The organism is Sphingomonas sp. CFBP 13720, assembly GCF_014842075.1.
Lineage (GTDB): Bacteria > Pseudomonadota > Alphaproteobacteria > Sphingomonadales > Sphingomonadaceae > Sphingomonas.
In genome coordinates this window covers 343,456-399,262 of record NZ_JACYVA010000001.1, presented here as the reverse complement: position 1 = coordinate 399,262, position 55,807 = coordinate 343,456, and the positions used below count along the sequence as shown (strand labels likewise).

Annotated in this window: 59 protein-coding genes and 1 tRNA gene (2 of these 60 running past the window's edge); 22 read left to right on the top strand and 38 right to left on the bottom strand. The window is 65.6% G+C overall.

Features of this window, described 5'->3' with window-relative positions; all coding sequences use genetic code 11:
• Positions 1-1,498, top strand: partial view of an AmpG family muropeptide MFS transporter gene (locus tag IFT55_RS01975; RefSeq protein ID WP_249403524.1) — the 3' portion only. 134 nt of this gene lie to the left of the window's left edge; only the last 1,498 of its 1,632 coding nucleotides appear in the window; its start codon lies off the left edge, out of view; it ends in the stop codon at positions 1,496-1,498.
• Between the two features lie 2 nt (positions 1,499-1,500).
• Here IFT55_RS01975 and IFT55_RS01970 read toward each other — a convergent pair whose 3' ends face one another.
• The 18 genes from IFT55_RS01970 to IFT55_RS01885 all read right to left on the bottom strand — a co-directional run bounded on the left by IFT55_RS01970 (position 1,501) and on the right by IFT55_RS01885 (position 16,601).
• Complete coding sequence (locus tag IFT55_RS01970; RefSeq protein ID WP_192088705.1) at positions 1,501-2,802, bottom strand: bifunctional folylpolyglutamate synthase/dihydrofolate synthase; 1,302 nt, start codon at positions 2,800-2,802, stop codon at positions 1,501-1,503.
• Positions 2,803-2,917: 115 nt separating this feature from the next.
• Positions 2,918-3,769, bottom strand: coding sequence for an acetyl-CoA carboxylase, carboxyltransferase subunit beta (gene accD / locus IFT55_RS01965; protein WP_192088704.1), 852 nt, complete (start codon positions 3,767-3,769; stop codon positions 2,918-2,920).
• A complete protein-coding gene (gene trpA, locus IFT55_RS01960; protein ID WP_192088703.1) occupies positions 3,766-4,569 on the bottom strand; it encodes a tryptophan synthase subunit alpha in 804 nt (267 codons plus the stop codon). Before trpA ends, accD begins: the two co-directional genes overlap by 4 nt.
• Entirely contained in the window at positions 4,566-5,795 is a 1,230-nt protein-coding gene (gene trpB, locus IFT55_RS01955; RefSeq protein WP_192088702.1) for a tryptophan synthase subunit beta, read from the bottom strand. Before trpB ends, trpA begins: the two co-directional genes overlap by 4 nt.
• Positions 5,796-5,835: 40 nt before the next feature.
• Positions 5,836-6,474: a phosphoribosylanthranilate isomerase gene (locus IFT55_RS01950; RefSeq protein ID WP_192088701.1), complete on the bottom strand. Its 639-nt coding sequence runs from the start codon at positions 6,472-6,474 to the stop codon at positions 5,836-5,838.
• Between the two features lie 76 nt (positions 6,475-6,550).
• The gene (gene pyrF, locus IFT55_RS01945) at positions 6,551-7,228 is read right to left on the bottom strand and encodes an orotidine-5'-phosphate decarboxylase (RefSeq protein WP_192088700.1); all 678 of its coding nucleotides are present in this window, start codon (positions 7,226-7,228) and stop codon (positions 6,551-6,553) included.
• A complete protein-coding gene (locus IFT55_RS01940; protein ID WP_192088699.1) occupies positions 7,225-7,551 on the bottom strand; it encodes a lipopolysaccharide assembly protein LapA domain-containing protein in 327 nt (108 codons plus the stop codon). The genes pyrF and IFT55_RS01940 overlap by 4 nt, the downstream gene beginning before the upstream one ends.
• A 70-nt stretch (positions 7,552-7,621) precedes the next feature.
• Positions 7,622-9,922, bottom strand: a complete 2,301-nt coding sequence (locus IFT55_RS01935) for a patatin-like protein (RefSeq protein ID WP_192088698.1) — start codon at positions 9,920-9,922, stop codon at positions 7,622-7,624.
• Entirely contained in the window at positions 9,898-10,593 is a 696-nt protein-coding gene (locus tag IFT55_RS01930) for an endonuclease/exonuclease/phosphatase family protein (protein WP_192088697.1), read from the bottom strand. The genes IFT55_RS01935 and IFT55_RS01930 overlap by 25 nt, the downstream gene beginning before the upstream one ends.
• A 143-nt stretch (positions 10,594-10,736) precedes the next feature.
• Complete coding sequence (locus IFT55_RS01925) at positions 10,737-12,095, bottom strand: sensor histidine kinase (RefSeq protein WP_342029204.1); 1,359 nt, start codon at positions 12,093-12,095, stop codon at positions 10,737-10,739.
• A complete protein-coding gene (locus IFT55_RS01920; protein WP_192089649.1) occupies positions 12,092-12,811 on the bottom strand; it encodes a response regulator in 720 nt (239 codons plus the stop codon). The genes IFT55_RS01925 and IFT55_RS01920 overlap by 4 nt, the downstream gene beginning before the upstream one ends.
• A gap of 77 nt (positions 12,812-12,888) precedes the next feature.
• Complete coding sequence (locus tag IFT55_RS01915) at positions 12,889-13,338, bottom strand: hypothetical protein (RefSeq protein ID WP_192088696.1); 450 nt, start codon at positions 13,336-13,338, stop codon at positions 12,889-12,891.
• 106 nt (positions 13,339-13,444) lie between these two features.
• Positions 13,445-14,140, bottom strand: a complete 696-nt coding sequence (locus IFT55_RS01910) for a glutathione binding-like protein (RefSeq protein WP_192088695.1) — start codon at positions 14,138-14,140, stop codon at positions 13,445-13,447.
• A gap of 290 nt (positions 14,141-14,430) precedes the next feature.
• A tRNA-Glu gene (locus IFT55_RS01905) sits at positions 14,431-14,505 on the bottom strand.
• Between the two features lie 304 nt (positions 14,506-14,809).
• Positions 14,810-15,400, bottom strand: coding sequence for a 50S ribosomal protein L9 (rplI, locus tag IFT55_RS01900; protein ID WP_192088694.1), 591 nt, complete (start codon positions 15,398-15,400; stop codon positions 14,810-14,812).
• A 12-nt stretch (positions 15,401-15,412) separates the two neighbouring features.
• The gene (gene rpsR, locus IFT55_RS01895) at positions 15,413-15,637 is read right to left on the bottom strand and encodes a 30S ribosomal protein S18 (protein WP_010543816.1); all 225 of its coding nucleotides are present in this window, start codon (positions 15,635-15,637) and stop codon (positions 15,413-15,415) included.
• A 12-nt stretch (positions 15,638-15,649) separates the two neighbouring features.
• A complete protein-coding gene (gene rpsF, locus IFT55_RS01890; RefSeq protein WP_192088693.1) occupies positions 15,650-16,072 on the bottom strand; it encodes a 30S ribosomal protein S6 in 423 nt (140 codons plus the stop codon).
• A gap of 151 nt (positions 16,073-16,223) precedes the next feature.
• Positions 16,224-16,601 carry an RcnB family protein gene (locus IFT55_RS01885; protein ID WP_192088692.1) on the bottom strand — a complete coding sequence of 126 codons (378 nt, stop codon included), beginning with the start codon at positions 16,599-16,601 and terminating at the stop codon, positions 16,224-16,226.
• Between the two features lie 166 nt (positions 16,602-16,767).
• Here IFT55_RS01885 and fabD point away from each other — a divergent pair, with 166 nt between their 5' ends.
• From fabD to mltG, 7 genes are all read left to right on the top strand, one after another.
• Complete coding sequence (fabD, locus tag IFT55_RS01880; RefSeq protein ID WP_192088691.1) at positions 16,768-17,703, top strand: ACP S-malonyltransferase; 936 nt, start codon at positions 16,768-16,770, stop codon at positions 17,701-17,703.
• Between the two features lie 37 nt (positions 17,704-17,740).
• On the top strand, positions 17,741-18,169 hold the full coding sequence (locus tag IFT55_RS01875) for a GxxExxY protein (RefSeq protein WP_192088690.1): 429 nt from the start codon (positions 17,741-17,743) through the stop codon (positions 18,167-18,169).
• Between the two features lie 4 nt (positions 18,170-18,173).
• Entirely contained in the window at positions 18,174-18,911 is a 738-nt protein-coding gene (fabG, locus tag IFT55_RS01870) for a 3-oxoacyl-[acyl-carrier-protein] reductase (protein ID WP_192088689.1), read from the top strand.
• The gene (locus IFT55_RS01865) at positions 18,911-19,423 is read left to right on the top strand and encodes a hypothetical protein (protein WP_192088688.1); all 513 of its coding nucleotides are present in this window, start codon (positions 18,911-18,913) and stop codon (positions 19,421-19,423) included. Before fabG ends, IFT55_RS01865 begins: the two co-directional genes overlap by 1 nt.
• Before the next feature lie 111 nt (positions 19,424-19,534).
• A complete protein-coding gene (locus IFT55_RS01860) occupies positions 19,535-19,771 on the top strand; it encodes an acyl carrier protein (protein ID WP_192088687.1) in 237 nt (78 codons plus the stop codon).
• Positions 19,772-19,889: 118 nt separating this feature from the next.
• Positions 19,890-21,146, top strand: coding sequence for a beta-ketoacyl-ACP synthase II (fabF, locus tag IFT55_RS01855; protein WP_192088686.1), 1,257 nt, complete (start codon positions 19,890-19,892; stop codon positions 21,144-21,146).
• Between the two features lie 4 nt (positions 21,147-21,150).
• Positions 21,151-22,119 carry an endolytic transglycosylase MltG gene (gene mltG, locus IFT55_RS01850; protein WP_192088685.1) on the top strand — a complete coding sequence of 323 codons (969 nt, stop codon included), beginning with the start codon at positions 21,151-21,153 and terminating at the stop codon, positions 22,117-22,119.
• Between the two features lie 5 nt (positions 22,120-22,124).
• Here mltG and IFT55_RS01845 read toward each other — a convergent pair whose 3' ends face one another.
• The 9 genes from IFT55_RS01845 to IFT55_RS01805 all read right to left on the bottom strand — a co-directional run bounded on the left by IFT55_RS01845 (position 22,125) and on the right by IFT55_RS01805 (position 30,645).
• Positions 22,125-22,619 carry a DUF5946 family protein gene (locus tag IFT55_RS01845; RefSeq protein WP_192088684.1) on the bottom strand — a complete coding sequence of 165 codons (495 nt, stop codon included), beginning with the start codon at positions 22,617-22,619 and terminating at the stop codon, positions 22,125-22,127.
• A 5-nt stretch (positions 22,620-22,624) separates the two neighbouring features.
• Positions 22,625-23,248: a bifunctional 4-hydroxy-2-oxoglutarate aldolase/2-dehydro-3-deoxy-phosphogluconate aldolase gene (gene eda, locus IFT55_RS01840; RefSeq protein ID WP_192088683.1), complete on the bottom strand. Its 624-nt coding sequence runs from the start codon at positions 23,246-23,248 to the stop codon at positions 22,625-22,627.
• A complete protein-coding gene (locus IFT55_RS01835) occupies positions 23,245-24,213 on the bottom strand; it encodes a glucokinase (RefSeq protein WP_192088682.1) in 969 nt (322 codons plus the stop codon). The genes eda and IFT55_RS01835 overlap by 4 nt, the downstream gene beginning before the upstream one ends.
• Positions 24,214-24,313: 100 nt before the next feature.
• A complete protein-coding gene (gene edd / locus IFT55_RS01830; protein ID WP_192088681.1) occupies positions 24,314-26,134 on the bottom strand; it encodes a phosphogluconate dehydratase in 1,821 nt (606 codons plus the stop codon).
• On the bottom strand, positions 26,134-26,838 hold the full coding sequence (gene pgl, locus IFT55_RS01825; RefSeq protein ID WP_192088680.1) for a 6-phosphogluconolactonase: 705 nt from the start codon (positions 26,836-26,838) through the stop codon (positions 26,134-26,136). The genes edd and pgl overlap by 1 nt, the downstream gene beginning before the upstream one ends.
• Before the next feature lie 124 nt (positions 26,839-26,962).
• Entirely contained in the window at positions 26,963-28,423 is a 1,461-nt protein-coding gene (zwf, locus tag IFT55_RS01820) for a glucose-6-phosphate dehydrogenase (RefSeq protein ID WP_192088679.1), read from the bottom strand.
• 143 nt (positions 28,424-28,566) lie between these two features.
• Positions 28,567-29,499 carry an N-acetyl-gamma-glutamyl-phosphate reductase gene (gene argC, locus IFT55_RS01815; protein ID WP_192088678.1) on the bottom strand — a complete coding sequence of 311 codons (933 nt, stop codon included), beginning with the start codon at positions 29,497-29,499 and terminating at the stop codon, positions 28,567-28,569.
• Positions 29,496-30,389 carry an NlpC/P60 family protein gene (locus IFT55_RS01810; protein ID WP_192088677.1) on the bottom strand — a complete coding sequence of 298 codons (894 nt, stop codon included), beginning with the start codon at positions 30,387-30,389 and terminating at the stop codon, positions 29,496-29,498. Before IFT55_RS01810 ends, argC begins: the two co-directional genes overlap by 4 nt.
• On the bottom strand, positions 30,322-30,645 hold the full coding sequence (locus tag IFT55_RS01805; protein WP_192088676.1) for a MarR family transcriptional regulator: 324 nt from the start codon (positions 30,643-30,645) through the stop codon (positions 30,322-30,324). Before IFT55_RS01805 ends, IFT55_RS01810 begins: the two co-directional genes overlap by 68 nt.
• 222 nt (positions 30,646-30,867) lie before the next feature.
• Between IFT55_RS01805 and secG the strand changes: the two genes are divergently transcribed.
• Together secG and IFT55_RS01795 are read left to right on the top strand one after the other, a co-directional pair.
• Entirely contained in the window at positions 30,868-31,227 is a 360-nt protein-coding gene (secG, locus tag IFT55_RS01800) for a preprotein translocase subunit SecG (protein ID WP_192088675.1), read from the top strand.
• An 89-nt stretch (positions 31,228-31,316) separates the two neighbouring features.
• A complete protein-coding gene (locus IFT55_RS01795) occupies positions 31,317-32,951 on the top strand; it encodes a CTP synthase (RefSeq protein ID WP_192088674.1) in 1,635 nt (544 codons plus the stop codon).
• A gap of 141 nt (positions 32,952-33,092) precedes the next feature.
• Here the strand turns inward: IFT55_RS01795 and IFT55_RS01790 are convergent, their stop codons facing one another.
• The 5 genes from IFT55_RS01790 to IFT55_RS01770 form a co-directional block, all read right to left on the bottom strand.
• A complete protein-coding gene (locus IFT55_RS01790) occupies positions 33,093-33,758 on the bottom strand; it encodes an HPP family protein (protein WP_192088673.1) in 666 nt (221 codons plus the stop codon).
• Positions 33,759-33,850: 92 nt separating this feature from the next.
• Positions 33,851-34,507, bottom strand: a complete 657-nt coding sequence (locus IFT55_RS01785) for a DUF6975 family protein (RefSeq protein ID WP_249403522.1) — start codon at positions 34,505-34,507, stop codon at positions 33,851-33,853.
• Between the two features lie 162 nt (positions 34,508-34,669).
• The gene (gene rpoD, locus IFT55_RS01780) at positions 34,670-36,712 is read right to left on the bottom strand and encodes an RNA polymerase sigma factor RpoD (RefSeq protein WP_192088672.1); all 2,043 of its coding nucleotides are present in this window, start codon (positions 36,710-36,712) and stop codon (positions 34,670-34,672) included.
• Positions 36,713-36,757: 45 nt separating this feature from the next.
• On the bottom strand, positions 36,758-38,605 hold the full coding sequence (gene dnaG / locus IFT55_RS01775) for a DNA primase (protein ID WP_192088671.1): 1,848 nt from the start codon (positions 38,603-38,605) through the stop codon (positions 36,758-36,760).
• Positions 38,606-38,680: 75 nt separating this feature from the next.
• The gene (locus tag IFT55_RS01770; RefSeq protein ID WP_192088670.1) at positions 38,681-39,133 is read right to left on the bottom strand and encodes a GatB/YqeY domain-containing protein; all 453 of its coding nucleotides are present in this window, start codon (positions 39,131-39,133) and stop codon (positions 38,681-38,683) included.
• 147 nt (positions 39,134-39,280) lie between these two features.
• Here IFT55_RS01770 and carA point away from each other — a divergent pair, with 147 nt between their 5' ends.
• From carA to IFT55_RS01740, 6 genes are all read left to right on the top strand, one after another.
• Positions 39,281-40,498 carry a glutamine-hydrolyzing carbamoyl-phosphate synthase small subunit gene (gene carA / locus IFT55_RS01765; RefSeq protein WP_192088669.1) on the top strand — a complete coding sequence of 406 codons (1,218 nt, stop codon included), beginning with the start codon at positions 39,281-39,283 and terminating at the stop codon, positions 40,496-40,498.
• Positions 40,495-40,701: a hypothetical protein gene (locus tag IFT55_RS01760; protein ID WP_192088668.1), complete on the top strand. Its 207-nt coding sequence runs from the start codon at positions 40,495-40,497 to the stop codon at positions 40,699-40,701. The genes carA and IFT55_RS01760 overlap by 4 nt, the downstream gene beginning before the upstream one ends.
• Before the next feature lie 10 nt (positions 40,702-40,711).
• Positions 40,712-44,044: a carbamoyl-phosphate synthase large subunit gene (gene carB / locus IFT55_RS01755; protein WP_192088667.1), complete on the top strand. Its 3,333-nt coding sequence runs from the start codon at positions 40,712-40,714 to the stop codon at positions 44,042-44,044.
• A gap of 87 nt (positions 44,045-44,131) precedes the next feature.
• Entirely contained in the window at positions 44,132-44,608 is a 477-nt protein-coding gene (gene greA, locus IFT55_RS01750) for a transcription elongation factor GreA (RefSeq protein ID WP_192088666.1), read from the top strand.
• A 5-nt stretch (positions 44,609-44,613) separates the two neighbouring features.
• A complete protein-coding gene (locus IFT55_RS01745; RefSeq protein ID WP_342029202.1) occupies positions 44,614-45,273 on the top strand; it encodes a rhomboid family intramembrane serine protease in 660 nt (219 codons plus the stop codon).
• A gap of 241 nt (positions 45,274-45,514) precedes the next feature.
• Positions 45,515-46,612, top strand: coding sequence for an acyltransferase family protein (locus IFT55_RS01740; RefSeq protein WP_192088665.1), 1,098 nt, complete (start codon positions 45,515-45,517; stop codon positions 46,610-46,612).
• Positions 46,613-47,362: 750 nt separating this feature from the next.
• On the opposite strand, the gene IFT55_RS01735 is transcribed toward IFT55_RS01740, so the two are convergent.
• The 5 genes from IFT55_RS01735 to IFT55_RS01715 form a co-directional block, all read right to left on the bottom strand.
• The gene (locus tag IFT55_RS01735) at positions 47,363-47,584 is read right to left on the bottom strand and encodes a DUF4170 domain-containing protein (RefSeq protein ID WP_192088664.1); all 222 of its coding nucleotides are present in this window, start codon (positions 47,582-47,584) and stop codon (positions 47,363-47,365) included.
• A gap of 77 nt (positions 47,585-47,661) precedes the next feature.
• Positions 47,662-48,075 (bottom strand): hypothetical protein, encoded by a 414-nt coding sequence (locus IFT55_RS01730; protein ID WP_192088663.1) that lies wholly within the window; start codon positions 48,073-48,075, stop codon positions 47,662-47,664.
• Positions 48,072-48,386 carry a hypothetical protein gene (locus IFT55_RS01725; protein WP_192088662.1) on the bottom strand — a complete coding sequence of 105 codons (315 nt, stop codon included), beginning with the start codon at positions 48,384-48,386 and terminating at the stop codon, positions 48,072-48,074. The genes IFT55_RS01730 and IFT55_RS01725 overlap by 4 nt, the downstream gene beginning before the upstream one ends.
• The gene (locus tag IFT55_RS01720; RefSeq protein WP_192088661.1) at positions 48,383-48,718 is read right to left on the bottom strand and encodes a phage holin family protein; all 336 of its coding nucleotides are present in this window, start codon (positions 48,716-48,718) and stop codon (positions 48,383-48,385) included. Before IFT55_RS01720 ends, IFT55_RS01725 begins: the two co-directional genes overlap by 4 nt.
• A 7-nt stretch (positions 48,719-48,725) precedes the next feature.
• On the bottom strand, positions 48,726-49,307 hold the full coding sequence (locus tag IFT55_RS01715) for a hypothetical protein (RefSeq protein ID WP_249403521.1): 582 nt from the start codon (positions 49,305-49,307) through the stop codon (positions 48,726-48,728).
• Between the two features lie 144 nt (positions 49,308-49,451).
• Here IFT55_RS01715 and eno point away from each other — a divergent pair, with 144 nt between their 5' ends.
• A complete protein-coding gene (eno, locus tag IFT55_RS01710; protein ID WP_192088660.1) occupies positions 49,452-50,726 on the top strand; it encodes a phosphopyruvate hydratase in 1,275 nt (424 codons plus the stop codon).
• Between the two features lie 434 nt (positions 50,727-51,160).
• Here eno and IFT55_RS01705 read toward each other — a convergent pair whose 3' ends face one another.
• Positions 51,161-51,532, bottom strand: coding sequence for a tRNA-binding protein (locus tag IFT55_RS01705; protein ID WP_192088659.1), 372 nt, complete (start codon positions 51,530-51,532; stop codon positions 51,161-51,163).
• Between the two features lie 65 nt (positions 51,533-51,597).
• Between IFT55_RS01705 and IFT55_RS01700 the strand changes: the two genes are divergently transcribed.
• The 5 genes from IFT55_RS01700 to IFT55_RS01680 form a co-directional block, all read left to right on the top strand.
• Positions 51,598-51,954 (top strand): FtsB family cell division protein, encoded by a 357-nt coding sequence (locus IFT55_RS01700; RefSeq protein WP_342029201.1) that lies wholly within the window; start codon positions 51,598-51,600, stop codon positions 51,952-51,954.
• A 99-nt stretch (positions 51,955-52,053) separates the two neighbouring features.
• On the top strand, positions 52,054-53,103 hold the full coding sequence (gene pdhA / locus IFT55_RS01695; protein ID WP_192088658.1) for a pyruvate dehydrogenase (acetyl-transferring) E1 component subunit alpha: 1,050 nt from the start codon (positions 52,054-52,056) through the stop codon (positions 53,101-53,103).
• Position 53,104: 1 nt separating this feature from the next.
• Positions 53,105-54,544, top strand: coding sequence for a pyruvate dehydrogenase complex E1 component subunit beta (locus IFT55_RS01690; RefSeq protein WP_192088657.1), 1,440 nt, complete (start codon positions 53,105-53,107; stop codon positions 54,542-54,544).
• 271 nt (positions 54,545-54,815) lie between these two features.
• Positions 54,816-55,448, top strand: a complete 633-nt coding sequence (locus IFT55_RS01685) for a squalene/phytoene synthase family protein (protein WP_249403520.1) — start codon at positions 54,816-54,818, stop codon at positions 55,446-55,448.
• Positions 55,449-55,541: 93 nt separating this feature from the next.
• Positions 55,542-55,807, top strand: partial view of an EF-hand domain-containing protein gene (locus IFT55_RS01680; RefSeq protein ID WP_192088655.1) — the 5' portion only. Its footprint extends 196 nt past the window's final position; only the first 266 of its 462 coding nucleotides appear in the window; the start codon lies at positions 55,542-55,544; its stop codon lies beyond the right edge, outside the window.

Sequence of the window (55,807 nt, the reverse complement as noted above, 5' to 3'; positions counted from 1 at the left end):
GCTCGGGGAGGCGAAGATCAACCTTGCCACCATCGGCCTGCTATCGTGGATCGGTCTGGTCTACGCGTTCAAGTTCCTGTGGTCGCCGCTGGTCGACCGGATGCGGTTGCCGTTGCTCGACCGGTTCGGGCGGCGGCGGTCGTGGTTGCTGCTGTGTCAGGCCGCACTGGCGGCGACGTTCCTTGCGCTGTCGGCGACCGATCCGGCGATCGGTATCGGCTGGTTCGCGCTGGTCGCGGTGATCGGCGCTTTCGCGGCGGCGACGCAGGACGTGGTGATCGACGCATGGCGGATCGACGTGGCGGACGACCGTGCGACTCTGGGCATCCTGTCGTCGATCTATCAACTCGGCTATCGCACCGCCGCGCTGGTCGGCGGCGCGCTGGCGCTGGTGCTGGCGGCGCGGATCAGCTGGCCGATGGTCTATGCGATCATGGGCGGCGTGATGGCGGCGATGCTGATCGTCACGCTGCTTGCCCCCGATACGCCGCGCCCCGCCGCGATCGATCCCGCGCATCCGGTCGCAGGACCGTCGCACCGCGACAAGCGGACCGGACTCGCAATCGTCGGACTGTGCTGGACGTGGGCGATCGTCACCATCGCCGCTTTCATGACCCGTGCGCTGACCGTCGCGCCGGGAGCCACCCCGCCCAGCGTTGGCGACTTTACCCGGCTGACGGGACCGTGGATCGTCGTGGCGACCGTCGTCGTGCCCGCGCTGGTCGCCGCATGGCTCAACGGTCGCGGAGCGGCAGGAGAGGGTGCGCGTTCTCCCGGTTGGGTGGAACACGGTCATCGTGCACTCATCCTGCCCCTTTCGGAGCTGGTAGGGCGGCTGCGCTGGGGCATCGTCGTCGTGCTGGGGCTGATCCTCAGCTACCGCCTGTGCGATTCGATCTGGGGACCATTCGCCTATCCGTTCTATCTGGAGGAACTGCGGTACACGAACGACGAAGTGGCGTTCGCGTCGAAGATTTTTGGCGTGGGCATGACGATCATCGGCGTGTCGCTGGGCGGTGTCCTGTTCGCCACTTTGGGGCGGATGCCGACGTTGCTGATTGGCGCAATGGTCGCTGCGGCCAGCAATCTGCTCTATGCCGACCTTGCTGCGGGTGCGCCGGTGATCGATGCCGTGGCGGGTGCGACCGGGCTGCTCGGGCTGGGCGTCGACGCGCGGATGGTGCGGTTGATGGTCGCGATCTCGGGCGAGAATATCGCGGGCGGCCTCGCCGGGGCGGCGTTCGTGGCGTATCTGTCGTCGATCGCGAGCAAGGAGCACAGCGCGGTGCAATATGCCCTGCTATCGTCGCTCACGCTGCTGGTCGGGTCGCTGGGCCGTGCCGGGCTGGGGGAGGCGGTCGAGCAGATGGGCTATGCGCCGGTGTTCCGCTTCACTGCCGCGCTGGGGCTGGTCGCGATCGGGTTCGTGCTGCTGGAATGGGTGCGGTGGCGGCGGGAGGTCGCCCGGTACGGACTGGCCCCCGAAGCGGCACGATAGGATTATTCCGGCATCTCGCCGTTCGCGGTCAGCACGGTTCCGGCGAGATACAGCGATCCCGCGATCAGCACCGACGCGAACCCGCGTCCGGCGAGCAGGTCGAGCGCGGCACCGGGATCGGTCGCGATCTGCGCCGTCATGCCCAGCGTCCGCGCCTGTTCTGCCAGCGTTTCGGGCGCATGATGCGCGTGGCCGGGCACCGGCACCGCCACCACATGGTCGACCGCGCCCGCGAAATGCGTCAGCACGCCCGAGGCATCCTTGTTGGCCAGCATGCCGAGCACCATCGCCGAAGGGCGTTCCTGCGCCACGTCGGGCCACCACGCGGCCACCTGTCGCGCCGCCTGTTCATTGTGCGCACCGTCCAGCCACACGCCAAACGGCGCATCGATCCGCCGGGTAAGCGCACCGTCGCCCAAACGCTGCATCCGGGCGGGCCAGCGCACCGCATCCGCCGCGCGCAGGATCGCCCAGTCGGGTATCGCCAACGCGCGCTGATGCCGCAGCATCGCCACCGCCAGCGCGTAATTGTCGGCCTGATACGCGCCGCCCAACCGGGGCGCAGGCAAGTCCAGCGGCCCCGCTCCGTCGCGATAGACGCCATCGGCCACATCCCAATCGTCACCGCGCCGATGGAGCGTAGCCCCCGCCGCTGCCACGATTTCGGCGATACGGCGGTCGATATCGGCGGGGTAGAACAGGGTGACGACCGGCACGCCAGGCTTGGCGATTCCTGCCTTCTCGGCGGCGATGCCGATCAGCGTGTCGCCCAGAAACGCCTCGTGATCGATGCCCAGCGCGGCGATCCCGCACACGGCCGGCGCGGGCAGCACGTTGGTCGCATCCAGCCGGCCGCCCAGCCCGACCTCGATCACGCAAGCGTCCGCCGGGGTCCGTGAAAAGGCGAGGAACGCCGCTGCCGTCGTGATCTCGAAAAAGCTTGCGCCGATGTCGTCGGCCACGTCGAGCACTTCGGCCAGCAACGCTGCCAGCGCGCTATCGTCGATCAACCGCCCGGCCAGCCGAATGCGTTCGTTGAACCGTACCAGATGCGGACTGGCATAGACATGGCAGCGCATTCCCGCCGCCTCGATAGCCGCCCGCAGATAGGCACAGGTCGATCCCTTGCCGTTAGTGCCCGCGACGTGGAACACCGGCGGCAGACGCAGATGCGGATCGCCCAAACGCGCCAGCAGACGCGTGATCCGGTCGAGCCCCAGAATATCGGCCCCCGGCGACACCAGCGTCAGCCGGTCGAGCTGCGCCTGCACCGCTGGGTCGGTCGAAACGGCGAAATCGGGCATGGCAAATTCTTCCCCGGCACGCGGAAGGGCGTCGCGATCGGCGCGCCGGTGGAGCGGGGTGTCCAGCCCCACCGGCTTCGCTGGTTCTCCTTCCCATGACGGGAAGGAGGCAGTTTCAGGCGGCGGCCTTCATCCCCAGAAAATCGATCAACTGCGCCAGCGTCGCGGGCAGTTCGCGCCGATGCGTGACCATGTCGATCAGCCCGTGGTCGCGATAATATTCCGACGTCTGGAAATCGTCGGGCAGCTTTTCGCGGATCGTGCTTTCGATCACCCGCCGCCCGGTAAAGGCCAGTGTCGCCTTCGGCTCGGCGATCTGGACGTCGCCCAGCATCGCATAGGCCGCCATGACCCCGCCCGACGTCGGATCGGTCAGCACCACCAGATAGGGCAGGCCGGCGTCGTGCAGCATTTCGATCGCCACGGTGGTACGCGGCATCTGCATCAGGCTGAGGATACCCTCCTGCATCCGCGCGCCGCCCGATGCGGTGAAGACGATATACGGCACGCCACGCGCGATCGCGGCCTCGACGCCGGCGATGAACGCCTCGCCCACCGCCTGACCCATCGATCCGCCCATGAACGCGAAGTTCTGTACGCCGATCACGCATGCCTTGCCGTCGATCGTACCCGCCGCATTCTGGAACGCGTCATGTTCGCCGGTGTCGGTCCGTGCGATCTTCAGCCGGTCGACATAGCGCTTGCTGTCGCGGAACTTCAGCGGATCGTCGGCGACGCGCGGCGACGGCAACAACGTGACCGAACCTTCGTCGAACAGGTACGCGAACCGCTCTTTCGGTCCGATGCGACCGTGATGATCGCATTTCGGACAGACGTGCAGGTTTTCTTCCCATTCCTTTGAGAAGATCATCTGACCGCAGCCCTTGCACTTGTGCCACAGATGGTCGGGCGTTTCCTTGCGGGCGACGAAGGGCAGGGCGTTGCGGACGCGGTTGAGCCAGCTCATGCGGGTTCCCTCGATTCCGCCCGGATCGCGGCGGACAGACTGTGGATATAGGTGCGGACCGGTTCGGCGGCGTGCGCGCCATGCTGCGCGACGATCTCGACGATCGCCGAACCCACGACGACGCCGTCCGCCACACGGGCGATGGCGGCGGCCTGTTCGGGCGTGCGGACGCCGAACCCGACCGCGATCGGCAAGTCGGTCGCAGCCTTCAGGCGGGCGACGGCGGTGTCGATCGACGCCTGTACCGCCTGCTGCTTGCCGGTGATGCCCGCGACGGAGACGTAATAGAGGAAACCGTCGGCGCCATCGAGCACGGTCGGCAACCGTACCGCGTCGGTGGTCGGCGTGGCGAGGCGGATCGGGGCGATACCCCGTCCGCGTAGCTGTTCGCCCAGCGAATCGTCTTCCTCGGGCGGAATGTCGACGCAGATCACCCCGTCGACCCCGGCGGCGGCGCAGGCGAGCGCGAACCACTCCGCGCCCCGCCGCACCATCGGGTTGGCATAGCCCATCAACACCAGCGGCACGTCCGGGTGGCGTTCGCGAAAGCCAGTCGCGATGCGCAGTACGTCGGCGGTGCGCGTGCCGGCGGCAAGGCTGCGGATATTGGCCGACTGGATCGCGGGACCATCGGCCATCGGATCGGTGAACGGCATCCCCAGTTCGATCACGTCGGCCCCGCCCGCGACGAGCGCGTCGAGGATAGAGGGCGTGGCGTCGGGCGTCGGATCACCTGCGGTCACGAAGCATACCAGCGCGGGATGACCCTTGGCGAATGCCGCCGCGAGGCGTGTCGTCATATCTCGACTCCCAGCGCGCTGGCGACTGTGAAGATATCCTTGTCGCCGCGACCGCACAGGTTGGCGAGTATGATCTGGTCGTCGCGCATCGTCTTTGCGCGACGGGCGACGGCGGCGATGGCGTGGGCCGGCTCCAGCGCAGGAATGATGCCTTCGGTCCGGCACAGCAGCTGGAACGCGTCGAGCGCATCGACATCGGTCGCGCTGTCATATTGGACCCGGCCGATATCGCGCAGCCATGCATGTTCCGGCCCGATGCCCGGATAGTCCAGCCCGGCGGAGATCGAATGACCCTCCGCGATCTGCCCGTCCTCGTCCTGCAACAGATAGGTCTTGTTGCCGTGCAGGATGCCGGGGAACCCGCCCGCCAGCGATGCCGCATGGTCCTTGTCCAGCCCGTGGCCCGCTGCCTCGACGCCCAGCATCGCTACGTCGCTATCGTCCAGAAACGGGTGGAACAGCCCGATCGCGTTCGACCCGCCGCCGATCGCCGCGACCAGCATGTCGGGAAGGCGACCGGTACGCTCCAGCATCTGCGCGCGCGCCTCGCGACCGATGATGCTTTGGAAGTCGCGGACCATTTCGGGGTAGGGATGCGGCCCGGCGGCGGTGCCGATGATGTAGAAGGTGTCGTGGACGTTCGCGACCCAGTCGCGCAGCCCTTCGTTCATCGCATCCGACAGCGTCTTCGCCCCGCTCGTCACCGCACGGACTTCAGCGCCCAGCAATTTCATGCGGAACACATTGGGCTGCTGCCGCTCGATATCGCGCGCGCCCATATAGATGACGCACGGCAGGCCGAATCGCGCGCAGACGGCAGCGGTGGCGACGCCATGCTGCCCCGCGCCGGTTTCGGCGATGATCCGCGTCTTGCCCATGCGGATCGCGAGCAGGATCTGGCCGATGCAATTGTTGATCTTGTGCGCGCCGGTATGGTTCAGCTCGTCGCGCTTGAACCACACCTGCGCGCCCATGCCGGGGGCGAGGCCGATCCGCAGCGTCTCGCTCAACCGTTCGGCGTGGTAGAGCGGGCTGGGACGTCCGACATAATGCGTCATCAGATCGTCGAACTGCGCCGCGAACGCCGGGTCGGCCTTTGCGCGCTTATATTCGCGATCGAGGTCGAGGATCAGCGGCATCAGCGTTTCGGCGACATAGCGGCCGCCGAACTGTCCGAAATGCCCGCGTTCGTCGGGCTGGGCGCGATAGGAATTGGGGGCGTTCATCCGCGTCCGTTACGCCGCTCCGCCCGGCGTGTCGAGCCGGTCAGGCGGCTGCGACGGCACGCAGGAACGCGGCGATCCGCGTCGCGTCCTTCACGCCGGGGGCGGTTTCGACCCCCGACGACACGTCGACCAGCGGCGCGCGCGTCCGGCGGATCGCTTCCCCGACATTGGCGGCATCGAGTCCGCCGGACAGTGCCCAGCGCTGCGGATGCGCGAACCCGTCGAGCAACGCCCAGTCGAACCGTACGCCCATCCCGCCGGGCAGCGTCGCGCCGTCGGGGGTCTTGGCATCGTACAGGATGCGATCCGCCGCCCCGGCATAGGCGCGCGCACCGTCGAGGTCGGCGCGCGTCTTGATCGCGACGGCGGCCCACAGGTCGAGCGCGAACCGCGCCCGGATCGCCGCGACGCGTGGTGGCGCGGTCTTGTGGAGTTGGATCGTCGTCAGCTTCGCCGCCGCCACCGCCCCGTCGAGCAGCGCGTCGTCGGGATCGACGAACACGCCGACGCGCGCGACGTGCGGCGGCACCTGTCCGGTCAGGCCGGCGGCGACGTCGAACCCGACATGGCGGGGGGAGGGGGGGAAGAAGACGAACCCGACATGGCTCGCCCCGCCGGTCAGCGCGGCGGCGAGCGTTGCGGGCGTCGACAGGCCGCAGATCTTGGCAGTGATGGGCATCGCGATGCGTTACGCGCGGTTCGGGTCGGGCGCAATCGAGCGTCCACGGCGCGGCGTGGACGGCGCTCCGCGTGCCTTACAGTGTCGCCTCGATCGCGCGTGCCGCCGCGTCGGGGTCCGCCGCCCGCGTGATCGGCCGTCCAATCACGAGGATCGACGCACCGGCATCCAGCGCGGCACGCGGCGTCACGACCCGCTTCTGGTCGCCCGCCGCCGCGTCGGCCGGCCGCACGCCGGGCACCACGAAGAACCCGCCGGGCCACACCTTCTTCGCCGCCGCGACTTCCTCGCCCGAACACACCACGCCGTCGATCCCCGCTTCGCGCGCGAGTTCGGTCAGGCGCACTACCTGATCGTGCGGGTTCGGGGCCAGTCCGATCGCGGTCAGATCATGCGCATCGAGGCTGGTCAGCATCGTCACCGCGACGACCTTCGTCCCCGTGGGAGCCGCCGCCTTCGCGTCCTCCAGCATCGCACGTCCGCCCGACGCATGGACCGTCAGCACCGCTGGATTGAGCGGCCCCAGCGCCTGGATCGCCTTGGCGACCGTATTGGGAATGTCATGGAATTTCAGGTCGAGAAAGATCGGCAGCCCCAGATCGGCGATCTCGTGCACGCCCGCACGGCCATGCGCCATGAAGAATTCGAGGCCCAGCTTCAGTCCGCCGACATGCCGCTGCACCGCGTTGGCCAGCGCTCGCGCCCGGTCGATATCGGGCGTGTCGATCGCAACATAGATCGGCGACCGGCTCACAGCGGGCCACCGTTCGCGATGGGCAGCGGTGCGACCGACGCGTCGGCGGGGGACAGCGTCGCGACCGGTTCGGCGCGGTGCAAGTCGGCGAGCATCCGCTCGCTGCTGCTCAGCCGCTGGCGCAGCCGCCACCGCGTCAACCGATGCGCGACGAAGGTCGGCACGAACCCGGCAAGGAACGTCAGCAACAGCAACAGCGGCAGGTTCACGTCGGCATAGAGCGTGCCCCACAGCTTGAGCGGCACCATCGTCATGTTGTTCAGTGCGAACGCGACGATCACGCCGACGAGCAACGCCCAGAACAGGGTTTTCAGAAACTGCATCGGCGCGGGCCTTCGTTGTGAACCATCGTTCCTTACGCCTGTCACCCGGCATTTTCCAATAGCGGGGCCGTCACCCGATCTCGGTGCGCAATTCGGCGAACAGCGGCCCGATCGCGTGCAATCGCGGCTGTTCCTCGTCGAGGATCGCAAGGAACGCCGCGAGCTTGTGCGCCGTTGCCCATCCGGGCGGCAGGTGGACGTCGGCGGGCAGCGTCGACAGCGCGATGTCGATCAACCGTTCCGCACCGTGCAGCCGGCCCCACAGATAATCGTTCTCGCGATAGGCCCGGCTGAAAAAGGCGCCGAAATTGTTGAACCGGATGCCCTTCAGCGTCGCCTCCGCCCCGCCCGAACGGATCGATGGCGCGTCGTCGGGCGCGATGCGGTCGACCCGAACCGGATCGAATTCGTCCAGCCCCTCGCCACCGAGCAGCGGCAGCGTCGCGATGTCGTAGAAGGGAAAGCCGAGATAGGCGAGCAGCAGCGACCGGCGAACGTCGCGCGGACACGCCGCGAATGCCGTCGACAACCGCTCGTCCGCCTGCGCGTCGAGTACGGGCAGGTCCATCGCGGTGCCCATCGCCGCAAGCAATTCCGCCGGATCTGTATCGCGTTCGGTGGCCAGCCCCCGCAACGCCGCGAACCGGTCGATCCGTTCGCACGCCAGATACAGGCCGAGCGCGGCATAGATCGCCTCACTCACCGGATCTAGTATCGCACCGGAATGGACCGGCTCGATCGTCGCCAGCGTTCGCGCGAGCAACCGCAGCCGCCGGATACGGAAGGCAAGGTCGTGCGTGCGCAGGAACGCGACCGTTTCAGCCGACGCGCCATCGCCGTCGAAGCGGTCGGCACCCGCCGCGACGATCGTCGCGGCGAACCCGGCGCGCAGGCGGCGGACCTGTTCGGGACTGGTATCGCCCGACAGCGCGGCGGCGCGCGCGGCGACACGGTCGAGCAGCTGATCGATCTTGAGCAGGCCATAGGCGGCATGGCCGACGCCCGCCCGCTGCGCCGCACGCACCTGCGCCCGTCGTCGCCATGCGACCAGCCGCACCGGCGTCGGCCAGTCGAGGAACAGCGTATATCCGAACAATTGCTCGACCTGCGCTTCTACCTCTGCCCGGATGTGCTCGACGATCGCCAGCATGCGTTCGACCCGTTCGGACCGGCGCTGGATCGCGTCCAGATTGTCGCGGATCGGCTGTTTGCGCGGCAGTTCGGACAGCGCGCCCAGGATCGTACGGAAGAAGCCCGGCGGCCCGTCGCTCGCCGATCCCAACCCGAATTTGTGGTTCGGCGCGGGGTCGAGATAGACGAAGCGTCGGTCGATCTGCCGCCGGGCGGGACGTTCGGGCAGCGCCTCGATCGCGGGAACGAACGGTGCATTGGCGAGGACCGATCCGTCGATCAACGCGGCGGCTTCCGCCATGCCCACCGCCGATTGTCGCGGCAGCACGCGGGCAAGGAACGCGGCGCGTCCCGGCCACGCCGCGTCCCGGTCGGCCAGCGCCGCGTCGAGTTCGCCGACGCGAAACGGCGGAAACGCGCCGGGAAAGCTCGACGTGGCCCGCGCGGCGAAGACCAGTTCGGCGGCATCGGCCAGCACGGGACCGGCATGGTCGGAAAAGCCGATGACGATGCGATGTTCGGTTTCGACCACTTCGGGTGGCGAATGAAGCCGCAGCAGTTCGGGATGCCCGGTAAAATCGGTGACGGTGACGAACAGGTCGAGCGGCTGGCCGGGCGGCAACAATCGCGGCCCGATCGGCCCGGCAGCCATCGCCCCGAACGCGTTCAGCAGCATGTCGACCATCACCCGGCCACCGAACGGCGGTTCGAACCAGCGGGCGCGGACGAACCGGTCGAGCTTCGCACGCACCTCCGCCGCGATGGCCGGATCGCCTTCGTCGCGGCCGGATGCCATCCACACCAGCGGTCGCGCCCATGGCCGCGACAACGCGCTGGACGGCGCCTGCGCCGGGTCGAGCAGCGCTTCGATATCGGCATTGTCGAGCCACAGGTCGGTCAGCGGGTCGAGCGATTGCCCGGTCGATATCGCCTGCGCAAGGAACACGCCGTTGATCCCGCCGGCACTGGCCCCTGCGACGATATCGGCCAGCACGCGCAGCCGGACGCCGCTGCGCTCCGCCAGATCGGTCAGCATCGTCTGATACACCCCCGCGCTGCCGGTCAGCGGGGTATTGGCGTCGTGCGCCGCCCGGCTGGCGCGGGCAAGATGCCACACTTCCTTGACCAGCCCGTGCATATAGACTGCAAGGCTGATCCCGCCGTAACAGATCAGCGCGAGCCGCAATTCGCGATCGACCGGACCGCGTGCTTCGCTCACGCCGGTTCCAGCGTCGCCCATATCGGCAGATGGTCGGACGCCTTGCGCGCGGCGGCGCTGCTGTGCACCCCCGCATCGACGATCCGCAGTGCATCGGACACCATGATCCGGTCGAGCCGTCCGACCGGGTGGCGCGCATGGAAGCTCGGCCCCGTCTCCGCAAACCGATGGTTGCGTCCGAAATCGCGCAGGCACCCAGAACGCGGCGTCCATTCGTTCAGGTCGCCCATCAGCACGCTGGGCAGTTGGGTCGCATGCCCTTCGACATGCGTCAGGATCGCATGCGCCTGTTTCCGCCGCCACAGCCCCGATAGATCGAGGTGCATACCGACGACGCGCAGTTCGACGCCGTCGGTCGTGATATCCGCCGTCACGGCGCCACGCGGTTCGAGCGCAGGCAGTTCGATCCGGCGATGCTCGCCGATATCGGCGGTTTTGCGCACCAGCAGCGCGTTGCCGTGCCATCCCATCGATTGCGCGCGCATGGCGATAGGTACGGCCCGCCACGGCGTGCGTTCCTCCAGCATGTGCAGCGGGATCACGCCCGCGCGCTCACCGAGACGGCGGTCGCATTCCTGCAACGCGACGATATCGGCATCGATCTCGCACAATACTTCCAGCGTCCGTTCGGGCATGCGCCGCCGGTCGGTGCCGATTGCCTTGCGCATGTTGTAGCTGGCTACTTTTATCATAGGTAAAGCGCGTAACGCGGACGCGCGCGCTTTCGTTTCGCCCGCGTTCCGCCGGCCGACGAAATTCGCCCGGCGGCGGTATCGCGGCGCGGGGACGTCGACAGCGAAAGTTGACGTCCGGTGTCCGCAGGAAGTGCCGACATCTATCGCGGCAACCGGATCGTGGCGTCCAGCCCGCCGCCGGGGCGGTTGGTCAGCGCGATCTCTCCACCCGCTTCGCGCACGATCGCGCGGGCCAGAGCCAGCCCAAGACCGATCCCCCCGGTGTCCCGGTTGCGCGACGTTTCCAGCCGGGTGAACGGGTCGAACACCGCTTCCAGCCGATCGGGGGGGATGCCGGGACCATTGTCGGCGACGACGATCGTGACCGCGTCGGCGCGCGTATCGATCCGCACCTGCGCTGCGCCGGCATATTTGATCGCGTTTTCGATCAGGTTGCGTACCGCACGCCGCATCAGATTGGGTCGAAGGTGCAACGGCACGCGGTCCGCCTCGACGAAATCGACATCGTCGCCCAGATCGCGGAAATCCTCGACCACCGCGTCGACCAGCGCGGCGACATCGACGTCGGTCGCCTTCTCGCTAGGTCGGCCCAGCCGGGCGAGCGACAGGATATCCTCCAGCGTCGCCGTCATCTCGTCGATGGTTTCGGCCATGCGGATGCGATCGGTATCGTCCTCGACCGATTCGATGCGGACGCGCAGCGCAGCCAGCGGCGTACGCAGATCATGCCCGATCGCGCCCAGCATCCGGTCCTTTTCCTCGATCATCGCGCTGACCCGTCGCCCCAGATCGGTGAAGGCGACGATCAGCAGCCGCACGTCCTGCGGTCCCGACGGTTCGATCGGCGGCAGCGGCTGGCCCGGCTGAAACGCGCGGGCAGATGCAGCCAGTTCGCGCAACGGCTTGGCGATGCGCCGGCCGATCCACAGCACCGGCAACAGCACCACGACATACAGGATCAGCGTCTGCGCCAGCAATTGCCACAACAACCCGCGCTCGGCGATCGGCCACGGATTGTTCGACACCAGCCACCCGCGACCGGGAAGCTCCACCGCGACGCCCAGCACGGCACCCATGCGGCGCAGGCGCTCCGCCCGGCGGTTGTCCAGCTTCCGTTCGCGAATTTCCTGCTCGTCGATCGGCTGTACCCGCGCCTCGATCCGTCCGACCGCGATCCCGGCATCGCTGAAGCCGCGCCGGATCGCGTGTTCGACGTCCGCTTCCGCCGCGCCCTCGGGCATGTCGACCCGCCCCGTGACCAGCCGAAGCCCGCGCAGCCGGTCCGTCCGGGGCGGATCGGTGGCGACCGGGCGCTGTGCGGTCACCCGTTCGGCCGCATCGACCAGCCGGGTGACGGCAGGCAGCGTGACTTCGGCAAAGCGGAACGCCTGACGTTCGCGCAGCAGCAGCATGAAGTTTAGCGCCTGTGCTACGAACAGCGCGACGGCGACCAGCAGCGCGATCTGGCCCAGCAGGCTCGTCGGCCAGAAACGCTTCACAGCCGCGTGACTTCGGACGCCAGCGTATATCCGCCGCCCCACACTGTCTTGATGATATCGGGGTTCCGCGCATCGACTTCGATCTTCTTGCGCAACCGGCTGACCTGATTGTCGATCGCGCGGTCGAACGCGGCGGCCTCTCGGCCCTGCGTCAGGTCGAGCAACTGGTCGCGCGTCAGCACCTGTCGCGGGCGCGTGACCAGTGCGTGCAGCAGATTATATTCACCGGTCGACAGCGGCACCGACACGCCTTCACGGTCGACCAGCGCGCGTTCCCCGGTCTTCAGCACCCACCCCGAAAACGCGAACGATCCGGCTTCGGGCGCATGCTGCCGCACCGCACCCGCCGCCGTGCGACGCAGCACCACCTTTACCCGCGCGGCGAGTTCGCGGGGGGAAAAGGGTTTGACGACATAATCGTCGGCACCCATTTCCAGCCCGACGATCCGGTCGGTTTCCTCCGCCCGCGCCGTCAGCAGGATGACCGGGGTCTCGCCCGTTTCGCGGATATGGCGGCACAGCGACAATCCGTCCTCGCCCGGCATCATGATGTCGAGGATCGCCAGATCGATCGCATAGGCGTTCAGTCGCGCCCGCGCACCCTCCGCGTCACCCGCCTGGGTCACGCGAAATCCCTGTTTCGTCAGATACTGGGCAAGTGGTTCGCGGATCGATCGTTCGTCGTCGACCAGCAGCAGGTGCGGGATATCGGCCATGTCGGACATGCTAGGCGAGCCTTCGACGAAAGGAAAACGCGAAGGGCGCCGGTCGAACCCGACGCCCCCGAACCGGATCAGTCGTCGGCCCGGTCGCCGCGACGTTCCCGCCGCTGTTCGCGCAGCGTCGCGCGTTCGGCGGCGTCGACTTTTCCGTCCTTGTTCAGATCCTGCCGGTCGAACATCGCAGCGGCCTGTGCGGCGAACTCGGCACGGGTGACGAAGCCGTCGCGGTCGGTATCGGCTCGCTCGATGCCGCGTACACCGCCCATGCCGGCGCGTCCGCCACGGCCCTCGGCACCTTCGGCCGCGGGGCCACGGCGCGGAGCAGGGATCGCGTCGCGCTCTGAGGCGGAAATTTTGCCGTCGCGGTCGGTGTCGATCTCCGCGAACCGTGCATCGGCCCGGGCCAATGCATCGGCCCGCGTTAACACCGCATCGGTCGGGGCAGGGGGCAACTGCCCGGCGATCGCGCCGCCGGAAACGGCGGTGGCGAGGAGAGAGGCGACGAGGAGCAGCGGACGCATGGCGGACCTTTCGATTGGCGGGATATCCCGGTGACGAACCGGGTATCGCCGCCATCTGTCGCGCGACTTTGTCGCCCGGCCATTCGATTGTCGCGATTTGTCGCGATCAGTCCGGTTTTGTCGGCGTCCCGAATAGGATCCTGCGTCGCTCCTCCGTCATCGGCGGGGTGCCGTCGCTGACCGCCTTGCCCTTCGCATAGGCTGTGATCGTCGCGGGACGTGCGGCGATTGCGTCGTACCAGCGACGCAGATTGGGGAAGTCGGCCAGATCCTGACCCTGCGCTTCATGCGGAACGATCCATGGATAGGCAGCCATATCCGCAATGGAATATTCGCCCGCGACGAAGCTGCGATCCGCAAGACGCCGGTCGAGCACGCCGTACAGACGGGCGGTTTCACGAATGTACCGATCCTGCGCATAGGGCAGCTTTTCAGGCGCATAGATGTTGAAATGATGGTTCTGCCCGGCCATCGGGCCAAGGCCGCCCATTTGCCACATCAGCCACTGGATCGCGTCGTACCTGCCCGGAATATTGGCGGGCAGGAACCGCCCGGTCTTTTCCGCAAGGTACAGCAGGATCGCACCCGATTCGAAGATCGCGACCGGCGCGCCGCCGCCCGGCGGTTCGTGATCGACGATCGCCGGCATCCGGTTGTTGGGGGCGATGGCAAGGAACTCGGGCGCGAACTGCTCGCCCTTGCCGATATCGACCGGATGGATCGTATAGGGCAGGTCGGCTTCCTCGAGGAACAGCGTGATCTTGTGGCCGTTCGGCGTCGGCCAGTAATGCAGGTCGATCATAGGCGCGCTCCGTCATGAGGTGATGGTCGCGAGATGGGGGCTGGCCGGCCGCGGACAAGACAGCGGTTCCGCGAACAGCTCGGCGGTACGGTATCCGCGATCATCGGGTATCGGCCCTTCTAGGGCCGCAGCCGATCGTTGGACTCACCGGCAAGCCACGACCGGTTGGTCTGATCCTGCGAAAATGTGCCGAGGTGATGGACGGCACCCGTCGCAACGTCGCTGTCGGTCTGTCAAATACTGTGGTCGGGGAAGTCGGGCGCGCGGCCAAAGGCGATGTGCAGCAACGATGGTGACCCCTACGAGAATCGAACTCGTGCTTACGCCGTGAGAGGGCGTCGTCCTAACCGCTAGACGAAGGGGCCGTCGGCGGAGGGGAGGCTTTAGGCAGATGGCACAGGGTCGTCAAGCGGTGCGCGTGAACGGGATGCGTTCATCGCCGCGCAACCTTATCGCCGTTGCGGAATTGAAGCGAATGAACCGTTTCAGGAACCGATGATGAGCAAGGCCCTTCCGCTTCTTCTGTCGATCATCCCGCTGGCTGCCGTCATCGGTGCGTGCGTCGCGTGTCCGTGACCGGATAGCGCGGGCTTCGTTTTCGGACGGACGACGAAAAAGGCCGCCGGGTTGCCCCGACGGCCTTTTCGTTGTCCGACGATGCGGGCTGGATCAGCCCTGCGCTTCCTCGGGAGCCTCGTCGCGGGCGATTTCGCCCGGCTCGGCGTTGGGATCGTAATCCTCGGTGAAGCCGGCTTCGTCACGCTCGAACATCGATGCCATGATGTCGACGCCCTGCGCCTGCATCTCGGCTTCTTCCGGCGAACGTGCGACGTTGACCTTGACGGTCACCGACACTTCCGGGTGCAGCGCGACCTTCACGTCGTGCAGGCCGACCGACTTGATCGGACGGTTCAGCGCGATCTGCGACTTGTCGACCTTGTGACCATCGGCGACCAGTGCCTCGATCAGATCGCGAACCGCGACCGAACCGTACAGCTGGCCGGTGTTCGACGACTGACGGATCAGCGTGACCGATGCGCCTTCCAGCGTCTTGGCTTCGGCTTCGGCGTCGGTACGGCGCGTGGCGTTCTCGGCCTCGATCCGTTCGCGATTGGCGTCGAAGACCTTCTTGTTGGCGGCATTGGCGCGCAGCGCCTTCTTGCGCGGCAGCAGGAAGTTACGGGCGAACCCGTCCTTCACCGTCACCACGTCGCCGATGGCGCCGAGCTTCTCGACGCGTTCCAGCAGAATAACGTCCATGTCGGGCGCTCCTTACTTAACGATGTAGGGCAGCAGGCCCAGATGACGTGCGCGCTTGATGGCCTGGGCCAGTTCGCGCTGCTTCTTCGCGCTCACCGAAGTGATGCGCGACGGGACGATCTTGCCGCGTTCGGACACGAAGCCCTGCAGCAGGCGTACATCCTTATAGTCGATCCGGGGAGCATCCTTGGCAGAGAAGGGGCAGCTCTTGCGGCGGCGGAAAAACGGACGTGCCATGGGTGCTGATCCTTACGCTTCGGCGTCGGCGGGCGCCGACTGCTCACGGTCGCGGCGCGGGCCGCGGTCATCGCGGTCACGGCCGCCACGGCGGTCGCCACGCTCCGAACGCTCGCTCTTGCGCATCATCACGGTCGGACCTTCCTCATGCCCGTCCACCTTGACGGTCATGAAGCGGATCACGTCTTCGTTGATCTGCGTCTGGCGCTCCAGCTCGGCAACGACGTCGCCGGGCGCGTCGATTTCGAGCATGACGTAATGCGCCTTGCGGTTCTTCGCGATGCGATAGGCGAGGCTGCGCAGGCCCCAGGTTTCGGTCTTCACGACCTTGCCGTTCATGTCCTGAACGATCTTGGTGGCGGTTTCCGCCAGCGCGTCCACCTGCGCCTGTGCCAGATCCTGGCGCGCAAGGAACACGTGCTCATACAGAGCCATATTCTTTTCCGTCTGTTGGCCGATCGCTGACGCCGCGCCGATCGCGGTCGCCCCTCCGGCTGTCGTCTTCAAATGCAGTCCGGGGCGGCAGGAACTGGTCCCACCACCCCGGAAGCGGTTGCCTCTACCCGAAACCGGGCGAATTGCAAGCTCAGTTGGCGAGCGCGCCGCCGATCACCGCGCCGATCAACCCGCTGGCGACCGCCACCAGCACCGCATCGTTGCCCGACTGCACCCACTGCGACCCCTTGGGCGGCGTGTAGAGGCCGCGCTGCTTGTAGGTGCGATAGTCGATCTGCCGATAATTGCTGGCTTGCGTCCGGTCGAATTTCTGGCCGCGCTGCCACTTGCGGGTCTGTACCGGCTTCTTCTTGACGACGGTCTTCTGCACCTGACGGCCGCGATCGTCCTTGTGAACGACCACCGTCGCGGTGGCGCGTTCCTTGACGACCGTGCGTCCGGCCGCCGACGCCGCCATTGGCGAGGCGAGCAATGCGGCGGTCAGTGCGGTGAGGATCAGCTTCTTCATGACGGTCACTCCGTTGTTGGCGTTGACGTCAAAATGGGGGCCGGTTGTCGCGGGGGTTTGTCGCGATCGCGGTCAGTTGGTCGCAAACTGTACCAGCACGCCCTCTTGCGTACGGCTTGGCCGAGCGACTAGGCCGCGCGGCTTGGAACAGCAGGAGACGTCGGCGATGCGCGCATTCATCTTTCCGGGACAGGGCAGCCAGTCGGTCGGCATGGGGGCAGCGCTTGCCGCCGCCAGTCCGCATGCGCGTGAGGTGTTCCAGGAGGTCGACGACGCACTGGGCGAAAGCCTGTTCCGGCTGATGGCAGACGGCCCCGAAGGCGATCTGATGCTGACTGAAAATGCGCAGCCCGCGATCATGGCCAACGCCATCGCCACTTTGCGCGTGCTGGAGCGGGAAGGCGGCATCCGGCTGGCGGAAAAGGCCGATTTCGTCGCGGGCCATTCGCTGGGCGAATATACCGCGCTGTGTGCGGCGGGCGCGCTGGACCTTGCCACTACCGCACGGCTGCTCAAGCTGCGTGGACGCGCGATGCAGGCGGCGGTGCCGGTCGGGGAGGGGGCGATGGCGGCGCTGCTGGGTGCCGACCTGTCGAAGGCGCAGGCGCTGGCCGATGCGGCGGCGCAGGGGGACGTGTGCACCGTCGCCAACGACAATGATCCGTCGCAGGTCGTGATATCCGGGACGAAGGCCGCGATCGACCGGGCGGTGCCGCTGGCCAAGGAAATGGGCATCAAGCGCGCGGTGGTGTTGCCGGTGTCCGCCCCGTTCCACTGCCCGCTGATGCAGCCTGCCGCCGATGCGATGGCGGAGGCGCTGGAAAGCGTGGCGCTGACCTCGCCGCTGGTGCCGCTCTACGCCAACGTCACCGCCGCGCCGGTCGCGGACGCCGAAACGATCCGCCGGCTGCTGGTCGAACAGGTGGCGGGGATGGTCCGCTGGCGCGAATCGGTGCTGGCAATGCACGCAGCCGGCGTCGACGACTTCGTCGAACTGGGCGGCAAGGTGCTGGGCACGATGGTCAAGCGCATCGCTCCCGATGCAACCGCGACCAGCGTGGTGACGATGGCGGATATCGAGGCGCTCGTCGGGCGGATTTGAGGTAGATTGTTTCACGCGAAGGCGCGAAGACGCGAAGATGAGCGATCGCGAGGATATATGTCGTGACGTCATCGACGTCGCGCTTCGGCTACATCGCGATCTGGGGCCGGGCCTGCTGGAAAGCGTGTATGAAATGCTTTTGGCCGGCCGGCTTGCGGCAATGGGCTACCACATTATGCGGCAGTATCCGATCGATATAGTCTTCGACGGTATGCGGTTCGATGCGGCCTTCCGGATCGATCTGATGATCGATCATACTGTATTGGTAGAGGTCAAATCGGTAGAGCGGCTGAAGCCCGTTCACGGCAAGCAATTGCTCACGTACCTGCGTTTGACGAATCAGCCCATCGGGCTGCTGCTCAATTTTGGCGGCGAAACGCTCAAGGAGGGGCTGCGCCGGATCGTCAATAACTATCGCCCCTCCGCGCCTTCGCGCCTTCGCGTGAACCAATTTCGGGAAGACTGACCTAATGTTCGACCTTACGGGAATGACCGCGCTCGTGACCGGTGCCAGCGGCGGTATCGGGTCCGCCATCGCGCAGGCGCTGGTGGCGCAAGGCGCGCGGCTGGCCGTGTCGGGGTCCAATGCCGCCAAGCTCGAAGCGTTTCGTGCCGGACTGGACGGGGACCATGTCGCGCTGCCGTGCGATCTGTCGGACGGGGCGGCTGTCGACGCGCTGGTGCCGCGGGCCGTGGAAGCGCTGGGCCGGATCGACATCCTCGTCAACAATGCCGGCGTCACACGCGACAATCTGATGATGCGGATGAAGGACGACGAATGGGATCAGGTGATCCGCGTCAATCTCGAAGCGGCCTTCCGTCTGTGCCGCGCCGCTGCGCGCCCGATGATGAAGGCGCGGTTCGGGCGGATCGTGTCGATCACGTCGGTGGTCGGACAGACCGGCAATCCGGGACAGGCGAACTATGCCGCGTCGAAGGCCGGGCTGGTCGGCATGTCGAAGGCGATGGCCACCGAACTCGCCAGCCGCGGCATCACCGTCAACTGCGTCGCACCCGGCTTCATCGCGTCGGCGATGACCGATGTGCTGCCCGACGCGCAGAAATCGGCCCTGACGGGGCGGATTCCCGCCGGGGCGCTGGGCACCGGTGGTGACGTGGCGGCCGCCGTCGCCTATCTCGCCAGTCGCGAGGCCGGGTATGTCACCGGCCAGACGATCCATGTGAACGGCGGGATGGCGATGATATGATGACGATGCTGATGGCCGCCGCGATGTTCGCCGGCGGCGATGCGAACGTCGTAAAATGCGCGGTCGCAAAGACGCCGAAGCCGGAAATGGCCCGGTTGCAACAGGGGCTGATCGTCGGCGTGCTCGAAGGGCGCAAGCCCTCGCCCGCGACCGAGGCGCTGGTCAAGGCGGCGCGCGCCCGCGCCGCAACCTGTGCGCCGGGTACGGGACGAAGCGATGCGCGGGCGGGCGAGCTGGTCGTGACCAGCATCGCGGTCGAGGCGCTGGCATCGGGTCTTGCCGCCAACGGCGTCGATCCGGTCGCGGTCAACCGCCGGCTGAGCCAGACCCCGCCCGCCGTGCTCGACGCGTTCCTCGCCCGCAAGCGGACCGCGCCGGTCGACGCCTTCATGAACGGCATGATGGGCCTTGCCGGCGCGAAGAAGTCCGACAACCGCGTGCAGCGGCTGATGGGCGGATATGCGTTCAACGCGGCGACGCTGGCGCGGCTGTTCGCGGCGCGGCAGGGTTGATCCGGGGATGGCAAAGCCATCTTCCGTCCGCGCCGCCGCACTTGCGCACGGCACTGGCGCGCTTTAGGGGCGTTCAGGTAATCGACACCCGAATGTGAAGAGGGAATGAATATGAGCGAGACCGCCGAGCGCGTGAAGAAGATCGTCGTCGAGCATCTGGGCGTCGAAGCTGAAAAGGTGACCGAGGACGCGAGCTTCATCGACGATCTGGGCGCCGACAGCCTCGATATCGTCGAGCTGGTCATGGCGTTCGAGGAAGAATTCGGCGTCGAAATTCCCGACGATGCCGCCGAAAAGATCACGACCGTCAAGGACGCGATCACCTATATCGACGAGCACAAGGCCTGATCCCGCCGGGACGGTCCGCCGTCCCCGTGATCGCCGAGACGACCAGCGGCCCTCCGTCCCGGCACATGCCATGGGCGGGGGGCCGTTCGCATAGTGAAGTTGAACGGAGAGTAATGCCATGCGCCGCGTAGTCGTGACCGGCCTCGGCCTCGTGACACCGCTGGGTGCCGAGGTGGAAGTCGCCTGGAAGAACCTGCTTGCCGGCAAATCCGGCGCTGGACAGATCCAGCGCTTCGACGCGTCGGACCAGAAATGCACCATCGCGTGCGAGGTGAAGCCGGCGGACCACCCCTATGGCTTCGATCCGGGCCGGCGAGTGGATCACAAGATCCAGCGTCAGGTCGATCCGTTCATCGTCTATGGCATCGACGCCGCCGGACAGGCGCTGGAAGATGCCGGCCTGACCGAAATGACCGAGGCGGAGCGGTTCCGCGCCGGATGTTCGATCGGGTCGGGCATCGGCGGCCTTCCGGGCATCGAGAGCGAATCGCTGGTGCTTGCCGAAAAGGGGCCGAAGCGGGTTTCGCCGCATTTCGTCCACGGCCGGCTCATCAACCTGATCTCGGGTCAGGTGTCGATCCAGTATGGTCTGATGGGTCCGAACCACGCGGTCGTCACGGCGTGTTCGACCGGGGCGCATTCGATCGGGGATGCGGCGCGGATGATCGCGATGGACGATGCCGACGTGATGCTGGCGGGCGGTGCGGAAAGCACGATCTGCCCGATCGGGATCGCGGGCTTCGCCGCCGCGCGGGCGCTCAACACCAGCTTCAACGACCGGCCGGAAGCGGCCAGCCGTCCCTATGACCGCGACCGCGACGGGTTCGTCATGGGCGAGGGGGCCGGCGTCGTGGTGCTGGAGGAATATGAGCGGGCCAAGGCACGCGGCGCGAAGATCTATTGCGAAGTCGTCGGGTACGGCCTGTCGGGCGACGCCTATCACGTGACCGCGCCGGAACCGAGCGGGTCGGGCGCGTATCGATCGATGGAAATGGCGATGCGCAAATCTGGCCTCGCGCTGTCGGACATCGACTATATCAACGCGCACGGCACGTCGACGATGGCGGACATGATCGAGCTGGGCGCGGTCAAGCGGCTGTTCGGCGACGCGATCGGCGGCCTGTCGATGAGTTCGACCAAGTCCGCGATCGGGCATCTGCTCGGCGGTGCCGGTGCGGTGGAAAGCATCTTCTGCATCCTCGCGATGCGCGACCAGATCGTGCCGCCCACGCTCAACCTCGACAATCCGTCAGAGGGTGCCGAGGGCGTCGACCTGGTGCCGCATGTCGCAAAGAAGCGGCAGGTGCGCGCCGTGCTGAACAACAGCTTCGGGTTCGGCGGCACCAACGCGTCGCTGGTGATGAAGGCGATCTGATCGCATGCGCCGGATCGGCTGCCTTGGCCTGATCGCCGGACTGCTCGTCATCGCGGGCCTGTTCGCGGTGATGCAAAGCTGGGGCGGAGCCGGTCCGGCGCGGACGCCGCTGACCGTCACGATCCCGCAAGGGGCCAGCCTGTCGGCGGCGGCGGTCGCGCTGGAAAAGGCGGGGGCGATCCCGTCGGCCGATCGCTTCCGGCTGTTCGCGCGGTTCCTGGGCGACGGCGATCCGATCCGTGCGGGCGAGTATCGCATTCCCGCCGGCCTCAGTCAGTCGGATATCCTGAAGCTGATGCAGGGTGGTCGCACCGTGCAGCGGTTCGTCGCGGTGCCCGAAGGCTGGCCGTCGGTGCTGGTGCAGGAAGCGGTGACGAATGCGCCGCAACTCGAAGGACCGACACCATTGCCCCCCGAAGGCAGCGTCCTGCCCGACAGCTACAGCTATCAGCGTGGCGACAGCCGGGCGGAAACCGTCGCGCGGATGCAGGCGGCGATGGACCGCTACCTTGCGACCGCATGGGCGGCGCGCAAGCCGACTACCGTCGCAAAAACCCCGCGCGAGGCGCTGATCCTCGCCTCGATCGTCGAAAAGGAAACCAGCAAGCCCGCCGAACGCCGGACGGTCGCGGCGGTATATTCCAACCGGCTGCGGATCGGCATGCCGTTACAGGCGGACCCGACGGTGATCTATCCGATCACGAAGGGCCGTCCGCTCGGCCGCCGCATTCTGCGATCCGAACTGACCGCGAAGAACGGGTACAACACCTATGCCTCGCGCGGGCTGCCGGTCGGGCCGATCGCCAATCCGGGCAAGGCGTCGATCGACGCGGTGCTCGATCCGGCGGATACGCAAGCGCTGTATTTCGTCGCGGACGGGACGGGCGGGCATGTGTTCGCCGACACGCTGGAACAGCATAATGCCAATGTGCGCAAATGGTACGCGATCCGCAAGGCGCGGGGCGAGATGTAGTATCGCTAGCGGGCGGGAAGCTGCCCGACCAGCAGGGGACGCCAAGCTGCATGGGCAGACTGCGCCCATGCTCGCACCGCACCGACATGACGGTCGGGACCGGCAGCCACGACATGTTCGAGCGTCATGGAAAAGACGGGTTTCGTTGCAGGCAGTTCGGGTAGCGGCATTTCCGCCAGACGACGCAGCACGGCGAGCGCGTCGTCGAAAGAACCACCTTGGCCGAAGATGATATCGAGTGCGGCGAAGTGCAGCCATACCGACCGTACGGCGCGCCTGTCGCCGGGATCGCCCCGATGCTGGACGGCATAGGCATCGACGGTCAAACGGTGACATTGCGTGAACAGGGTGGGGTCCTGATACTCGCGCGTCAGGACTTCACCATAGGCCGACCAGCAACCGGCCGAAGACAGCATATAGGCATGGCTGTCATTCGCGTCGGGACCCGTCTTGAACCGACCGCCGCAACCGATGCAGTCATGATCGACCCGATCGTTCACCGGGCTTACCCCCGCAGGCCGCTTGCGGCGTGCGCGCGCGTTTCGGTTTCGGCATGGGTCGCGCCGACGATCCAGCTTCCGCCGACGCACAGCACCGGGCCGAACGCCAGCCATTCGGGCGCAGACGCTTCGGTGATCCCGCCGGTCGGGCAGAATTTTGCCTGATAGAAGGGCGCGGCCAGCGCCTTCAGCGCCTTCAGTCCGCCCGACGCTTCGGCCGGAAAGAATTTGAAATGCGTCAGGCCGAGATCCAGCCCGCGCATGATGTCGCCTGCATTGGCGATGCCCGGCAGGAACGGCACGCCGCTGTCGAGGATCGGGCGCGCGATCGTCTCGGTCAGGCCGGGGGAAACGATGAATTCCGATCCCGCGTCCATCGCATCGGCGAACTGCGCCGCGCTGACGACGGTGCCCGCGCCGACGATCGCGCCCTCGACCTTCCGCATCTCGCGGATGGCATCGAGCGCGGCGGGGGTCCGCAACGTCACTTCCAGCACACGCAGCCCGCCCTTCACCAACGCTTCGGCCATCGGCCGCGCGTCGGCGGCGTCGTGGACGACCAGCACCGGGATGACCGGGCTGGTCTGCATGATGTCGGCGATGGTGGGGGTGTGGGGGGAAACGGTCATCGTGCGTGCTCCTGCGCGAATGCGGCGGCGGCCCCGAACAGGCCGGGTTGCGGATGGGTGATGAGCTTGACGGGAATGCCCGCCATCAACGTCTGGAACCGGCCCTTCGACGTGAAACGCTGGCCGAAGCCCGATTCGAGCAGCTTGTCCTTGAGCCGGAGGCCGAGACCGCCTGCGATCACGATCGCCTTGGCACCCTGCGCGAGCGCGAGGTCGCCCGCGAACGCGCCCAGCGTCAGGCAGAACCGGTCCAGTGCGGCCACCGCAATGCTGTCGGTCCCGTCGAGCGCCGCCGCCCACAACGTCTTGTCGTCGGCATGCGGCACCGACACGCCTTCGATTTCGGCGAGCGTTTCATACCATGCGACGATCGACGGACCGGCGGTGGCGCGTTCGGCCGATCCGCGCCCGTGAATTTTCCGCAGCCGCCGCAGCAGCGCGTCCTCGATCGCGTCGAGCGGCGCGAAGTCCTGATGCCCGCCTTCGGTCTCCAGCACGTGATACCGTTCGGACGTACGCAGCAACTGCGCGACGCCAAGCCCGGTGCCCGGCCCACAGATCCCGATCACGCCCTTGTCCGGCAACGGTCCGTCCGGCCCACACAGGTGTATGAAATCCTCGTCCGGCACCTGCGCCACCGCGTGGCCGACCGCGCCGAAATCGTTGATGATCGTCCACACGTCCAACCCAAGCCGCTCGTTCATCAGCGGCGGGCGGATGATCCACGGGTTGTTGGTCAGCTTGATCAGCGTGTCGTTGACCGGCGAGGCGACGGCAAGGCTGGCGGCGCGGGGCAGGGGGCGGCCCGCGTGACGCTCGAACGCGCGCCACGCCAATTGCAGGCTGCCATGTTCGGCCACCTTCTGCGTCACCGGTTCGCCCAGATGGACGACACGCCCCCCCTCGACCTCGGCGATCGCGAAGCGGGCATGCGTGCCACCGATATCTACCGCAACGACTTCCATCTTTCTCTCCCTTTCTCCGATCCCGCATGGGGCACGGAGTCGCATAGATCGGCGCCGGTTATTCCGGCCCGCCGGTGCGGGTGTGCGCCTGTTTTCAGGCTTACAAGCCGGCGGCCGCCAGCATCGCCGATCCGCCCGCTTCCGCCTCGCTCGCGCCCTGCCGCATCATCGCGAAAATCTCGCGGCCGGTGCCCTGCAATTCATGCGGCGTGGGTGCCAGTTCGCGTGCGTCCCATTCGTCGGCTGCGACCAGCGCGGTCAGCGTGTTGGCATCCGCGTCCAGCCGGACTACGTCGCCGTCGCGCAGCTTGCCGATCGGTCCGCCGCCCAGCGCTTCGGGCGACAGGTGGATCGCCGCTGGCACCTTGCCCGACGCGCCCGACATGCGGCCATCGGTGACCAGCGCCACGCGGAAGCCGCGGTTCTGGAGCACGCCGAGCGTAGGGGTCAGCTTGTGCAGTTCGGGCATGCCGTTGGCGCGCGGTCCCTGATGACGGACGACGACCACCACGTCCCGGTCGAGTTCCCCCGCCTTGAACGCATTCTGTACCGATGCCTGATCGCTGAAGACACGGCACGGCGCTTCGATGACCCAACGGTCGCGGTCGACCGCCGACACCTTGATACAGGCGCGACCGATATTGCCTTGAAGGATGCGAAACCCGCCCTCCGGCGAAAACGGATCTTCGACGGTGCGCACAATCGTCGGATCGCTGCTGACGGGGGCGTGATCCTTCCAAACCAGCTTGTCGTCCTCGATCGTCGACTGTTTGCCATATTGCGCCATGCCGCCTTCGGCGATGGTCAGCACGTCGCCGTGCATCAGACCGCCGCGCAGCAGTTCGCGGATCACGAACGACGGGCCGCCGGCATCCTCGAACCCGTTCACGTCGGCCGATCCGTTGGGATAGACCCGCGTCAGCAGCGGTACGGCCTGGCTCAACCGGTCGAAATCCTCCCAATCGATCACAATTCCCGCCGACCGTGCGATGGCGGGCAGGTGGATCAGGTGATTGGTCGACCCGCCGGTCGCGAGCAGCACGACAGCGGCGTTCACGATCGCCTTTTCATCGACCACCCGGCCGATCGGACGGTAATCGTCGCCGTCCTTGCCGATCTGCGCCAGCCGATGGACCGCGGCGCGGGTCAGTTCCTGCCGCCGCTTGGTCCCGGGATTGGCAAAGGCGGCGTCGGGGATGTGCAGCCCCATCGCCTCCATCATCATCTGGTTCGAATTGGCGGTGCCATAGAAGGTGCAGGTGCCCTTGCCGTGATAGGCCGCGATCTCCGCATCCAGCAGTTCCTCGCGCCCGACCTTGCCCTCGGCATAGGCTTCGCGCACCGCCGCCTTCTGCTTGTTCGGAATGCCGGTCCGCATCGGTCCGCCGGGGATCAGCACCATCGGCAGATGGCCGAACCGCAGCGCGCCCATCAACAGCCCCGGCACGATCTTGTCGCAGATACCCAGCAGCGCCGCGCCCTCGAACGTGCCGTGCGACAGCGCGATCGCGGTGGACAGCGCGATCGTATCGCGGCTGAACAACGACAATTCCATGCCCGGATAGCCCTGCGTCACGCCGTCGCACATCGCGGGCACGCCGCCCGCGACCTGCGCCGTGACACCGACCTCGCGCGCCCATACCTTCATCTGTTCGGGATAGCGGTAATAGGTCGCGTGGGCCGACAGCATGTCGTTGTACGCGGTCACGATGCCGATGTTCATCCGGTTGGCCGGACGCATCAGATCGCGATCCTCGTCGGTCCCGGCATAGGCATGCGCGAGATTCGCGCATCCGAGCATCGGCCGATCCACGCCGCCGTCGCGTTCGCGCTCGATCAACGCAAGATAGGCGGCACGCCGGTCGCGCGACGCTTCGATGATGCGATCGGTGACGGCGGCGATCGCGGCGTGAATGGCCATCATGCGCTCCAGTGGATATCGACGGGAAGTTCGACTTCGGCCAGCACGCGGCCGATCGGATAGGACGACGACGCCCCCTGATCGATCGCGCGTTCGAGGACCGCCTTTTTCTCCTCGCCCGTGATCGCGATCATCAGCGCGCGGGCCGACGCGATCGCGGCATGGCTCAACGTCACGCGCGCCACCGGTGCCTCGGGCGGCAGCGGATCGGGCATCACGCCCAGCGCGCGACGCTCCTTGGGCCCGGTCAGCGCCTCGGCAAGGTCGGGGCCGGGAAAGATCGACGCGGTATGCCCGTCGGCACCCATGCCCAGCAGGCACAGGTCCAGCGGCCAGTGCAGGTCCTGCAACCGGGCATCGGCGGCACGACCGGCGGCCTTGTAATCGGGGGCCTTCTCAGCGGTCAGCGGGACCACCCGGCCACCCTTGGGCAGGAATATCTTGGCAAGGCCGGTGACGTTCGACAGCGCGTCGCCCATCGGCACGATCCGGTCGTCGGTCGGCACGATCGTCACACGCTTCCAGTCCAGCTTCGCCTTGACCAGCTCGGCATAGATCGGTGCGGGCGTCCGTCCGCCCGCCAGCGCGATTACCGCCGCACCGCGTGCGTCGATCGCGCTTTCGATGATGAACTGGATATCGCCGGCAAGCGCTGCGGCGAACTCGGCGGGCTCGTCATATTCCCACCATTCGATTTCGGTCATGTTTCCGTCCGTAGTTTTCCGTTCGTTCGAGCATGTCGAGAACCGGTTCCCGACGGGTGCATCCCGGCTTCGCGCGATGCTGCTCGAACCTAACGGCGTGTTTTGTCAAAGCGACCGAGGCCGCTCACTCGTTCCACGTCACCCCGTCGCGTTCGGTCAGCGCGACGCTGGAATTCGGTCCCCAACTGCCCGACGGATAGCCGCGCGGGCTGGTCGCGTTCGCTTTCCACCCGTCGCGGATGGCGTCGATCCACTGCCATTGCGCCTCCACCTCGTCGCGGCGGACGAACAGCGTGGGGTCGCCTTCGATCAGGTCGAGCAGCAGCCGCTCATACGCGATGCGACGACGCGTGCCCGCAAAGGCGGTGGTCAGCGACAGGTCCAGCGGCACTTCGCGCAGCCGTACGCCATCGCGGTCGAGGCCGGGTTCCTTCGCCATCACCAGCAGCCGGATATATTCTTCGGGCTGCAGGCGGATGACCAGCGTGTTGGGCTGCAGACGGCCGCCGCGATTGGCGAACATCGAATGTGGCACCGGCTTGAACTGGATCGATATTTCCGAATGGCGATCGGGCATCCGCTTGCCGGTGCGCAGGTAGAAGGGCACGCCCTGCCACCGCCAGTTGTCGATATGCGCCTTGACCGCGACGAAGGTCTCGGTGTCCGAATCCTTGCCCAGCTCTTCGTCATACCCCCGTACGATTTCCCCCTTCACCGCGCCGGCATCATATTGGCCGGTGACGGTGTGGGTGCCGACGTCGTCGGACCCGATCGGGCGGAGCGAACGGAGAACCTTGACCTTTTCGTCACGGACCGACGTGCCGTCGAAATGCGCGGGCGGCTCCATCGCGATCAGCGCGACCAGTTGCAGCACATGGTTCTGGACCATGTCACGCAGCGCGCCGACTTCGTCATAATAGCCCGCGCGGCCTTCCAGCCCGACGGTTTCGGAAATGGTGATCTGGACGTGATCGATCCCGCGCGCGTTCCAGATCGGTTCGAACATCGTATTGCCGAACCGCAGCGCGAGAATGTTCTGAACGGTTTCCTTGCCCAGATAATGGTCGATCCGGTAGGTCCGTTCCTCTGGAAACGCCGACGCGACAAGATCATTGATCTCACGGCTGGACGCCAGATCCTTGCCCAGCGGCTTTTCGAGGCTGATGCGGACGTTCGGTCCGGCGAGACCGGCCGAGCGCAATCCGGTGATCGTCGGCCCGAACAGCCATGGCGCGGTCGACAGGAAGATCGCGAGACCGCCGGAAATGTCACCCAGCTTCTCGGCCAGCGCGCCGAACCCGTCGGTGTTCGACGCGTCGAGCGGTTGATAGGATAGCCGTTTCAGGAACCCCGCGATCGCGTCGGCATCCTTGCGATCGTCGGGCAGGAATTCGTCGAGCGCGTGCGCCGCGAATGCACGAAAGCCTTCGTCGTCATGCTCGTGACGTGCGGTGCCGGTGATCGTCAGCGCTTCGGGCAGCAGCCCGTCGGCATGCAATCCGTAGAGCGAGGGAAGCAGCATCCGCTGCGACAAATCCCCGGTCGCTCCGAACAACAGCAGCTTGGCCACCGCTTGCCTCGTCATGCACCCTCCGATCAAATCATCGATATGGCGCGCTGTTAGCAGCCTATTCCGCAAACGCGAACCCGGCATCGGTATTCGGTGCGCAACGATTTCAATCGTGCGGCTGACATCCACTATCGTCCCGGGCAGGGGACGATATGCGGCTAGAGCGTCAGTCCGTCGGTCTGCTCGAACCCGGCCATCAGGTTGAAATTCTGCACCGCCGCGCCCGCCGCGCCCTTGCCCAGATTGTCGAGCGTCGCGACCAGCCGCGCCTGACCGGTGGCGGCATTGCCGAACACCCGCAGCGACAGCCGGTCGGTGCCTGCATCCGCTTCGATCTCCACGGTCGACACGCCTTCGCTGTCCAGCACCCGCACGACCGGTGATTCGCGATAGGCCTCGCGCAACGCGGTCTCGATCGCGGTCAGGCTGGGACGACGCTGGAACGCGAACAGCGGCAACGGCACCTCGACCACCATGCCGCGATAGGTGCGCACTACGGCAGGCGTGAAGAGCGGCGGATGTGCAAGCCGCGCGTGCCGCTGCATCTCGCCGACATGCTTGTGCGCAAGGCCGGTGGCATAGCCCCGGAACGCCGTGTCGCTGCCGCCGCCCTCGAACTCTGCGATCATCGCCTTGCCGCCGCCCGAATAGCCCGACACGGCATGGACGCTCACCGGCCAGTCGTGCGGGATCAGTCCGGCGCGCACCAGCGGACGGACCAGCGCCAGAAACCCGGTCGGGTAGCATCCCGGATTGGACACGCGCATCGCCGATGCGATCGCGCCGGGCTGCGACGGTTCCAGCTCCGCCATGCCATAGGTCCAGCCTTCGGCCGTGCGGTGCGCGGTCGATGCGTCGATCACGCGCGTGCGGTCGTTGTCGATCAACGCCACCGCTTCGCGGGCGGCTTCGTCGGGCAGGCACAGGATGACGAAGTCGGCGTCGTTCAGCGCCTCGCGCCGCGCCGCCGCGTCCTTACGCCGCGCTTCATCAAGCGTCACGAACGTTACATCCGAACGCCCGGCCAGCCGGTCGGCGATCTCCAGTCCGGTGGTGCCGGCAGCGCCGTCGATGAACAGCTTCACGCTCATGCCGGACGCCTCCGTGCCACGACCGGGCCGAACCGGTCCAATGTCGCCAATGCCTCGCACTTCACCACGTCGTCGACATGGATCGCCGTGTCGCCATCGACCAGCATGACGACATGATCCGCGAAGAAAATCAGATCGCCCCGGCGCAACACATCGCCCTCTGCCAGCGGCGTACCGATCGTAGCAGACTGAAGATCCGCGAAACGGGCAGGGGGCGCGCCCGCAAGCGCGTGAGTCAGAAAGATCAGACCCGCCGCGTCGACCCCGTCGCCCGACCGTCCGCCGGTAACCGCCGCAACGTTCCGCAATGCGAGTGCGAACGCGACCGCATCGCCGCCTGCGTCTTCCCGCGACACGACGGTATTCGCTGCGACATAGCCGCCGTCGACCTCGACCCAGTCATCACCTGACGGGGTCGCCGCAACCCGTGCACCCATCGGCAATTGCGCCAGTACGGGACTCGTCGACGACGCATCGGCATGTACCGGCGCGTATTTCGCAATGACGATATGGCTCGACGGGAACTCGCCTGTCAGCGAATCGCAGTCGACGAATCCGACGACGCCGTCGACCGGGGAGCGACCCCATGCGTGGGTCGACGTGAATTCCAGTACGTCGAAGGGTTCACCCGGCAATAGTTGCGACAACGGCACGCCATCCGGCGTTCCGGCGACCACGACGAGGCGACCGGCGGTGCGCCGCGCCGGGACGGCATAATGTGGCGCGAACACCCTGTCCGCCATGCGGATATCGGCCAGATCGCGACGCACCGCATCGACGCGCAGGTCGAGTGCGACCGAGCGCGCGCGCAGCGCGAAGCGGCTACGCGCTGGCGTGCTGCCGGAAGTCGCCGACGCCGTCGCCGCCCATGAACTGCCCGAACTCTGCAAGAAAATTGGCCCCTTCGTTCGTCTGCGCGACAAAGATATTTCGCTTGTCGGCATCGTCGCGTTGGCGGCGGAGATAGCCGAGCGTACCCAACCTGTTCAAGGCGCGCGTTACGACCGGTTTTGATACATTCAACGCACGCGCCAGTCCGCGCACCGTATGCGGCCCAGGTTGCAGATAAACGATCATCATCAACGCCATTTGCCGGTTGGTCAGGTCGGGTTCGCCGGAGCGAACATAGTCGACCAGTCCGGCCATCCATCGCTTCAATGGCATGTTTGGGAACATCGCAGGAACTCACCGTTCGATCAGACCAAGTACGGGGTCGGAAAGTGAACGTCGCAGCAAAGCGCTTGGTTTCCGGTTCGATACGATAATGTTACGGATGGGGTCGACCCGGTCGGTTGATCGGACGGTCCGGGTCGCCTATGTGGCGCGGATCGATCCCGCATTCCACTCTACCGGAAACGTTCCACGCTTATGTTCACCTTCCTGCTCGTCGTCCATGCGATCATCGCCGCGCTGCTCGTGACGGTGATCCTGATGCAGCGGTCGGAAGGCGGCGGCCTGACCACCGGCGGAAGCCCGTCGGGACTTATGTCTGCGCGCGGCGCGGCAGATTTCCTGACGCGCGCTACGGCGGTCCTGGCCGGTCTGTTCATCGTGATGAGCATCGTACTGGCGGTCATCGCCGCGAACCGCGGTGCAGGCTCGATCGATACGTCGCTGGCCCGTCCCGCGACCACGCCCCCTGCGGCGAGCGCGCCGGCCCAGCCGGCAGCCGACCCGATCGGCAACCTGACGGGTGCCGACAACGGCTCGGTTCCGCTCGCCCGCTAATCCTTTTCCACCGGTCCGTCGCGTTTTGCGGGTGCGGGAGCAATCCTGCGCTTGGCGGCGATGGCGTTCGACGCTAGGCGATATCTCCCATGGCGCGGTATATCTTCATCACCGGCGGCGTGGTTTCGTCGCTCGGCAAGGGACTCATGGCGGCGAGCCTTGCGGCGTTGCTGCAGGCGCGGGGACACACCGTCCGCATCCGCAAGTTCGATCCGTATCTGAACGTCGATCCGGGCACTATGAGTCCGTATCAGCACGGCGAAGTCTATGTGACCGACGACGGCGCTGAAACCGACCTCGATCTAGGCCATTACGAGCGCTTTACCGGCGTTGCGGCGCACCAGTCGGACAACGTCACCTCCGGGCGAATCTACCAGACGATCATCCAGCGCGAACGACGCGGGGATTACCTCGGCGCGACGGTCCAGGTCGTTCCGCACGTCACCGACGCGATCAAGGCGTTCGCACAGGCGGATACCGACGGGCTGGATTTCGTGTTGTGCGAGATCGGCGGAACCGTCGGCGACATCGAATCACTGCCGTTCATCGAAGCGATCCGTCAGCTGAAGAACGAGCTGGGGCGGGGCCACTCAATCAGTATCCACGTCACGCTGGTGCCGTACATCGCGGCGGCAGGCGAGCTGAAGACCAAGCCGACGCAGCATTCGGTGCGTGAGCTGGCGGCGTTGGGCGTTCAGCCCGACGTACTGGTCTGCCGTTGTGAGCACCCGTTGCCGGCCAGCGAGCGCGCAAAGATCGCGTTGTTCTGCAACGTGCCCGCCGCTGCCGTCATCCCGGCGTTGGATGCGGCGAGCATCTATGCCGTGCCCCAGCAATATCATGCCGAAGGGCTGGACGCCGAAGTACTGCGCGCGTTCGGCATGGAGCCGGGTGAGGCCCCCGACCTGTCGCGCTGGTCCGACATCATGGACCGGCTGCAAAACCCGGAAGGGCAGGTCACGATTGGTGTGGTCGGCAAATATGTCGGCCTGCAGGATGCGTACAAGTCGCTGAACGAGGCGCTGATCCACGGTGGCATCGCCAATCGGGTGAAGGTCAACATCCGCTGGATCGACGCCGAATTGTTCGAAGGCGAGCAGGAAGCGGTCGCAGCCGAACTGGAGCCGTGCCACGCGATCCTCGTTCCCGGCGCGTTCGGTGAACGCGGCGCGGAAGGCAAGATCGCCAGCGTCCGCTTCGCGCGCCAGCGTAACGTGCCGTATTTCGGCATCTGTTTCGGCATGCAGATGGCGTGCGTAGAAGGCGTCCGTAACCTGGGCGGTATCGCTGATGCGTCCTCGACCGAATTTGGCCCGACCGAACAGCCGGTTGTCGGCATGATCACAGAGTGGATGACGCCGGAGGGTATCCAGAAGCGCGAATCGGACGGCGATCTAGGTGGCACGATGCGGCTCGGCGCGTATGACGCGACGCTGGCCGGCAATTCGGTGGTCGCGTCGATCTATGGCGACACCGCGATCAGCGAGCGCCATCGTCATCGCTACGAGGTGAATACCGGCTATCGTGAGTTGCTGGAGCAGGGCGGGCTGGTATTTTCCGGCATGTCGCCCGATGGCATGCTGCCGGAGATCGTCGAGCGCCCCGACCATCCGTGGTTCGTCGGGGTACAGTTTCATCCCGAACTCAAGTCCAAGCCGTTCGACCCACATCCGTTGTTCGCCAGCTTCATCGCGGCGGCGGTGCGTCAGTCGCGGCTGGTGTAAGGGGGAGCGCGGACGGTCCGTAGGTCGGACCGTTCGGGTGAGCCGGAACAGGTCCGGGATAGTTGTTCCCTGTTGCGATGACAGCTCGATGCGGCGTAACGGCGATCCGTCCTTCGGTGGCTGATCTTGGCCGATCGTCGCCTATAGCTTTGATCGAAGCTTGGCGTGACGTTCGGCGTGGTTCAGCAGCGCGTCCAGGTCCTGGCGGCTGATATCGAAGCTTCCATGCATGTCGGCCAGCGCCGCGTCGATATCGGCGGCGTGGAGTCCGGCGATCGGTCGCGGCGATGCGATGGCCGGCTCGTGCGGGTAGTTTCGCGCGGTCGCCCGGTGCAGGAACATCGCGATCGACACCAGTGCGATCGAATTGATGCCGACCGGTGCGAATGCAAAGGAATAGCCGGCGGCATGGATCCCCTGACTGCCAATCACGGCGGTCAGCGCCGCCGCGCCGCCGGGCGGATGCAGGCAACGCAGTAACGACATGGCGAGGATCGCGCCGCCCACTGCGACCCCGGCGGCGATGGTCGTATTCGGCACTGCGTTGAACGCCGCAACCCCGACCAGCGTCGAGATGACGTTTCCGCCCAACACTGGCCATGGCTGTGCCAGCGGACTGGACGGCACCGCGAATACCAGTACCGCCGATGCGCCCAGTGGCGCGACGATGATCGGTACATCCGTCGCCGCCAGCGGCAATCCGGAGCAGACGACGATGGTCAGCGATATGGCGATCGCCGCGCCAAGGCACGCGATCAACCGCTCCGCCAACGTCGCGCCGGCCAATATCGGTTTGAAAAACTGCAAGAGTACCTCGCTGCCGGTTTCCGGTGCCAGGGCGGGCCTTACAGTAAGTTTTGCGACGCGGGTAGAATCTGTTGCCTTGTCCGGATCAAACCTTACCCGCGCGCAGCGATCCTTGCACCGATCAGATCCCACAGCCCGCGATGCTGCGCCAGCAACTGTTGCGCGCCGAACGTCATTGCCCGGCCGATCGCGGGATCGACGGTGAACGCGACGATCAGGTCGTGGGTGACGATCGATGGCGGAAGGTCGAGCGGCGGCACGTCCAGCCCGATACGTTCGGCCATCGCGTCCAGCGGAACGCGTACCGCCGGCCAATCGAGCGCCAGCGCCATCGCGGCACCCAGCGCGCAGCCCGGACGGACCGATTGCGCCAGCATGTCGATCGCGTGGCGTTGTGCTACCAGTGCGGCTTCGGTCGCGGCCTGTCCGGGCGTGCTGGGCGAAGGTCCGGCTGCAGCGGCGAGGCGGACGAGATAGGCGCGTTCCGCCGCGAATCCTTCGGCAGCTTCGGCAAGCCATGCCTGTGCATCGCGCCAGTCGGTTACGCCCATTGCATGGTCGATCAACCCCGGCTGGCGTCCGTGCAACGTACAGAGGTGATGGACCGCATCGGCCAGATCACGTGGTCGGCAATCGCCGCCGACGAGTTGCCGCAGGAGGGGCTGCGACGCGCTGCCATCCTGCCGCACCATGTTGACGATAGCGGGCTGTTCGTCCCGCGCGATCGTGTCGCCTGTTACCCAACCCATCGACTGTCTACGCTCCCGTACGCTCGACCTGTTCGCCGGGCGGGGCGGACAAGTCGCTTTGGTACGGAACTATAGCGGTGGTCGCGTTAAGTACGGGTTGCGTGGACGTTAACCCGATTTACACCATGATCGGCCGGCAACAGGCCGGCCGATCATATGGCATTACTGGTCGAGGAACGAACGCATCTTGCGGCTGCGGCTGGGGTGCTTGAGCTTGCGCAGCGCCTTCGCCTCGATCTGGCGGATGCGTTCGCGGGTCACGCTGAACTGCTGCCCGACTTCTTCCAGCGTGTGGTCGGTATTCATCCCGATGCCGAAACGCATGCGCAGCACGCGTTCCTCACGCGGGGTGAGCGAGGCAAGTACCCGCGTCACGGTTTCTTTCAGGTTCGCCTGAATCGCCGCGTCGACCGGAATGATCGCGTTCTTGTCCTCGATGAAATCGCCCAGATGCGAATCCTCCTCGTCGCCGATCGGCGTTTCGAGACTGATCGGTTCCTTGGCGATCTTCATCACCTTGCGAACCTTTTCCAGCGGCATGGAAAGGCGCTCGGCCATTTCCTCCGGCGTCGGTTCGCGGCCCTGTTCGTGCAGGAACTGGCGGCTGGTGCGCACCAGCTTGTTGATCGTTTCGATCATGTGGACCGGGATGCGGATCGTCCGCGCCTGATCCGCGATCGATCGGGTAATAGCCTGTCGGATCCACCACGTGGCGTAGGTGCTGAACTTATATCCGCGACGATATTCGAACTTATCGACCGCCTTCATCAGCCCGATATTGCCTTCCTGAATCAGATCGAGGAACTGTAACCCGCGATTGGTGTATTTCTTGGCGATCGAGATGACGAGCCGCAGATTGGCCTCGACCATCTCCTTCTTGGCGATCCGCGCTTCGCGTTCGCCCTTCTGCACCATGTTGACGATCCGGCGGAACTCGCCCAGCGCCATACCGGTCTGCTGCGAGATTTCGGCGATTTCGGCACGGATGCGATCGACGGCCGGGCCTTCGTTCTCGACGAACGCCTTCCACTTCTTGTCCAGCTTCGCGACCGATGCCAGCCACTGCTCGTCCAGCTCATGATCGACATAGCTGTCGAGGAACGCCTTGCGCGGCACCTTGTGACGCTCCGCCAGTCGCAGCATCTGTCCGCCAAGCGCGGTCAGACGGCGGTTGTACGAATATAGCTGGTCGACCAGATATTCGATCTTGGCCTGATGAAACTGCACGCTTTCGACCTCGGCCGTCAGCTCTTCGCGCAGTTTCTGATACTTGCGTTCCTCGGCGGCGGTCATACCGTCGCCGCTGGCCATGGCGTCCAGCCGCTGCGACTGGATCTTCGAAAATTTCTTGAAGATCGCGGTAATGTTGGCGAACTTCTCCAGCGCCTGCGGCTTGAGCTGCTCCTCCATCTGCGCAAGGCTGAGGGTATTGTCCTCTTCCTCGTCGTCGCTGGGGCGAGGGGCACGGCGTTCGCCGCCTTCGTCGTCATCGTCTGCCGACGGTTCCTCAGGCTCTTCCTCTTCCTTGAAGGTCGGGCCGGCGTTCTTGGCCGAAATCTCGCCGTCGCCTTCGCCTTCCTCGTCGTCGGTCAGCGATTCTGGCGCAGGGTCCTTCGACAGCATCGCGTCCAGATCGAGGATTTCGCGCAGCTGCATCGTGCCTTCGTTCAGCGCGGTCGACCAGCCGATGATCGCGTTGAACGTGATCGGCGACTCGCACAGCCCGAAGATCATCGTGTCGCGACCTGCCTCGATCCGCTTGGCGATCGCGATCTCGCCCTCGCGGCTGAGCAGCTCGACCGCGCCCATTTCGCGCAGGTACATGCGAACGGGATCGTCTGTACGATCCGCGATCTCCTTCTTCTTGACCGGTTCGAACGCTGCGGACGAATCGTCCTGCTCGGCGGCGGCCTCGTCGTCGGCCTCGTCTTCCTGCTTGGCGCGGTCCTCGGACTCGCCGTCCTCGCCCGCATCCTCATTCTCGACGACGTTGACGCCCATGTCGTTCAGTGCCGACATGATGTCCTCGATCTGCTCGGACGTCATCTGGTCCTGCGGCAGCATCTCGTTGAGCTGATCGACCGTGATGTACCCGCGCTTCTTGGCGCGTGCGACCAGCTTCTTGATCGACCCCTCGTTCAGGTCGATCAGCGGAGCGTCGCCCGTTTCGATCGTGTCGTCGCCGCCACCATTCGCCTTGGCCATCAAAAACCCTCAAAACTTTCAATTGCGCCGTGCTTGCGCCGCATTTTACACGTCGTCTTCGTCCGCCAGCACCAGATTTGCAAGCCGTGCTTGCAGTTGCTGCTGTTCGCGAATCAGCACTTGCTGCCGCTCGAACGCCCGGTCGTCACCCGCAACGAAGGCCTCGGTGGCCTTGCCCAGCGCCAATTTGACCGCGGGCGCGGACACCAGAATGCCGATCGCCTCACCAAGGTGGTCTGTCGCCTGCAATGCATCGCCATATCCCGTGAACGAGAACGGCATCGCATCTGCCCGCATCAACTCCTCGGTGATCGATTCAAACCCTGACCGGGCCAATATGGTGATGAGACTGCCGCTATCAAGCGAGCGATCCTCCAGCATGACGTCGACCATCGCTTCGTACAGCGCGCCGAGCGGGCCATCGATCAGCCGCAGCGACCCGAGCAATTCCATGTGCCGGGCGATTTCTGCGGGATGTCGTATCAGCCCGGCCAGCACGGCCTTTGCAAGGAACGGGTCGATCCCCTTCGCGATCGCATGGGCGGTTTCCGATGGCGGCGCCTCGGGCGGCTTCCACCGTTCCCCGGGCTTGCGCGGCGCACCCGGCTTGAACGGGGTGCGGGGGGGGCGGGGCGGGGGCGCGAACAGCGCGTCGGCCCGCTGGCGAAACTCGAAGATATATTCGTCACGCACCATCGGGTCGCCGATCGTCCGCGCGAGTTCGGTCAGCCTTCGCTTTAACCCGGCGCGACTTTCCGGCGTCGTGACCGGTTCGGCGGCGATCTCGTGACGCCATAGCCGCTCGTCGAGCGGCTGCGCTTCGTCCAGCAGCGCCTCGAACGCCGCCGCGCCCTTTGCACGGACCAGATCGTCGGGGTCCTGCCCGTCGGGGATCGTCACGAAGCGCAGGCTCTTGCCCGGTCCCAGCAGCGGCAGTGCGCGCTGCGCCGCGCGGATCGCCGCTTTCTGTCCGGCGGCATCGCCATCGAAACACAGGATCGGCACGTCGGACAATCGCCACAGCCGTTCGAGTTGATGTTCGGTCAGCGCGGTGCCGAGCGGCGCGACGACCTCGTAAAACCCGGCCTGCGCCAGCGCGATGACGTCCATATAGCCTTCGACCGCGATGACGCGGCCGGCCTTGCGCGCGGCGGCCTGTGCCCGGTCGAGGTTGTAGAGCGTGCGTCCCTTGTCGAACAACGGCGTTTCGGGCGAGTTCAGATATTTCGGTTCGCCATCGCCCAAAATACGTCCGCCGAACGCGATCGTCCGGCCGCGCACATCTCGGATCGGGATCATTAGCCGCCCGCGAAACCTGTCATACGGTTCCTTGCCCTCGACCGAAATCAGCATGCCCGATTCGACCAGCATGGCATCGCCGTAGGATGCCAGCGCCGCCTTCAACCGTCCGCGCGCATCGGGTGCGAATCCCAATCCGAAGCTGCGCGCGGTATCCGCACGGATGCCGCGCCTGTCGAGCGCGGCGCGTGCCTGCGCCCCGTCCGCGCCAGCCAGCTGTTCGGCGAACCAGCGATCGGCATCCGCCATCGCTTCGTGCAGCCCCTTTGCCCGCTCGGCACGTTCGGTCGACCGGCGATCCTGTTGCGGCATCTCCATGCCGGCGGCGGCGACCAGTTCCTTGACCGCGTCGATGAACGGCAGCCCGCGCTGATCGGTCATCCACTTGATCGCGTCGCCATGCGCCGAGCAGCCGAAGCAGTGGTAGAAGCCCTTGTCGTCGTTGACGTAGAAGCTCGGCGATTTTTCGTTGTGGAACGGGCAGCATGCTTTGAACTCGTTCCCGGCCCGCTGAAGTTTGACCGACTTCGCGATCAGTGTGGACAGCGTGGTCCGGGCACGCAGTTCGTCAAGGAATTGCGGGGTAAGACTCATGGCCGGGGGTCTTCAAGTGCGATCCGTCCCGCGATCATGATCGGGACGAACGGTTTCGGGTACGGTCGCACGTGTTTACGCCAGCGCCGCCTTCACCGCCGCACTCGCCTTGCTCATATCCAGTTCGGAACCGTGACGCGTCTTCAGCTCCGCCATCACCCGGCCCATGTCCTTCATGCCCGACGCGCCCAGATCGGCCTTGATCGTCTCGATCGCCGCTGCGGTCGCAGCCGGGTCCATCTGTGCGGGCAGGAAGCGTTCGATCACGCCGACCTCGCGCGCTTCGGCCGCCGCCAGTTCCGGGCGGTTGCCCTTTTCATACATCTCGATCGATTCGCGGCGTTGCTTGACCATTTTCTGGAGCACTTCGACCACCAGCGCGTCGTCGCTGTCGGGCGCCTTGCCGGTTCGCGCCTCGATGTCGCGGTTCTTGATCGAGGACTGGATCAGCCGGATCGTGCCGGTGGTTTCCTTGTCTCCGCCCTTCATGGCAGTGACCAGCGCGTCCTTGATGGTGTCGCGAATCATTTGAGCATTTCCAGATCGTCGAAGAATGAAGCGGCGACCCATAGCGCCGATCGCGATGCGATCACAGGATTGACGGGGGCCGGGGTAGGGACTAGCCGCCACCGCTTAGCGACATCGTCAGAAAAACCCAAGGAGTGCTCGCCCATCATGGCCGACACGAAGCCATTTGCCACGCCTGCCAAAGTCCCCGACGGCGCGACCGGAGTGCTGGTCCTCGCCAGCGGCGACGTGCTGTGGGGTCGCGGTTTCGGTGCCGAGGGCGCCGCGGTCGGCGAGGTGTGTTTTCACACCGCGATGACCGGCTATCAGGAAATCATGACCGATCCGTCCTTTGCGGGTCAGGTCATCACCTTCACCTTCCCCCATATCGGCAACACCGGCACGAACGCGGACGACGTCGAGGCGAACGATCCCCACGCGCTGGGCATGATCGTGCGCGAGGACGTGACCGCGCCGTCCAGCTTCCGCTCGAACGAGCATCTGACCGAATGGATGAAACGGCATTCCCGCATCGGGCTGTCGGGCATCGACACCCGCGCGCTGACCCGTCGCATTCGCCAAGGCGGTGCCCCCAACGGCGTGATCGCCCATTCGGCGACCGGCACGTTCGATATCCCGGCGCTGCTCGCACAGGCGCAGGCGTGGCCGGGTCTGGAGGGCATGGACCTTGCCAAGACCGTCTCGTGCGAGACGCATTATGGCTGGGCGGGCGGTGCGTGGCATCTGGGCAAGGGCTATGACGACAGCCGGTCCCCGGCGAGTGCGAACGGGGCGGACGTTGCTACGTCCGCTGCCGCGCCGCATGTCGTCGCGATCGACTATGGCTCGAAGCGCAACATCTTCCGCAATCTGGTCGCGGCCGGCGCGCGCGTGACCGTGCTTCCCGCCACGGCGACGTTCGACGACGTGATGGCGGCGAACCCCGACGGCATCTTCCTGTCGAACGGCCCCGGCGATCCCGCCGCGACCGGTGAATATGCGGTGCCGGTTATCCGGCAGTTGCTCGACACCGGCAAGCCGTTGTTCGGCATCTGCCTTGGCCACCAGTTGCTCGGCCTCGCGGTCGGCGCGACCACGACCAAGATGTTTCAAGGCCATCGCGGCGCGAACCATCCGGTCAAGCGCCTGTCCGACGGCGCGGTCGAGATTACCAGCATGAACCACGGCTTCGCGGTCGAGCGGGACTCGCTGCCGGCCAACGTCCGCGAAACGCATGTGTCACTGTTCGACGGGTCGAATGCCGGACTGGAACTGACCGATCGCCCGGCTTTCTCGGTCCAGTATCACCCCGAAGCGTCGCCGGGGCCGCAGGACAGCTTCTACCTGTTCGAACGGTTCGTGGGGATGATCGGGAAATCGCGATGACGTGGGAGTATCTTGTTGCGGAACTGAGCAATGGGTTCGTCGAGTTGCGTCAGCAGCTTGGCGAGGGGCATCGCCAGTCGTTGCAAGGGGCGCTGAGCTATCTGGGATCCCAGCGCTGGGAACTGGCCACGACAATCAGTGGCAAGGCGGCTTACGGCTCGAACCCTGTCGTCACCCTTATCTTCAAGCGCCCGAAGGGCTGACCGGACCATTATGCCAAAACGCACCGACATCTCGTCCATCCTCGTCATCGGCGCGGGGCCGATCGTCATCGGTCAGGCCTGCGAGTTCGATTATTCGGGCGTGCAGGCGATCAAGGCGTTGAAGGAGGAGGGCTATCGCATCGTCCTCGTCAACTCCAACCCCGCCACGATCATGACCGACCCCGATCTGGCCGACGCGACCTATGTCGAGCCGATCACGCCGGAGATCGTCGCCAAGATCATCGAGAAGGAGCGCCCGGACGCGGTGCTGCCGACGATGGGTGGACAGACCGCGCTGAACACCGCGCTGGCGCTAGCGAACGACGGCACGCTGGCGAAGTTCGGCGTCACGATGATCGGTGCCGATGCGGAGGCGATCGACAAGGCCGAGGACCGGCTGAAGTTCCGCGACGCGATGGACCGGATCGGCCTCGAGTCGGCGCGCAGTCATATCGCGCACAGCGAGGCGGAAGCGCTGGAAGGGCTTGAGAAGATCGGCCTGCCGGTCATCATCCGCCCCAGCTTCACGCTGGGCGGCACCGGTGGTGGCGTGGCGTATAACCGCGACGAGTTCATGAAGATCGTCCGCGAGGGACTGGACGCGTCGCCCACCACCGAGATCCTGATCGAGGAATCGCTGCTCGGCTGGAAGGAATATGAGATGGAAGTCGTGCGCGACCGCGCCGACAACGCCATCATCGTGTGTTCGATCGAGAATATCGATCCGATGGGCGTCCATACCGGCGATTCGATTACCGTCGCGCCCGCGCTGACGCTGACCGACAAGGAATATCAGATCATGCGGAACGCGAGCATCGCGGTTCTGCGTGAAATCGGTGTGGAAACAGGCGGCTCCAACGTCCAGTTCGCGGTGAACCCCAAGGACGGTCGTCTGATCGTCATCGAGATGAACCCGCGCGTGTCGCGATCGTCGGCACTGGCGTCGAAGGCGACCGGCTTTCCGATCGCGAAGGTCGCGGCGAAGCTGGCGGTCGGCTACACGCTGGACGAGATCACCAACGACATCACCGGCGCGACGCCAGCGTCGTTCGAGCCGACGATCGATTACGTCGTGACCAAGATTCCGCGCTTCGCCTTTGAGAAGTTCAAGGGCGCGGAAGCCAAGCTGTCGACCGCGATGAAGTCGGTCGGCGAAGTGATGGCGATCGGTCGCAATATCCACGAGTCGCTGCAAAAGGCGTTGCGGGGGCTGGAAACCGGCCTGTCGGGCTTCAACAACGTCGACCGGCTGGTCGATGCACGCCGCGACGTGATCGAGGCGGCGCTGGCGGTAGCGACGCCCGACCGGCTGCTGGTCGCGGCACAGGCGCTGCGCGAGGGATTCACCGTCGCGGAAGTCCATGCGATCGCGAAATACGATCCCTGGTTCCTCGAACGGATCGCAGAGATCGTCGCCGCAGAAACCGAAGTGTGCACCAACGGCCTGCCCCAGGACGCGGCCGGCATGCGGCGGCTCAAGTCGATGGGCTTTTCGGACAAGCGGCTGGCATGGCTGGCGCTTCAATCGGCGAACCTGCGCGGCATGGAACGCGGCATCGCGCGCGGATCGGGCCTGATCCACGAAGTCGTGAAGATGATGACCGGCGGCGTGACCGAGGACGAGGTCCGCGCCCATCGCCACAAGCTGGGCGTACGCCCGGTATTCAAGCGCATCGACACCTGTGCCGCCGAGTTCGAGGCGAAGACCCCGTACATGTATTCGACCTACGAAGCGCCGACCTTCGGCGAGCCGGAGGATGAGAGCCAGCCGTCCGAGCGCCGCAAGGTGGTGATCCTCGGCGGCGGGCCGAACCGCATCGGGCAGGGTATCGAGTTCGACTATTGCTGCTGCCACGCCTGCTTCGCGCTGAGCGACGCCGGGTATGAAACGATCATGGTCAATTGTAACCCCGAGACGGTCAGCACCGATTACGACACGTCGGACCGGCTGTATTTCGAACCGCTGACCGCCGAGGACGTGCTGGAAATCCTGCATGTCGAGGCGAGCCGGGGCGAGCTGGTCGGCGTGATCGTGCAGTTTGGCGGACAGACGCCGCTGAACCTTGCGCGTGCGCTGGAGGCAGCCGGTATCCCGATCCTCGGTACGACGCCGGACTCGATCGATCTGGCGGAGGACCGCGAGCGCTTTGCCGATCTGGTGACGAAGCTGGGCCTGCTCCAGCCTGCCAACGGGCTGGCGCGCAGTCGGGATGAGGCGGCGCGGATCGCCGAGCGGATCGGCTATCCGGTGCTGATGCGGCCAAGCTATGTTCTGGGCGGACGGGCGATGGAAATCGTCGATTCGCTGGGGCAGCTCGACGACTATATCCAGACGGCGGTGCAGGTGTCGGGCGATTCGCCGGTCCTGATCGACCAGTATTTGCGTGACGCGATCGAGGTCGATGTCGATGCGATCGCCGACGGCACCGATGTGGTGGTGGCGGGGGTTTTGCAGCATATCGAGGAGGCGGGCGTCCATTCGGGCGACAGCGCCTGTTCGATGCCGCCGCATTCGCTGTCCGCCGACACCATCGCGGAGATCGAGCGGCAGACGGTGGCGCTGGCCCGCGCGCTGAACGTGAAGGGGCTGATGAACATCCAGTTCGCGGTCAAGGACGGATCGGTCTACCTTATCGAGGTCAATCCGCGCGCCAGCCGCACGGTGCCGTTCGTGGCGAAGGCGATCGGTACGCCCGTCGCCAAGATCGCGGCGCGGGTCATGGCGGGCGAGATGCTCGCCAACCTGCCGGTGATCGATCGCAACATCGATCACGTCGCCGTCAAGGAAGCGGTATTTCCGTGGGGCCGCTTCCCCGGCGTCGATCCGGTGCTGTCGCCCGAAATGAAGTCGACCGGCGAAGTCATGGGGATCGACCGCGATTTCGCCACAGCGTTCGCCAAGGCGCAGCTAGGTGCCAGTATCGTGCTGCCCAAGAGCGGCACGGTGTTCGTGTCGGTCAAGTCGGGCGACAAACCGGTAATCCTGCCGGGCGTTCAGCTGTTGGTGCGGATGGGGTTCCGCATCGTCGCGACCAGCGGCACTGCCGACTATCTGGCGGAAAACGGCGTGCCGGTCGAACGGGTGAACAAGGTAGCGCAGGGGCGACCGCATATCGTCGACCGGATTTTCGATGGCGATATCGCGATGATCTTCAACACGACCGAAGGCTGGCAGTCGCTACGCGATTCGGAATCGATCCGTGCATCGGCGCAGTCGCAGAAGGTGCCGTATTTCACGACCGCGCCGGCAAGTGTCGCGGTAGCACAGGCGATCGAGGCGCTTGCCAGTCGGTCACTTGAAGTACGGCCGCTGCAATCCTATTATTCGCAGTCGCACAACTGATCCCAATCGAACCGGAAAATGGGTGTGGGCGGACCGGAGCCGGTCCGTTCCATGACCGGGGGCAATAGAATAAAGGACGCGCGCGCAATGGCGACGGTCGAAAAGATGCCGATGTTGCAAGAGGGCTATGATCGCCTGACCGTACACCTGAAGCAACTGAAGGTGGAACGCCCGCTGGTCATCGACGCGATCGAGGAAGCGCGTGCGCATGGCGATCTGTCGGAAAACGCCGAATATCATGCGGCGAAGGAACGGCAGGGCCAGATCGAGGCGTCGATCGCCGATATCGAGGACAAGCTGACGCGCGCGCAGGTCATCGATCCGCGCGACCTGTCGGGTGACAAGATCGTGTTCGGCGCGACCGTCACGATGCTCGATGAGGACGACAAGCCGGTGACGTACCAGATCGTCGGGCAGACTGAAGCGGACGCGAAGTCGGGTCGCATTTCGTACAATTCGCCGTTGGGCCGCGCGCTGATCGGGCGCAAGGTGGATGACGAGGTCGAGGTGACGGTGCCGTCGGGTGACCGTTACTATCTGATCTCGAAGATCGAGTTCATCTAACTCCCGTGTTCGAGCGCAAGCCCTCGCCGGCGATCCTTGCGATCGGCGGACTGATGGTGCTGGTCGGTGCGGTGCTGATCCTGACCGGACGCGTCGACTATGCCGCGATCGTCGGGGGCTTCGTGCCGATGCGTATTGGGCTGGACCCCGCGTTGCTCGTTGGTGCGCCGCCCCTTGTGCCCGTTTGGCTGACGCCGCTGACTGCGGCGCTGGTGCATGACGGCTGGCTGCACCTCGGCTTTAACCTGTTGTCGCTGCTGATCGTCGGTACGCCCACGCAGCGTGCGGTCGGGCTGCGTGGTGTGATCGTTCTGCTCGTGGTTGGCGCCTATGCGGCTGTCGCTGCGCAATGGGCGATCGATCCGCGATCACCGGTACCGATGGTAGGTGCCAGCGGAGCGATTTCCGCGCTCATCGGCGCCTACGCACTATTGTTCGGAAGCGGTAAGGCTAAGGCGATCGGGCCAGTGCCGGCGCATGTCGTCCATGCCTTGTGGCTGGGCGCGAGCTGGGCCGCGCTGAACCTCGTCATCGCCTGGACGAGTGCGGGAAGCGGGATGCCGGTCGCGGGTGCCGCGCACATCGGCGGATTTCTGGTCGGCATGCTGTTGGTGCGACCCTTGCTCCGCTGGCGCTGGTCGACCCGGCTACAGAGCGGCCGCTAACCGACGGAAAGATGACGCGCCGAGATTACGCGTCTTCCCATCTTTTGGCTCGCGCACGGTCAACAATTCGGTTGTCGGGCCTTCAATCTGTTGCAATGCCTAACGTATGATATAGGCGTTAACCCTTGATAAGGTTGCCTCTGGTAGCCGTCTCGATCGGGGGGACGAGATCTTGGACACAGTTGGAACGTCGGCAGCGCCGCTGCCGGACACGGCGACCGTTGCGCGAGGCGAGGGCGGCATGCCGCATCGCCTGCAAACGCACATCGCTCCGCTGGACGGCCTGCGCGGCTGGGCGGCACTGATGGTCGTCATCGGGCATTTCGGGTTCTTCGGAACGATCGCGCCGGCGCACCGTCAGTTGGGGACGTACGGCGTCTTCCTGTTCTTTGCGTTGAGTGGCTTCCTGATGGGGCATCTATACCTGTCCAAGCCGATCAGCAAACAGGCCACCGCGACCTATCTGGTCGCCAGAATATCGCGCGTGGTGCCGCTATATTACGCGACCGTGCTCGGCGGGTATCTGATCGGGCGGTATATCGATCCGAACTTCAACTATGCCATGGATACCAGCACGCTGGTACGCCACCTCGTATTCCTCGGCAGCGTTCCGCCGTTCTGGTCGATCGCGCCGGAGATCCAGTTTTATTTCCTGTTTCCCGTCCTGTGGTGGATCGTCACGCGGCCGGCGGAAACCCGGATGCGATACGCGATCCCGGCGGCGATCTTCGCGATCGTGGTCTTCTTCTTTCGCGGAAATTTTCCCGGCATCATCGTGTTTTCAAAGATGCATATCTTCCTGGCCGGCATCACCGTCGCCGTTATCCGGCCGTATATCATCGCCCGACTCGATACGAAAACGGCGATCATCGCGCAGATATTCGCGCTGATCGTACTGGCGGTACTGCTGCTTCCTGCCTCGATCACCGGCGAGTTGATCTATCCGACTGGTGGAGCGTCGGATATCAAGATGAACCGTTATTACGGCGACCTCGGCCGGCTGTTGCCTTTCGCGTTCGTCATTCTGGCGTTCACGTTCGAAACTAAGCTGGCGAACCTGATTTTTGCAAACCGGTTGATGCGGTTGACCGGCAAGTTCAGCTTCTCGCTCTATCTGCTCCACTCGCCCGTCATGTATGTGTTCGAAAAGTACGGCGTGTTCGAGTATTTCTCCTACTGGTCCGCCATCGGCATCACGATGGTGGTGCTCTACCTGGTATCGACCGCATCCTTCTATCTGTTGGAAGAACCGTCGCGGGTCGTCGTGCGGCGGACGCTGCTGGGAATATTCGCGCGGCTGGACGGCCGTTCGAAGATTCCGGCTGTCGCAGCAGCATAATCCTTTCAGCTACGGAGCACCCCCCCGGATTGGCGGGGGGCGTCGGAACTGTGTCGGGGGTCCATTCGGTGGTCGCCCGGCAGCTGTTGCGGGTCACGACGGTAAGCCTCGCACGCGCATGCCCGAAAGCCCGGACGTCCGGACGCCAGCAAGTGCGGTGTGGAAGATCGTCGTGGAGGGCCGCAAAGGCGCATGACGGCCGGGCGGCGATCGGCCGCATTAGTTGAACGCTGAAAGCGGAGTGCTGCATGCCGCGCGGGGGTTGTCGATGGCATGCGCCGGACGTCGTTTCATTCGCGGCGGTGCGGCCTCGATCGCACCGGTAGTCTACGGCTGATTCTGATGGAGCGGTTTCCGACCCGCTTTCGACATCATGCTTGCCCGTCCACCCGGTCGGTTCGATGAGCCTATCGGGATCTATCGGCGGCATGACGCGGTAGGGCCGCTGCCTGCCCACGGCGGTCCACGAAGGATACCCGCCGGTTCAGCCGATACTTTCCCGTACCGCTGTTCTGCCGGATAGCGCGTCTTCTTCCTGCTGCGGTAAGGGCCGATGCCTGCATCGCCCTAGCGCGGAACAACCGACAGTAGCACGTCGAAGTCCGCCAACGGCGAAAATCAGGGTTCTGTGAGGCCATCAGTCGATGAAGACGTACCAAGCCCGCCAGGCGGCCTCAACTCGATAACCCAAACTGGAAACGATCTTTGGACGGGTCGACAACGCACGTCGCCGACCCAACCGCCTGCCGATTACGCGCCCGGCAGTTCCGGTTCGAGCAGGCGATGCAGGTGGACGACCACATAGCGCATTTCCGCGTCGTCGACCGTACGCTGAGCCGCGGCGCGCCATGCCTTTTCGGCGCTGGCATAGTCACCGAAAATGCCGACCACGTCGATCGCCTTGAGATCGGCGAAGTCGAGCGTGCGGGGATCGGTGACGCGGCCGCCGAACACCAGATGAAGTTTGCTCATGATCGCTCCCGCAGTGCAAAAAAAGATACGCTCCGTCGCATAGCGGACGGAGCGTACCCTTCAAGCACGAATCCGGGTCAGACGGTCGTCGGACCCTTCGCCGCCTGCTTCCCGCTGTCGGTAGCGGCCTGAACGACAGTCCCGATCGCCGAGCGCAACTGTTCCTTCGCGCCGTCCTTGCTGGGCAGCGCCGAAGTGAGCTGCTCCTTACCCACATCGCGCGCGGTCGCAGCAGCGGCGGTTGCGGCGGCGGACAGGCGCTTGCCCAGCGGTCCGAGTACCTTGGCTTCCTGTGCCGACTTGGGCAGCAGGGCGCCTACGACCGCGCCAAGCGCGAGGCCACCGGCGAGCACGGCGAGCGGGTTGGCTTCGATGCTGTCGGCAGCGCGCTTCGCAGCGTCATGCGCGGCGTCGCTGGTCGCGTGGGCGGCGTTCGAAGCTTTGTCGCGCAGGGTGTGGTCCTTGATCGTCTGGTTGGTATGATCGGTCATGAATCGGTTCCTTGTAACGGCGGGGTCGGGGTCCGGGGAGCGGCGGGGACGGTCGGGGTGCGATGGAACAGCCGGCCGATCGGCTTGCGGATCACGATCGCGAGCAGCGCGGCCGCGATACCGGCGGCAGCGGCCGGGCGTTCGCGAACCGCGACGATCCCGTCCACCGCCTTTTCGCGAAGGTCATCGGCGACGTGCGATGCGATCGTCGACGGGGCGAGGCGATGCTTTGCCTGCGCCACGCTGGCCTGTAACCGGGCGCGCTTGATAAGCACGTCGGCCCGGGCGGCGGCGAGCGATGGCGTGGTCATGCTTCACCTCCGAGCGGCGCGGTAACCCGTTTGAACCGAGTAAGCGCCATCTTTGCCAGCAGTCCAGCCAGCAGCAGCGCGACTACTACCACCAGCAACGTCGCCCATGCCGGACCCATTACCGGCCGCAAGGCGATGATCGCCCCCACCAGCAGGGCGGTGAGCGCCGACAGCGCGATCAGCAACGCGCCGACCGCCATTCCGGCGGCAACACCGGCCTGCGAACCACGCGTCGACGCGACCGTCCTCCACAGCGTCACCTCTGCCGTGGCATAGGCCTTAGCATCTCCGACGACGCGTCCGACGACGCTCACCAGTCCCTCGTCGTCCATGATGGGATCAGGCCTTCGTGACAGGGTCGGTGGTCGTATCGACACCGGCCTTGACGATACGCGACAACACGAAGCCCAGTGCGGCGGCAGTGCCGATCGCGATTGCGGGGCTTTTGCGGACGAACTCGCGGGCGTCGGCCAGCAAATCCTCGACTTCCTTGCCGCGAAGGTCGTCGGAAAAGCCGGAAATCGCCTGTGCCGCCGAACGGGCATACTGACCGTACTGCTCGCCAAGCTTTTCATCGACGGTGCCTGCCGCATCGTCCATCAGCCGCGAAAATTCGTCGAGTGCGCTGGTCGCGCGCAGCTTGCCCTCGTCGGCGATACCGCGAGCTTTCTCGCCGGCCTTCGCGGTCAGCTTGCCGGCTTCGTCCTTCAGCGTCTGCTTCGCGCCGGTGGCGGGCGTCGATGCATCGTCCGAGGCTGACAGGTTCTCGTCGAAGGCGGTGGAGGGCGGGGTGAACGCCGTGGATTCGCCAACCGGCGTCGATCCACCCAGCGGCGTCGACAGGTCGGCGTCGAATGCGACCGGCGTATCGTTGGTCTTCGGGATGCCGGTGTTGCCGGGGGTCCGATCGAAGTCTGTCATAACGAATCCTTTTGTCGTTTCGCCTTCACAACCTTGCGCGCCCTGTCGGGTTCCGTCTTCTTCACATGAATTGCCGTGTGACGGTCGAGCGGATAGAGGGACGGCGACAGGCCCGAAGCGCCAGACACTAGAAGGAGTCGTTACGTGACCGCAATCATCCAGGTGCATGGCCGCCAGATCCTCGACAGCCGTGGCAATCCGACGGTCGAGGTCGACGTGCTGCTGGAAGACGGCAGCTTCGGTCGCGCCGCGGTCCCGTCCGGCGCGTCGACCGGCGCGCACGAAGCGGTCGAAAAGCGCGACGGCGACAAGTCGGTCTATATGGGCAAGGGCGTGCTGGCGGCGATCGAAGCGGTCAACGGCGATATTGCCGAAGCCGTGCTGGGCATGGATGCCGAGGACCAGAGCGATATCGACACGGCGATGATCGATCTCGACGGCACCGAGAATAAGGGCCGTCTGGGCGCAAACGCGATCCTCGGCGTCAGCCTCGCGGTGGCGAAGGCGGCGGCGGATGCACGCGGCCTGCCGCTGTACCGCTATGTCGGTGGCGTGTCGGCGCATCTGCTGCCGGTGCCGATGATGAACATCATCAACGGCGGCGAACATGCCGACAACCCGATCGATTTCCAGGAATTCATGGTGATGCCGGTCGGTGCCGACAGCATCGCGGAAGCGGTGCGTTGCGGTGCCGAGATTTTCCACACCCTGAAAAAGGGCCTGTCGGAAAAGGGTCTGTCGACCTCGGTCGGGGACGAGGGCGGCTTCGCCCCCGCGCTGGCCAGCACCACCGATGCGCTGGACTTCATCATGCAGAGCATCGAGCGCGCGGGCTACAAGCCGGGCGAGGACGTGATGCTGGCGCTGGATTGCGCGGCGACCGAATTCTTCAAGGGCGGTCGCTATGAGATGGTCGGCGAGGGCAAATCGCTGACGCCGCACGAGATGGCGGACTATCTGGCCGACCTTGCCGCGCGCTATCCGATCCTGTCGATCGAGGACGGCATGGGCGAGGATGATTTCGAAGGCTGGAAGGCGCTGACCGACAAGATCGGCGACCGGGTCCAGCTGGTCGGCGACGACCTGTTCGTCACCAACCCGAAGCGGCTTGCGATGGGTCTGGAACAGGGTCTCGCCAACTCGCTGCTGGTCAAGGTCAACCAGATCGGCACGCTGACCGAGACGCTGGAAGCGGTCGCGATGGCGCAGCGCAACCGCTACACCGCCGTCATGTCGCACCGGTCGGGCGAGACCGAGGATTCGACCATCGCCGACCTCGCGGTCGCGACCAACTGCGGCCAGATCAAGACGGGGTCGCTCGCGCGGTCGGACCGGTTGGCCAAGTACAACCAGCTGATCCGTATCGAGGAAGAACTGGCCGGCGCCGCACGCTATGCGGGCCGTTCGATCCTGCGCTGATCGCGCGTTTCGCCGAATGAGGCGGGGCATCGGTGCGAGCCGGTGCCCCGTTTCGTTTTGGCGTATGTCCCTTGGAAGATTGCTAAATCCAGCCAAAGGTCACGAAAGTCACACTCGTGGCGTTTCAACGAATATGCGCATTCTTCCGGATTGGCAGGACACGGTATTCGGTCGTCGAAGCCGGCCGACCTTACGCGAAGCCCGGGCGTGTAGGACAGCGATCATCCGCATCGTCGCGAATGATGGCCCGCGTTGCACGAGCGGACTGGCGGGGAGGTCGCGACCGTACCCAGTCTATACATGCGCGGAAAGCGGATCGATATCCCACCGACCTTCGCACGAAGTTTCGATACCTATGCCAACGCGTTGTTTTATCGTGTCGAAGATCGATCGCGTTCGCGATAGAGCCGCCCGACCCCCGATCCGGCGTTCCGTCAGAACAGCCGTCCGCCGTCCGGCACTTGGTGACCCGGCCCGATCAGCACGACCGCGCCGTCCGCGTCGGGAAATCCCAGCGTCAGCACTTCGGACACGAATTTGCCGATCTGGCGCGGCGGGAAGTTGACGACCGCTGCGACCTGACGCCCGACCAGCGTGGCGCAGTCGTAATGTTCGGTGATCCGGGCGCTCGATCGCTTCACGCCGATCGCCGGGCCGAAATCGATCCGCAGCTTGATCGCGGGCTTGCGAGCCTCGGGATAGGGTTCGGCGGCCACGATCGTGCCGACGCGGATATCGACCGCGAGGAACGCGTCGAAATCGATCTGCGCGGCGACCGGGGTGGCAGGATCGTGCAGGACGTGCATGGCAGTACTCCGATTGGTGCGGGGGCCGCTTGAACCGGCGGCGCTTATCCCCGAAAGAACCGACGATGTCGCGTTCCTCTCCGCTTCGCCAGATGCTCGCCCGTGCCGGTTGGCCGGCGCTGGTCATCCTCGTGATCGGCTTCTTCGCCTATCATGCGGTGCTGGGGCCGAACGGGATCGTGGCGTATCGCGATTATCAGCGCAAACTGGCGCAGCGTCAGGCGCAATATGCGTGTCTGGAGCGCGTGCGTGCCGAACTGCGCAACCGGGTCGAACTGCTCGACCCGCGTCATGCCGACCCGGACATGGTCGACGAACTGGTGCGGCGGAAGCTGAACGTCGCGCATCCCGACGAATTCATCGTGCCCATCACCGGCGAACAGGCGGCGCGGACGCGATGCGGAATCAAGCTGGATGAATGAAACCGGGACGGTTTCCCGGTCGCTCGGTTGCACGGCTTCCCAATTCGCGCCATAGGCGACGCTCCCAGATCATCCTTTCAGGAACGAGGCATCCGAACCGTGGCAAAAGCACCGGCGCAAGGCCGCATCAGCGAACCGACCATCCCCAACCGGGAGCGGCCGGCCGAACCCCAGCGGTACCAGGCGTCGAAGGACGAACTGCTCGCCTTTTACAAGGAAATGCTGCTCATCCGGCGTTTCGAGGAAAAGGCCGGCCAGCTCTATGGTCTCGGCCTGATCGGTGGTTTCTGCCACCTGTATATCGGTCAGGAAGCGGTCGCGGTCGGCCTGCAGTCCGCGCTGGAAGTCGGCAAGGACTCGGTCATCACCGGGTATCGCGACCATGGCCACATGCTGGCCTATGGCATCGATCCCAAACTTATCATGGCCGAGTTGACCGGACGCGAGGCGGGCATCAGCCGCGGTAAGGGCGGGTCGATGCACATGTTCTCGACCGAGCATAAATTCTATGGCGGGCACGGCATCGTCGGCGCGCAGGTGTCGCTGGGCGCGGGTCTCGCGTTCGGACACAAATATGCCGACGATGGCGGCGTGTGCATGGCCTATTTCGGCGACGGTGCGTCGAACCAGGGTCAGGTGTATGAATCGTTCAACATGGCCGAGCTGTGGAAGCTGCCGATCATCTTCGTGATCGAGAACAACCAGTACGCGATGGGCACCAGCGTCAACCGCTCGTCGGCCGAGGACCAGTTGTATCGCCGTGGCGAAAGCTTCCGCATTCCGGGCATCCAGGTCGACGGCATGGACGTGCTGGCGTGCCGCGGCGCGGCCGAAACCGCACTGGAATGGGTGCGCGCGGGCAAGGGTCCGGTCATCCTCGAGATGAAGACCTATCGCTATCGCGGCCATTCGATGTCCGATCCGGCCAAGTATCGCAGCCGCGACGAGGTGCAGGCGATGCGCGACAATTCGGACCCGATCGAGGGGCTGAAGCGTGATCTGGCCGCCGCCGGGGTCGAGGAAGCCGAGCTGAAGGCGATCGAGGTCGAGATCCGCAAGCGCGTGGCCGAGGCCGCCGACTTCGCCGAAAGCGCGCCCGAGCCGAACCCGAAAGAACTGTACACCGACGTGCTGGTGGAGAGCTACTAAGATGCCGATCGAACTGAAGATGCCCGCATTGTCGCCGACGATGGAAGAGGGCACGCTTGCCAAGTGGCTCGTCAAGGAAGGCGACACGGTCAAGTCGGGCGACATCATGGCCGAGATCGAAACCGACAAGGCAACGATGGAGTTCGAGGCGGTCGACGAAGGCACGATCGCGCAGATCCTGATCGCCGAGGGCACCGATAACGTGAAGGTCGGCGCGGTGATCGCCGTGCTGGCCGCCGAAGGCGAGGACGTCGAGGCGGCACGATCCGCCCAGCCGACCGAGGCTCGCGCGGGCGATTCGGCCGCTGCGCAGCCGAAGGCCGAGACGAAGAACGACGACAAGGCGCCGAACACGCCCGAGGGCACCGCGCCCCAGCATGCCGAAACCGGCGCGCGTCAGTTGTTCGACGCCGCCGATCAGGAAGGCGAGCCGGACCCTGAAATCCCGGCAGGGACCGAGATGGTCAAGACGACCGTCCGCGACGCGCTCCGCGATGCGATGGCCGAGGAAATGCGTTCGGACGACCGCGTATTCGTAATGGGCGAGGAAGTCGCCGAATATCAGGGTGCCTACAAGGTCACGCAGGGGCTGCTCGCCGAATTCGGGCCGCGCCGCGTCATCGATACGCCGATCACTGAATATGGCTTTGCCGGCATCGGCACCGGCGCGGCGATGGGCGGATTGCGCCCGGTCATCGAATTCATGACGTTCAACTTCGCCATGCAGGCGATCGACCACATCATCAATTCGGCGGCGAAGACCAACTATATGTCGGGGGGCCAGATGCGCTGCCCGATCGTGTTCCGTGGACCCAACGGTGCGGCCAGCCGCGTCGGCGCGCAGCATTCGCAGAATTATGCGCCATGGTATGCGTCGGTCCCCGGCCTGATCGTCATCGCGCCGTATGACGCGGCCGATGCGAAGGGCATGCTGAAAGCCGCGATCCGCAGCACCGACCCGGTCGTCTTCCTTGAAAACGAACTGATGTACGGCCGTAGCTTCGACGTGCCCAAGCTGGACGATTTCGTCCTGCCGATCGGCAAGGCGCGGATCATGAAGCCGGGCAAGGACGTGACGATCGTCAGCTATTCGATCGGCGTCGGCCTTGCGCTGGAAGCCGCCGAAACGCTGTCGAAGGAAGGCGTCGACGCCGAAGTCATCGATCTGCGGACGCTGCGCCCGCTCGATACCGCGACGGTGCTCAAGAGCCTGAAGAAGACCAACCGTCTCGTCATCGTCGAGGAAGGCTGGCCGACCTGTTCGATCGCAGCCGAAATCGCGGCGGTGGTGATGGAGCAGGGCTTCGACGATCTCGACGCGCCGGTGCTGCGTGTCACGAACGAGGACGTGCCGTTGCCCTACGCCGCGAACCTCGAAAAGCTGGCACTGATTACCGCCGACAAGGTCGTCGCGGCGGTGAAGAAAGTCACCTACCGCTGATAGGGTAACGCACCGCGTCCCGACGGCGTCGGGGCGCGGTCGCGTGCGGCCACGGCGTCGTGCGATGCATCGACCGTCGGATGCATCGACCATGATCGGGGCCGTGCGGTCCCGGCCCCGCACCAACGGTTCCCAAGGGATGTCGTGTCGAGCGGCATCGGTCCTGCGATGGCAGGACTTTCCGCATCTCCTGCCGGTAACGCGGCCAGGTACGGACATCTCGTCCCGGTTTCGGGTTGACGCCGTACGAAGGCAGGCGATGGACGTTCCTATGGATACCGACCCCGAGCGCGCATTGGCGCTGACCTATGCCGGTGCGCGGCGCGACGCGCTGGCGGCGCTGCTGGCGCTCGACCAGACCCTGGCCGATGTGGTGCGGACGACCAGCCAGCCCGCGATCGGGCAGATCCGGCTGGCGTGGTGGGACGACGCGCTGCGCAAGCTGGACGACGCGCCGCCGCCCGCCGAACCAACGCTGCAATCGCTGGCATCGTTCGTCCTTCCGGCCGGGGTGCCGGGGGCGAGGCTTGCGGAGATGGTCGAGGGCTGGGATGTTTTGATCGAGGAAGAGACGCTGGACGACGATGCGCTGGGACGCTTCGCCGAACGGCGCGGCGGGCGGCTGTTCGCGGCGGCTGCGGCGATGCTGGGCGGCAACGTTGAGCGCGCGGATCGGGCGGGGCAGGGATGGGCGCTGGCGGATCTGATGCAGCATCTGGAAGACGACGATGCGCGAGTGCGAACCGGCACGATGGCGCGCCGCCTGCTGGCCGGGCCACTGGCGGGCGTGGCGCGACCGCTGGGACTGCTGGCGCTGTCCGCCCGGCTGGATGTCGCGTCGGTGCCGATGGGTGGGCCCAAGCGTGCGGCGCGGTTGGCATGGTTTGGCCTCAGCGGTCGGTAACGACGTTCCACCCTGTTCGCGGGACGCTCGCGTCTGTATTATCGGTACGCGTCCGAAACGAAGCGTACGCGGCGCGAGGCGACAGGGGGCAGTATGTGGCGGTTTCTGGCAGGGGTCGGATCGGCGCTTGCGCTGATGGCGGCGGGGTTGTTCCTGTTTCGTGGGCAGGCTGCGACGGAAGCGGTACGGATCGCCGCCGCGCCTCCGCCAGCCAACGTCGCAATGACGGGTTCCGACCCGATCGATCCGCCGCGCGCGACCGATCGTACGCGCGAACAGAAGCGCTTCGATCGTTACGACAAGGACCGCGACGGCAAGATCACGCGCGACGAATATCTCGTTTCGCGGCGCAAGGCCTA

Excerpts from the sequence above, each read along its gene's own strand:
- IFT55_RS01970 (WP_192088705.1), bottom strand. The coding sequence starts at position 2,802 with ATGCCCGATTTCGCCGTTTCGACCGACCCAGCGGTGCAGGCGCAGCTC.
- accD (WP_192088704.1), bottom strand. The coding sequence starts at position 3,769 with ATGAGCTGGCTCAACCGCGTCCGCAACGCCCTGCCCTTCGTCGCCCGC.
- trpA (WP_192088703.1), bottom strand. The coding sequence starts at position 4,569 with ATGACGACACGCCTCGCGGCGGCATTCGCCAAGGGTCATCCCGCGCTG.
- trpB (WP_192088702.1), bottom strand. The coding sequence starts at position 5,795 with ATGAACGCCCCCAATTCCTATCGCGCCCAGCCCGACGAACGCGGGCAT.
- IFT55_RS01950 (WP_192088701.1), bottom strand. The coding sequence starts at position 6,474 with ATGCCCATCACTGCCAAGATCTGCGGCCTGTCGACGCCCGCAACGCTC.
- IFT55_RS01940 (WP_192088699.1), bottom strand. The coding sequence starts at position 7,551 with ATGCAGTTTCTGAAAACCCTGTTCTGGGCGTTGCTCGTCGGCGTGATC.
- IFT55_RS01935 (WP_192088698.1), bottom strand. The coding sequence starts at position 9,922 with ATGGGCGACGCTGGAACCGGCGTGAGCGAAGCACGCGGTCCGGTCGAT.
- IFT55_RS01930 (WP_192088697.1), bottom strand. The coding sequence starts at position 10,593 with ATGATAAAAGTAGCCAGCTACAACATGCGCAAGGCAATCGGCACCGAC.
- IFT55_RS01920 (WP_192089649.1), bottom strand. The coding sequence starts at position 12,811 with ATGGCCGATATCCCGCACCTGCTGCTGGTCGACGACGAACGATCGATC.
- IFT55_RS01915 (WP_192088696.1), bottom strand. The coding sequence starts at position 13,338 with ATGCGTCCGCTGCTCCTCGTCGCCTCTCTCCTCGCCACCGCCGTTTCC.
- IFT55_RS01910 (WP_192088695.1), bottom strand. The coding sequence starts at position 14,140 with ATGATCGACCTGCATTACTGGCCGACGCCGAACGGCCACAAGATCACG.
- rplI (WP_192088694.1), bottom strand. The coding sequence starts at position 15,400 with ATGGACGTTATTCTGCTGGAACGCGTCGAGAAGCTCGGCGCCATCGGC.
- rpsR (WP_010543816.1), bottom strand. The coding sequence starts at position 15,637 with ATGGCACGTCCGTTTTTCCGCCGCCGCAAGAGCTGCCCCTTCTCTGCC.
- rpsF (WP_192088693.1), bottom strand. The coding sequence starts at position 16,072 with ATGGCTCTGTATGAGCACGTGTTCCTTGCGCGCCAGGATCTGGCACAG.
- IFT55_RS01885 (WP_192088692.1), bottom strand. The coding sequence starts at position 16,601 with ATGAAGAAGCTGATCCTCACCGCACTGACCGCCGCATTGCTCGCCTCG.
- fabD (WP_192088691.1), top strand. The coding sequence starts at position 16,768 with ATGCGCGCATTCATCTTTCCGGGACAGGGCAGCCAGTCGGTCGGCATG.
- IFT55_RS01875 (WP_192088690.1), top strand. The coding sequence starts at position 17,741 with ATGAGCGATCGCGAGGATATATGTCGTGACGTCATCGACGTCGCGCTT.
- fabG (WP_192088689.1), top strand. The coding sequence starts at position 18,174 with ATGTTCGACCTTACGGGAATGACCGCGCTCGTGACCGGTGCCAGCGGC.
- IFT55_RS01865 (WP_192088688.1), top strand. The coding sequence starts at position 18,911 with ATGACGATGCTGATGGCCGCCGCGATGTTCGCCGGCGGCGATGCGAAC.
- IFT55_RS01860 (WP_192088687.1), top strand. The coding sequence starts at position 19,535 with ATGAGCGAGACCGCCGAGCGCGTGAAGAAGATCGTCGTCGAGCATCTG.
- fabF (WP_192088686.1), top strand. The coding sequence starts at position 19,890 with ATGCGCCGCGTAGTCGTGACCGGCCTCGGCCTCGTGACACCGCTGGGT.
- mltG (WP_192088685.1), top strand. The coding sequence starts at position 21,151 with ATGCGCCGGATCGGCTGCCTTGGCCTGATCGCCGGACTGCTCGTCATC.
- eda (WP_192088683.1), bottom strand. The coding sequence starts at position 23,248 with ATGACCGTTTCCCCCCACACCCCCACCATCGCCGACATCATGCAGACC.
- IFT55_RS01835 (WP_192088682.1), bottom strand. The coding sequence starts at position 24,213 with ATGGAAGTCGTTGCGGTAGATATCGGTGGCACGCATGCCCGCTTCGCG.
- edd (WP_192088681.1), bottom strand. The coding sequence starts at position 26,134 with ATGGCCATTCACGCCGCGATCGCCGCCGTCACCGATCGCATCATCGAA.
- pgl (WP_192088680.1), bottom strand. The coding sequence starts at position 26,838 with ATGACCGAAATCGAATGGTGGGAATATGACGAGCCCGCCGAGTTCGCC.
- zwf (WP_192088679.1), bottom strand. The coding sequence starts at position 28,423 with ATGACGAGGCAAGCGGTGGCCAAGCTGCTGTTGTTCGGAGCGACCGGG.
- argC (WP_192088678.1), bottom strand. The coding sequence starts at position 29,499 with ATGAGCGTGAAGCTGTTCATCGACGGCGCTGCCGGCACCACCGGACTG.
- IFT55_RS01805 (WP_192088676.1), bottom strand. The coding sequence starts at position 30,645 with ATGGCCGGACTGGTCGACTATGTTCGCTCCGGCGAACCCGACCTGACC.
- secG (WP_192088675.1), top strand. The coding sequence starts at position 30,868 with ATGTTCACCTTCCTGCTCGTCGTCCATGCGATCATCGCCGCGCTGCTC.
- IFT55_RS01795 (WP_192088674.1), top strand. The coding sequence starts at position 31,317 with ATGGCGCGGTATATCTTCATCACCGGCGGCGTGGTTTCGTCGCTCGGC.
- IFT55_RS01785 (WP_249403522.1), bottom strand. The coding sequence starts at position 34,507 with ATGGGTTGGGTAACAGGCGACACGATCGCGCGGGACGAACAGCCCGCT.
- rpoD (WP_192088672.1), bottom strand. The coding sequence starts at position 36,712 with ATGGCCAAGGCGAATGGTGGCGGCGACGACACGATCGAAACGGGCGAC.
- dnaG (WP_192088671.1), bottom strand. The coding sequence starts at position 38,605 with ATGAGTCTTACCCCGCAATTCCTTGACGAACTGCGTGCCCGGACCACG.
- IFT55_RS01770 (WP_192088670.1), bottom strand. The coding sequence starts at position 39,133 with ATGATTCGCGACACCATCAAGGACGCGCTGGTCACTGCCATGAAGGGC.
- carA (WP_192088669.1), top strand. The coding sequence starts at position 39,281 with ATGGCCGACACGAAGCCATTTGCCACGCCTGCCAAAGTCCCCGACGGC.
- IFT55_RS01760 (WP_192088668.1), top strand. The coding sequence starts at position 40,495 with ATGACGTGGGAGTATCTTGTTGCGGAACTGAGCAATGGGTTCGTCGAG.
- carB (WP_192088667.1), top strand. The coding sequence starts at position 40,712 with ATGCCAAAACGCACCGACATCTCGTCCATCCTCGTCATCGGCGCGGGG.
- greA (WP_192088666.1), top strand. The coding sequence starts at position 44,132 with ATGGCGACGGTCGAAAAGATGCCGATGTTGCAAGAGGGCTATGATCGC.
- IFT55_RS01740 (WP_192088665.1), top strand. The coding sequence starts at position 45,515 with ATGCCGCATCGCCTGCAAACGCACATCGCTCCGCTGGACGGCCTGCGC.
- IFT55_RS01735 (WP_192088664.1), bottom strand. The coding sequence starts at position 47,584 with ATGAGCAAACTTCATCTGGTGTTCGGCGGCCGCGTCACCGATCCCCGC.
- IFT55_RS01730 (WP_192088663.1), bottom strand. The coding sequence starts at position 48,075 with ATGACCGATCATACCAACCAGACGATCAAGGACCACACCCTGCGCGAC.
- IFT55_RS01725 (WP_192088662.1), bottom strand. The coding sequence starts at position 48,386 with ATGACCACGCCATCGCTCGCCGCCGCCCGGGCCGACGTGCTTATCAAG.
- IFT55_RS01720 (WP_192088661.1), bottom strand. The coding sequence starts at position 48,718 with ATGGACGACGAGGGACTGGTGAGCGTCGTCGGACGCGTCGTCGGAGAT.
- IFT55_RS01715 (WP_249403521.1), bottom strand. The coding sequence starts at position 49,307 with ATGACAGACTTCGATCGGACCCCCGGCAACACCGGCATCCCGAAGACC.
- IFT55_RS01705 (WP_192088659.1), bottom strand. The coding sequence starts at position 51,532 with ATGCACGTCCTGCACGATCCTGCCACCCCGGTCGCCGCGCAGATCGAT.
- IFT55_RS01700 (WP_342029201.1), top strand. The coding sequence starts at position 51,598 with ATGTCGCGTTCCTCTCCGCTTCGCCAGATGCTCGCCCGTGCCGGTTGG.
- IFT55_RS01690 (WP_192088657.1), top strand. The coding sequence starts at position 53,105 with ATGCCGATCGAACTGAAGATGCCCGCATTGTCGCCGACGATGGAAGAG.
- IFT55_RS01685 (WP_249403520.1), top strand. The coding sequence starts at position 54,816 with ATGGATACCGACCCCGAGCGCGCATTGGCGCTGACCTATGCCGGTGCG.